Annotated in this window: 52 protein-coding genes and 1 pseudogene (2 of these 53 running past the window's edge); 32 read left to right on the forward strand and 21 right to left on the reverse strand. The window is 62.1% G+C overall.

Features of this window, described 5'->3' with window-relative positions; translation table 11 throughout:
* From sdhA to ILFOPFJJ_RS01595, 17 genes are all read left to right on the forward strand, one after another.
* Positions 1-1,035, forward strand: the 3' portion of a protein-coding gene (sdhA, locus tag ILFOPFJJ_RS01515) for a succinate dehydrogenase flavoprotein subunit (protein ID WP_173508819.1). 807 nt of this gene lie to the left of the window's left edge; only the last 1,035 of its 1,842 coding nucleotides appear in the window; the start codon falls outside the window, past its left edge; its stop codon occupies positions 1,033-1,035.
* Between the two features lie 17 nt (positions 1,036-1,052).
* Positions 1,053-1,832, forward strand: coding sequence for a succinate dehydrogenase iron-sulfur subunit (locus ILFOPFJJ_RS01520; RefSeq protein ID WP_173508820.1), 780 nt, complete (start codon positions 1,053-1,055; stop codon positions 1,830-1,832).
* A 204-nt stretch (positions 1,833-2,036) separates the two neighbouring features.
* Positions 2,037-2,633, forward strand: a complete 597-nt coding sequence (gene msrA, locus ILFOPFJJ_RS01525) for a peptide-methionine (S)-S-oxide reductase MsrA (RefSeq protein ID WP_173508821.1) — start codon at positions 2,037-2,039, stop codon at positions 2,631-2,633.
* Between the two features lie 185 nt (positions 2,634-2,818).
* Entirely contained in the window at positions 2,819-3,358 is a 540-nt protein-coding gene (locus ILFOPFJJ_RS01530; RefSeq protein WP_173508822.1) for a protease inhibitor Inh/omp19 family protein, read from the forward strand.
* 117 nt (positions 3,359-3,475) lie between these two features.
* The gene (gene zapE / locus ILFOPFJJ_RS01535; RefSeq protein ID WP_173508823.1) at positions 3,476-4,627 is read left to right on the forward strand and encodes a cell division protein ZapE; all 1,152 of its coding nucleotides are present in this window, start codon (positions 3,476-3,478) and stop codon (positions 4,625-4,627) included.
* A 185-nt stretch (positions 4,628-4,812) separates the two neighbouring features.
* On the forward strand, positions 4,813-5,775 hold the full coding sequence (gene mdh / locus ILFOPFJJ_RS01540) for a malate dehydrogenase (protein ID WP_173508824.1): 963 nt from the start codon (positions 4,813-4,815) through the stop codon (positions 5,773-5,775).
* 33 nt (positions 5,776-5,808) lie between these two features.
* Positions 5,809-7,005 (forward strand): ADP-forming succinate--CoA ligase subunit beta, encoded by a 1,197-nt coding sequence (gene sucC, locus ILFOPFJJ_RS01545; protein ID WP_173508825.1) that lies wholly within the window; start codon positions 5,809-5,811, stop codon positions 7,003-7,005.
* A gap of 5 nt (positions 7,006-7,010) precedes the next feature.
* Positions 7,011-7,913 (forward strand): succinate--CoA ligase subunit alpha, encoded by a 903-nt coding sequence (gene sucD, locus ILFOPFJJ_RS01550; protein WP_173508826.1) that lies wholly within the window; start codon positions 7,011-7,013, stop codon positions 7,911-7,913.
* A 164-nt stretch (positions 7,914-8,077) separates the two neighbouring features.
* On the forward strand, positions 8,078-11,074 hold the full coding sequence (locus tag ILFOPFJJ_RS01555; RefSeq protein ID WP_173508827.1) for a 2-oxoglutarate dehydrogenase E1 component: 2,997 nt from the start codon (positions 8,078-8,080) through the stop codon (positions 11,072-11,074).
* A 122-nt stretch (positions 11,075-11,196) separates the two neighbouring features.
* Positions 11,197-12,447 carry a 2-oxoglutarate dehydrogenase complex dihydrolipoyllysine-residue succinyltransferase gene (gene odhB / locus ILFOPFJJ_RS01560; protein WP_173508828.1) on the forward strand — a complete coding sequence of 417 codons (1,251 nt, stop codon included), beginning with the start codon at positions 11,197-11,199 and terminating at the stop codon, positions 12,445-12,447.
* A 50-nt stretch (positions 12,448-12,497) separates the two neighbouring features.
* Positions 12,498-12,887 carry an MAPEG family protein gene (locus ILFOPFJJ_RS01565; protein WP_173508829.1) on the forward strand — a complete coding sequence of 130 codons (390 nt, stop codon included), beginning with the start codon at positions 12,498-12,500 and terminating at the stop codon, positions 12,885-12,887.
* Positions 12,888-12,902: 15 nt separating this feature from the next.
* Positions 12,903-13,328: a VOC family protein gene (locus ILFOPFJJ_RS01570; RefSeq protein WP_173508830.1), complete on the forward strand. Its 426-nt coding sequence runs from the start codon at positions 12,903-12,905 to the stop codon at positions 13,326-13,328.
* Positions 13,325-13,966, forward strand: a complete 642-nt coding sequence (locus ILFOPFJJ_RS01575; RefSeq protein ID WP_173508831.1) for a LysE family transporter — start codon at positions 13,325-13,327, stop codon at positions 13,964-13,966. The genes ILFOPFJJ_RS01570 and ILFOPFJJ_RS01575 overlap by 4 nt, the downstream gene beginning before the upstream one ends.
* Entirely contained in the window at positions 13,966-14,469 is a 504-nt protein-coding gene (locus tag ILFOPFJJ_RS01580; protein WP_376741379.1) for a hypothetical protein, read from the forward strand. Before ILFOPFJJ_RS01575 ends, ILFOPFJJ_RS01580 begins: the two co-directional genes overlap by 1 nt.
* The gene (locus ILFOPFJJ_RS01585; protein ID WP_173508832.1) at positions 14,466-15,218 is read left to right on the forward strand and encodes an SDR family oxidoreductase; all 753 of its coding nucleotides are present in this window, start codon (positions 14,466-14,468) and stop codon (positions 15,216-15,218) included. The genes ILFOPFJJ_RS01580 and ILFOPFJJ_RS01585 overlap by 4 nt, the downstream gene beginning before the upstream one ends.
* A gap of 25 nt (positions 15,219-15,243) precedes the next feature.
* Entirely contained in the window at positions 15,244-16,650 is a 1,407-nt protein-coding gene (gene lpdA, locus ILFOPFJJ_RS01590) for a dihydrolipoyl dehydrogenase (RefSeq protein ID WP_173508833.1), read from the forward strand.
* A gap of 182 nt (positions 16,651-16,832) precedes the next feature.
* On the forward strand, positions 16,833-17,306 hold the full coding sequence (locus tag ILFOPFJJ_RS01595) for a DUF2867 domain-containing protein (RefSeq protein WP_173508834.1): 474 nt from the start codon (positions 16,833-16,835) through the stop codon (positions 17,304-17,306).
* A 65-nt stretch (positions 17,307-17,371) separates the two neighbouring features.
* On the opposite strand, the gene ILFOPFJJ_RS01600 is transcribed toward ILFOPFJJ_RS01595, so the two are convergent.
* Positions 17,372-18,457: a TraB/GumN family protein gene (locus ILFOPFJJ_RS01600; protein ID WP_173508835.1), complete on the reverse strand. Its 1,086-nt coding sequence runs from the start codon at positions 18,455-18,457 to the stop codon at positions 17,372-17,374.
* 253 nt (positions 18,458-18,710) lie between these two features.
* On the reverse strand, positions 18,711-19,646 hold the full coding sequence (locus ILFOPFJJ_RS01605) for a tyrosine recombinase XerC (protein ID WP_173508836.1): 936 nt from the start codon (positions 19,644-19,646) through the stop codon (positions 18,711-18,713).
* A 135-nt stretch (positions 19,647-19,781) separates the two neighbouring features.
* On the opposite strand from ILFOPFJJ_RS01605, the gene ILFOPFJJ_RS01610 reads away from it, so the two are divergent.
* Positions 19,782-20,708, forward strand: a complete 927-nt coding sequence (locus ILFOPFJJ_RS01610) for a lysophospholipid acyltransferase family protein (protein WP_173508837.1) — start codon at positions 19,782-19,784, stop codon at positions 20,706-20,708.
* A 33-nt stretch (positions 20,709-20,741) separates the two neighbouring features.
* Positions 20,742-20,858 (forward strand): annotated as a pseudogene (locus tag ILFOPFJJ_RS34900) (AAA family ATPase); the annotation flags it as partial.
* A 50-nt stretch (positions 20,859-20,908) separates the two neighbouring features.
* Here ILFOPFJJ_RS34900 and fsa read toward each other — a convergent pair.
* On the reverse strand, positions 20,909-21,562 hold the full coding sequence (gene fsa, locus ILFOPFJJ_RS01615) for a fructose-6-phosphate aldolase (protein ID WP_136508991.1): 654 nt from the start codon (positions 21,560-21,562) through the stop codon (positions 20,909-20,911).
* 181 nt (positions 21,563-21,743) lie between these two features.
* Here fsa and ILFOPFJJ_RS01620 point away from each other — a divergent pair, with 181 nt between their 5' ends.
* The 7 genes from ILFOPFJJ_RS01620 to ILFOPFJJ_RS01650 all read left to right on the forward strand — a co-directional run bounded on the left by ILFOPFJJ_RS01620 (position 21,744) and on the right by ILFOPFJJ_RS01650 (position 29,777).
* Positions 21,744-23,948, forward strand: a complete 2,205-nt coding sequence (locus ILFOPFJJ_RS01620; protein WP_173508838.1) for a primosomal protein N' — start codon at positions 21,744-21,746, stop codon at positions 23,946-23,948.
* A gap of 121 nt (positions 23,949-24,069) precedes the next feature.
* Positions 24,070-24,456: an AGROH133_08824 family phage infection protein gene (locus ILFOPFJJ_RS01625; protein WP_173508839.1), complete on the forward strand. Its 387-nt coding sequence runs from the start codon at positions 24,070-24,072 to the stop codon at positions 24,454-24,456.
* 248 nt (positions 24,457-24,704) lie between these two features.
* Entirely contained in the window at positions 24,705-25,271 is a 567-nt protein-coding gene (locus tag ILFOPFJJ_RS01630; protein WP_173508840.1) for a F0F1 ATP synthase subunit delta, read from the forward strand.
* Complete coding sequence (gene atpA, locus ILFOPFJJ_RS01635) at positions 25,271-26,800, forward strand: F0F1 ATP synthase subunit alpha (RefSeq protein ID WP_173508841.1); 1,530 nt, start codon at positions 25,271-25,273, stop codon at positions 26,798-26,800. Before ILFOPFJJ_RS01630 ends, atpA begins: the two co-directional genes overlap by 1 nt.
* 27 nt (positions 26,801-26,827) lie before the next feature.
* Positions 26,828-27,712 carry a F0F1 ATP synthase subunit gamma gene (locus tag ILFOPFJJ_RS01640; RefSeq protein ID WP_173508842.1) on the forward strand — a complete coding sequence of 295 codons (885 nt, stop codon included), beginning with the start codon at positions 26,828-26,830 and terminating at the stop codon, positions 27,710-27,712.
* Between the two features lie 23 nt (positions 27,713-27,735).
* The gene (gene atpD, locus ILFOPFJJ_RS01645) at positions 27,736-29,250 is read left to right on the forward strand and encodes a F0F1 ATP synthase subunit beta (protein WP_173508843.1); all 1,515 of its coding nucleotides are present in this window, start codon (positions 27,736-27,738) and stop codon (positions 29,248-29,250) included.
* A 122-nt stretch (positions 29,251-29,372) separates the two neighbouring features.
* Complete coding sequence (locus tag ILFOPFJJ_RS01650) at positions 29,373-29,777, forward strand: F0F1 ATP synthase subunit epsilon (RefSeq protein WP_173508844.1); 405 nt, start codon at positions 29,373-29,375, stop codon at positions 29,775-29,777.
* Positions 29,778-30,252: 475 nt separating this feature from the next.
* Here the strand turns inward: ILFOPFJJ_RS01650 and ILFOPFJJ_RS01655 are convergent, their stop codons facing one another.
* Positions 30,253-31,356, reverse strand: coding sequence for a saccharopine dehydrogenase family protein (locus tag ILFOPFJJ_RS01655; protein WP_173508845.1), 1,104 nt, complete (start codon positions 31,354-31,356; stop codon positions 30,253-30,255).
* Positions 31,357-31,475: 119 nt separating this feature from the next.
* Here ILFOPFJJ_RS01655 and ILFOPFJJ_RS01660 point away from each other — a divergent pair, with 119 nt between their 5' ends.
* Positions 31,476-31,907, forward strand: a complete 432-nt coding sequence (locus ILFOPFJJ_RS01660; protein WP_173508846.1) for an Lrp/AsnC family transcriptional regulator — start codon at positions 31,476-31,478, stop codon at positions 31,905-31,907.
* Between the two features lie 11 nt (positions 31,908-31,918).
* Here the strand turns inward: ILFOPFJJ_RS01660 and ILFOPFJJ_RS01665 are convergent, their stop codons facing one another.
* The gene (locus ILFOPFJJ_RS01665) at positions 31,919-32,806 is read right to left on the reverse strand and encodes a DUF6030 family protein (RefSeq protein ID WP_173508847.1); all 888 of its coding nucleotides are present in this window, start codon (positions 32,804-32,806) and stop codon (positions 31,919-31,921) included.
* A gap of 116 nt (positions 32,807-32,922) precedes the next feature.
* Positions 32,923-33,834 (reverse strand): LysR substrate-binding domain-containing protein, encoded by a 912-nt coding sequence (locus ILFOPFJJ_RS01670; protein ID WP_246299439.1) that lies wholly within the window; start codon positions 33,832-33,834, stop codon positions 32,923-32,925.
* A gap of 101 nt (positions 33,835-33,935) precedes the next feature.
* Here ILFOPFJJ_RS01670 and ILFOPFJJ_RS01675 point away from each other — a divergent pair, with 101 nt between their 5' ends.
* The 4 genes from ILFOPFJJ_RS01675 (at position 33,936) to ILFOPFJJ_RS01690 (ending at position 40,304) form a co-directional block, all read left to right on the forward strand.
* Positions 33,936-35,078 carry an iron-containing alcohol dehydrogenase gene (locus ILFOPFJJ_RS01675; protein WP_173508848.1) on the forward strand — a complete coding sequence of 381 codons (1,143 nt, stop codon included), beginning with the start codon at positions 33,936-33,938 and terminating at the stop codon, positions 35,076-35,078.
* A gap of 1 nt (position 35,079) precedes the next feature.
* Positions 35,080-36,585 carry an aldehyde dehydrogenase gene (locus ILFOPFJJ_RS01680; protein ID WP_173508849.1) on the forward strand — a complete coding sequence of 502 codons (1,506 nt, stop codon included), beginning with the start codon at positions 35,080-35,082 and terminating at the stop codon, positions 36,583-36,585.
* 139 nt (positions 36,586-36,724) lie between these two features.
* A complete protein-coding gene (locus tag ILFOPFJJ_RS01685; RefSeq protein ID WP_173508850.1) occupies positions 36,725-37,849 on the forward strand; it encodes a mandelate racemase/muconate lactonizing enzyme family protein in 1,125 nt (374 codons plus the stop codon).
* A 436-nt stretch (positions 37,850-38,285) separates the two neighbouring features.
* On the forward strand, positions 38,286-40,304 hold the full coding sequence (locus tag ILFOPFJJ_RS01690; RefSeq protein ID WP_173508851.1) for an acyltransferase family protein: 2,019 nt from the start codon (positions 38,286-38,288) through the stop codon (positions 40,302-40,304).
* 97 nt (positions 40,305-40,401) lie between these two features.
* On the opposite strand, the gene ILFOPFJJ_RS01695 is transcribed toward ILFOPFJJ_RS01690, so the two are convergent.
* From ILFOPFJJ_RS01695 to ILFOPFJJ_RS01710, 4 genes are read right to left on the reverse strand one after another with little or no spacing between them, the layout of a single operon-like run.
* Positions 40,402-41,268, reverse strand: a complete 867-nt coding sequence (locus ILFOPFJJ_RS01695) for a metal ABC transporter permease (protein WP_173508852.1) — start codon at positions 41,266-41,268, stop codon at positions 40,402-40,404.
* Positions 41,265-42,125, reverse strand: a complete 861-nt coding sequence (locus ILFOPFJJ_RS01700) for a metal ABC transporter permease (RefSeq protein WP_173508853.1) — start codon at positions 42,123-42,125, stop codon at positions 41,265-41,267. The genes ILFOPFJJ_RS01695 and ILFOPFJJ_RS01700 overlap by 4 nt, the downstream gene beginning before the upstream one ends.
* A complete protein-coding gene (locus ILFOPFJJ_RS01705) occupies positions 42,122-43,057 on the reverse strand; it encodes a manganese/iron ABC transporter ATP-binding protein (protein ID WP_173508854.1) in 936 nt (311 codons plus the stop codon). Before ILFOPFJJ_RS01705 ends, ILFOPFJJ_RS01700 begins: the two co-directional genes overlap by 4 nt.
* The gene (locus tag ILFOPFJJ_RS01710; RefSeq protein WP_173508855.1) at positions 43,054-43,959 is read right to left on the reverse strand and encodes a metal ABC transporter substrate-binding protein; all 906 of its coding nucleotides are present in this window, start codon (positions 43,957-43,959) and stop codon (positions 43,054-43,056) included. Before ILFOPFJJ_RS01710 ends, ILFOPFJJ_RS01705 begins: the two co-directional genes overlap by 4 nt.
* A 121-nt stretch (positions 43,960-44,080) precedes the next feature.
* Here ILFOPFJJ_RS01710 and ILFOPFJJ_RS01715 point away from each other — a divergent pair, with 121 nt between their 5' ends.
* Positions 44,081-44,509, forward strand: coding sequence for a Fur family transcriptional regulator (locus tag ILFOPFJJ_RS01715; protein WP_173508856.1), 429 nt, complete (start codon positions 44,081-44,083; stop codon positions 44,507-44,509).
* A gap of 6 nt (positions 44,510-44,515) precedes the next feature.
* Here ILFOPFJJ_RS01715 and ILFOPFJJ_RS01720 read toward each other — a convergent pair whose 3' ends face one another.
* From ILFOPFJJ_RS01720 to ILFOPFJJ_RS01770, 11 genes are all read right to left on the reverse strand, one after another.
* Entirely contained in the window at positions 44,516-45,436 is a 921-nt protein-coding gene (locus tag ILFOPFJJ_RS01720) for a DMT family transporter (RefSeq protein ID WP_173508857.1), read from the reverse strand.
* Positions 45,437-45,602: 166 nt separating this feature from the next.
* A complete protein-coding gene (locus ILFOPFJJ_RS01725; protein WP_173508858.1) occupies positions 45,603-46,208 on the reverse strand; it encodes a deaminase in 606 nt (201 codons plus the stop codon).
* A gap of 98 nt (positions 46,209-46,306) precedes the next feature.
* Complete coding sequence (locus ILFOPFJJ_RS01730) at positions 46,307-47,779, reverse strand: nucleobase:cation symporter-2 family protein (protein ID WP_173508859.1); 1,473 nt, start codon at positions 47,777-47,779, stop codon at positions 46,307-46,309.
* 373 nt (positions 47,780-48,152) lie between these two features.
* Positions 48,153-49,877, reverse strand: coding sequence for an ABC transporter substrate-binding protein (locus tag ILFOPFJJ_RS01735; protein ID WP_173508860.1), 1,725 nt, complete (start codon positions 49,875-49,877; stop codon positions 48,153-48,155).
* Positions 49,878-49,955: 78 nt separating this feature from the next.
* Positions 49,956-50,375: a DUF2160 domain-containing protein gene (locus ILFOPFJJ_RS01740; protein ID WP_173508861.1), complete on the reverse strand. Its 420-nt coding sequence runs from the start codon at positions 50,373-50,375 to the stop codon at positions 49,956-49,958.
* Entirely contained in the window at positions 50,375-51,199 is an 825-nt protein-coding gene (locus ILFOPFJJ_RS01745) for a carbohydrate ABC transporter permease (protein WP_173508862.1), read from the reverse strand. Before ILFOPFJJ_RS01745 ends, ILFOPFJJ_RS01740 begins: the two co-directional genes overlap by 1 nt.
* A gap of 18 nt (positions 51,200-51,217) precedes the next feature.
* Positions 51,218-52,084, reverse strand: coding sequence for a carbohydrate ABC transporter permease (locus ILFOPFJJ_RS01750; protein WP_173508863.1), 867 nt, complete (start codon positions 52,082-52,084; stop codon positions 51,218-51,220).
* Positions 52,085-52,087: 3 nt separating this feature from the next.
* Entirely contained in the window at positions 52,088-53,158 is a 1,071-nt protein-coding gene (locus tag ILFOPFJJ_RS01755; protein ID WP_173508864.1) for an ABC transporter ATP-binding protein, read from the reverse strand.
* A gap of 20 nt (positions 53,159-53,178) precedes the next feature.
* Positions 53,179-54,249 (reverse strand): ABC transporter ATP-binding protein, encoded by a 1,071-nt coding sequence (locus tag ILFOPFJJ_RS01760; protein ID WP_173508865.1) that lies wholly within the window; start codon positions 54,247-54,249, stop codon positions 53,179-53,181.
* Between the two features lie 128 nt (positions 54,250-54,377).
* Positions 54,378-55,895: a glycerol-3-phosphate dehydrogenase gene (gene glpD, locus ILFOPFJJ_RS01765; RefSeq protein WP_173508866.1), complete on the reverse strand. Its 1,518-nt coding sequence runs from the start codon at positions 55,893-55,895 to the stop codon at positions 54,378-54,380.
* Positions 55,896-56,007: 112 nt separating this feature from the next.
* On the reverse strand, positions 56,008-56,638 hold the 3' portion of the coding sequence (locus ILFOPFJJ_RS01770) for a DeoR/GlpR family DNA-binding transcription regulator (protein ID WP_173508867.1). It continues 152 nt past the right edge of the window; 631 of the gene's 783 nt are visible here — the last part of the coding sequence; its start codon lies off the right edge, out of view; its stop codon occupies positions 56,008-56,010.

The raw sequence follows: 56,638 nt of genomic DNA on the forward strand, positions 1-56,638 counted from the left end.
GGCGCGCGCGGCGAGGGCGGTTATCTCGTCAACGCCGAAGGCGAGCGCTTCATGGAGCGTTATGCCCCGTCAGCCAAGGATCTCGCCTCGCGCGACGTCGTTTCGCGCTGCATGACACTGGAAATCCGCGAGGGCCGCGGCGTAGGCAAGAACAAGGACCACATCTTCCTGCATCTCGACCACCTCGATCCGGCCGTGCTGCACGAGCGCCTGCCGGGCATTTCCGAGAGCGCGAAGATCTTTGCCGGTGTCGATGTCACCCGCGAGCCGATCCCGGTGCTGCCGACCGTCCACTACAACATGGGCGGCATCCCGACCAATTATTGGGGCGAGGTCCTGAATGCTGACGGTCAGAACCCCGAGCGCATCGCGCCCGGCCTGATGGCAGTCGGCGAAGCGGGCTGCGCCTCGGTCCACGGCGCCAACCGGCTCGGCTCCAACTCGCTGATCGATCTCGTCGTCTTCGGTCGCGCCGCGGCGATCCGCGCCGGCCAGATCATCGACCGCCAGGAATCGATCCCGGCGATCAACACGGCCGCCTGCGACCGCATCGTCGAGCGCTTCGACCGCCTGCGTCATGCCAATGGCAGGACGCCGACGGCGGTGCTGCGCGAAAAGATGCAGCGCGCCATGCAGGAGGACGCCGCCGTATTCCGCACGCAGGAATCGCTTGAATCCGGCTGCCGCCGTCTGTCGGAAATCTGGAAGGAACTTCCCGACGTCAAGGTCACCGACCGCTCGATGATCTGGAACTCGGACCTTGTCGAAACGCTTGAGTTGGAAAACCTGATGGCCAACGCCATCACCACCATCTACGGCGCCGAAGCGCGCAAGGAGAGCCGCGGTTCGCATGCCCGCGAGGATTACACCGAAGGCCCGTTCGGCGGGCGCGACGATGTCAACTGGCGCAAGCATACGCTCGCCTGGGTCAATAACGCCGGCGACGTCCGGCTCGATTACCGCCCGGTTCACACCGACCTGATCGCCGAGGGCATCGATCCGATGAAGATCGCCCCCAAGGCGCGCGTGTACTGATCTCGAGGATTAAGGACATGGTTGAACTCGCTCTCCCCAAGAACTCGCAGATCACCGAAGGCAAGGTCTGGCCGAAGCCGGTCGGCGCGACGAACCTGCGCGAATACCGCGTCTATCGCTGGAACCCGGACGACGGTAAGAACCCGCGCGTCGACACCTACTATATCGACATCGACGACTGTGGCCCGATGGTGCTCGACGGTCTGCTCTACATCAAGAACAAGATCGATCCGACGCTGACGCTGCGCCGCTCCTGTCGCGAAGGCATCTGCGGCTCCTGCGCGATGAACATCGACGGCACCAACACGCTCGCCTGCACCAAGGGCATGGACGAGATCAAGGGAACGGTGAAGATCTATCCGCTGCCGCATATGCCGGTGGTCAAGGATCTGGTGCCGGATCTCACCAATTTCTATGCCCAGCACCGCTCGATCGAGCCCTGGCTGAAGACGGTTTCGCCGACGCCGGCGAAGGAATGGAAGCAGAGCCACGAGGACCGTCAGAAGCTCGACGGCCTTTACGAGTGCATCCTGTGCGCTTGCTGCTCGACCTCCTGTCCGAGCTACTGGTGGAACGGCGATCGTTATCTCGGTCCGGCCGTTCTCTTGCAGGCCTACCGCTGGCTGATCGACTCCAGAGACGAGGCGACCGGCGAGCGACTCGACAATCTCGAGGATCCGTTCCGGCTTTACCGCTGCCATACGATCATGAATTGCGCCCAGGCCTGTCCGAAGGGCCTCAACCCGGCCAAGGCGATCGGCGAAATCAAGAAGATGCTGGTGGAGCGCAGGATCTGATCCTAGAGCGCCGCTCGTCTTATGAGACGCGTAAGGGACGCTGTAGCACTTTGAATTGCTGCATGTATCCTTTGTCGGTTACGGCTTCGACGGCGGGCTTTCTGGCCCGCCGTTTGCGTATCACGAATTTCACGTCCACGTGTCGGCATTTGATTTGAAACTTTCGACGGTCCTCATAGCTTTAGAATGGGATCGGAGATTGCGATGAATCGTTTGTTGCTTGCACTTGCCGCCGGTTGTCTGATGGCCCTGCCGGCGCGGGCGGCCGAGCCGCAGTTCGCGCTGTTTGCCGGCGGCTGCTTCTGGTGCGTCGAGACCGATTTCGATGGTGTGCCCGGCGTTCTCGAGACGATTTCGGGCTACGCTGGTGGCGCGAGCGCAAATCCGACCTACGAGGACTACGTGAAGGGCGGTCATCGCGAAGTCGTCCAGATCAAGTTCGATCCGGACAGGGTTTCCTATTCAACGCTTGTCGCCGTGCTGTTTCACACGACCGACCCGACGGATGGCGGGGGTCAGTTCTGCGATCGCGGCTTTGCCTATACGACGGCGATCTACGCGCTCGACGAGAGGCAGGCCATGGACGCGAAGGCCGGAAAGATCAGGGCCGAAGCCGAACTCGGCAAGCCGATCGTCACGCCGGTCGAAGGCACCGCAAAATTCTGGCCGGCCGAGGATTACCATCAGGACTTCGGCGCGCGAAACCCCATTCGCTACTGGTACTACAGGAACGGCTGCGGCAGGAACCGGGCGGTCGAGGCGCTCTGGGGTGACCGCGCCTATGCCGGGGTCAATCACTGATTGTGTTTACGCCGGCTGGAGTTTCGATGCTTCCGGAGTGTGCATTCCTCTTCGGACCAGCGTTTCAATCGTGCAACAGGTACTGCTGAAATGCCTTCCCTTGATTTGACAGGTGGATTTGCTGTAGTTCGGCCATTATTATCGCGTTGCATCATGGTTCGGCGAAGATATCGGGGGTAAGAGATATGCGGGTTTTTCATGCGGCGGCGGGCCTGGCGGTTGTGCTTGCGCTGACCGGATGCCAGCGGACATCCATGGGTGGTTTCGGTTCTCAGGATGTTTCACCTGCTCCCCTGCAGGCCCAGCCCGTTCCGACGGTTTCGTCGAGCCAGCTCCCTGACCCGACGACGAACACTTCGCAGTTCCCCGCGGCACCGACCGGCGGCGCTGCGGCACCCGGCGGCGCGCCGGCCGGCACGCAAGTTGCGGCGGCGCCCAACGCGCTCGACGTGACGAAGGAATCGATGGTTGGCAATTGGCGCGTGTCGAGCGCCGGCAGTTCCTGCGACATGTTCCTGACGCTGACGAACCTTGGCAGTGGATCGCGCGGCGGCACACGCGGCTGCGCCGGCGAACTGACGACGATGGGTTCCTGGGAAGTGGCCGGCAAGCAGGTCGTGCTCAAGGACCGGGGCGGCAGCCCGATCGCCCGCCTTTACAAGACGGCGGACGCGCGCTTCGATGGTTCGACCAACAGCGGGCAGCCGGTCAGCCTCAGCCGCTGACGGCCGTTAACGTCCGGCCCTGGGCCGGATACGACGCGGGATGAGGACGTGTGAGCAGGTTTCGCTCGTCCCGCGCCTCTCTCGCCGGAATTGTTCCTTGCTCACCTTGGGTGCCGCGTGCTCAACCCAGACGACAGCATTCTCCACAAACTCGAAACGCTCGTCACCACTGGCGAACGCCAGCGCGATCCGGCGCAATTGCTGATCGCCCGGCGGCTCGACCACCTGACGGCGGAACTGCTCGCCAGCAGGCCGTCGCGCAAGTCCAACGCGCTTGGCTGGCTTTTCGCCTCGCGCAAGAAGGACCACGCTCCGGTCAAGGGGCTTTACATCCATGGTGGCGTTGGGCGCGGCAAGACGATGCTGATGGACATGTTCTTCGACGCCGTGCCGATCCAGCGCAAGCGTCGAGCGCATTTCCACGAGTTCATGGCGGATGTGCACGAGCGCATCTACAAGCATCGCCAGAAACTCAAGAACGGCGAGACGAAGCAGGCCGACCCGATCCCGCCGGTCGCCTCCGAGCTCTTCGGCGAGGCGCGGCTGCTGTGCTTCGATGAATTCTCGGTCACCGACATTGCCGACGCGATGATCCTGGCGCGCCTCTTCGGAGAACTTTTTGCCAAGGGCTGCGTGCTCGTCGCGACATCGAACGTCGAGCCGAGCGATCTTTACCGCGATGGCCTCAATCGTGGCCTCTTTCTCCCTTTCATCGACCTGCTGAAGGCGAACGCGGAGATCATCTCGCTCGATACCGAGACGGATTACCGGCTGCAGAAGACGGATGGAAATCCGGTCTGGCTTTCGCCGCTCGGTCCGGAGGCGGAAGCCGCGATGGACCGCGCCTGGTATCGCGAGACCGGCGGAGCACCCGAAGCCCCGGCGGAAATCAGCCGCAAGGGGCGCAAGATCCACGTGCCATCGGCGTCCGGCCGAAGCGCCCGTTTCACCTTTGCCGACCTCTGCGGGCAGCCGCTTGGTGCCGCCGACTACCTCGCCATCCTGGCGCAATACAGCACGATCTTTGTCGATCACGTTCCGCATCTGGGACCCCACCTGCGCAACGAGACCAAGCGGTTCATCATCCTCGTCGATACCCTTTACGACCAGGGCGCGCGCCTCTTTGCCTCCGCCGCGGCCGAACCGCAGCAGCTGCTGACCGCTAGAAAGGGAACGGAAGGCTTCGAATTCGACCGCACCGTATCGCGTCTGATCGAGATGCAAAGCGAGGAATATGCGGCGCAACATCCGGCGAGAACGGCTGTTTGATGACGCAACCGTTACATAAAATCTTACGTTTACGTAAGAATTTTATGATCTAACCGATTGAAATTGCTCTGTCCAAAAGTATCAATTGATATTTTATCATTTGCCGTTTATGGGCTTTCGCGAAGGTTTGGCGTTTGCCGCGTTTCAGGCCTCGATCATATTGGGATCACAAAGGAAGCACTTTCATGGCGCGCAACAAGATTGCACTTATCGGCTCAGGGATGATTGGTGGCACGCTGGCGCATCTCGCCGGCCTGAAGGAACTGGGCGATATTGTCCTGTTCGACATCGCCGACGGCATTCCCCAAGGCAAGGGCCTCGATATCGCACAGTCGTCCCCGGTCGAGGGTTTCGATGCCTCGCTCACGGGCGCGAGCGACTACTCTGCCATCGAAGGTGCCGACGTCTGCATCGTGACCGCCGGCGTGCCGCGCAAGCCCGGCATGAGCCGCGATGATCTGCTCGGCATCAACCTCAAGGTCATGGAACAGGTCGGCGCCGGCATCAAGAAATATGCCCCGAACGCATTCGTCATCTGCATCACCAACCCGCTCGACGCCATGGTGTGGGCGCTGCAGAAGTTCTCCGGCCTGCCGAAGAACAAGGTCGTCGGTATGGCCGGCGTTCTCGATTCCTCGCGCTTCCGCCTCTTCCTCAGCCAGGAATTCAACGTGTCCGTCCAGGACGTCACGGCCTTCGTGCTTGGCGGCCATGGCGACACGATGGTGCCGCTCGCCCGCTACTCGACCGTTGCCGGCATTCCGTTGACCGATCTCGTCCAGATGGGCTGGGTCACCAAGGACCGCCTCGAGGAAATCATCCAGCGCACCCGTGACGGTGGCGCCGAGATCGTCGGCCTCTTGAAGACCGGCTCGGCCTACTATGCGCCGGCTGCTTCCGCGATCGAGATGGCGGAAGCCTATCTCAAGGACAAGAAGCGCGTGCTTCCCTGTGCGGCCCATCTTTCCGGCCAGTACGGCGTCAAGGACATGTATGTCGGCGTGCCGACGATCATCGGTGCCAGCGGCGTCGAGCGCATCATCGAGATCGATCTCAACAAGAGCGAGAAGGAAGCCTTCGACAACTCGGTGGCGGCGGTCGCTGGCCTTTGCGAAGCCTGCATCAACATCGCGCCCAGCCTGAAGTAACCGCCATCCGGCCAATCAGACAGGAATAACCCCATGAACATTCATGAATATCAGGCCAAGGCTCTCTTGAAGAGCTATGGCGCGCCGGTCGCCGAAGGCGTCGCGATCTTCTCCGCCGACGAAGCGGAAGCCGCTGCGAAGAAGCTGCCGGGACCGCTCTACGTCGTGAAGAGCCAGATCCACGCCGGTGGTCGCGGCAAGGGCAAGTTCAAGGAACTCGGCCCCGACGCCAAGGGCGGCGTGCGGCTCGCAAAATCCGTCGACGAAGTTGTGGCGAACGCCAAGGAGATGCTTGGCAACACGCTGGTGACCAAGCAGACCGGTCCGGCCGGCAAGCAGGTCAACCGCCTCTACATCGAGGACGGCGCCGACATCGACCGCGAACTCTACCTCTCGATCCTCGTCGATCGCTCCATCGGCCAGGTTGCCTTCGTCGTTTCGACCGAGGGCGGCATGGACATCGAAGCGGTTGCCGAGCACACGCCGGAGAAGATCGTTACTGTCGCGATCGACCCGGACAAGGGCGTCACCGCGGAAAACCTGAAGACGCTCGCCGACGCGCTGAAACTCGAAGGCGAAGCGCGTGCCGATGCTGAAAAGCTCTTCCCGATCCTCTACAAGGCCTTCGTCGAGAAGGACATGAGCCTGCTGGAGGTCAATCCGCTTATCGTCATGAAGAACGGCCGCATGCGCGTGCTCGACGCCAAGGTCTCCTTCGACGGTAACGCGCTGTTCCGCCACGAGGACGTGGTCGCCCTGCGCGACACGACGGAAGAGGACGAGAAGGAAATCGAAGCCTCCAAGCATGACCTCGCCTATGTCGCTCTCGACGGCAACATCGGCTGCATGGTTAACGGCGCCGGGCTTGCCATGGCGACCATGGACATCATCAAGCTCTATGGTGCGGAGCCCGCGAACTTCCTCGACGTCGGTGGTGGCGCTTCGAAGGAAAAGGTGACGCACGCCTTCAAGATCATCACTGCCGATCCGGCCGTGAAGGGCATTCTCGTCAACATTTTCGGTGGCATCATGAAGTGCGACGTCATCGCTGAAGGCGTGCTCGCCGCCGTCAAGGAAGTGGGTCTCAAGGTGCCGCTCGTCGTTCGCCTCGAAGGCACGAATGTCGAGCTTGGCAAGAAGATCATCAATGAATCGGGCCTCAACGTCATCTCCGCCGATGATCTGGACGATGCCGCCCAGAAGATCGTTGCAGCCGTGAAGGGAGCCTGAGGCCGATGTCCATCCTGATCAACAAAGACACCAAGGTCCTGGTTCAGGGCCTGACCGGCAAGACCGGTACCTTCCACACCGAGCAGGCGCTCGCCTATAACGGCACGAAGGTGGTCGGCGGTATTCACCCGAAGAAGGGTGGCGAGACCTGGACCGGCGCCAAGGGCGAGCAACTCCCGATCTTCGCGTCCGTTGCCGAAGGCCGTGACGCGACCGGCGCCAATGCATCGGTCATCTATGTGCCGCCGGCAGGCGCTGCCGCCGCGATCATCGAGGCGATCGACGCGGAAATTCCGCTGATCGTCTGCATCACCGAAGGCATCCCGGTCGCCGACATGGTCAAGGTCAAGGCGCGGCTCGAGAAGTCGTCCTCGCGCCTCATCGGCCCGAACTGCCCGGGCGTGCTGACCCCGAACGAATGCAAGATCGGCATCATGCCGGGCAATATCTTCCGCAAGGGCTCGGTCGGCGTTCTGTCGCGCTCCGGTACGCTCACCTACGAGGCCGTTTTCCAGACCACCAACGAAGGTCTCGGCCAGACGACCGCTGTCGGCATCGGGGGCGATCCGGTCAAGGGCACCGAATTCATCGACGTGCTCGAAATGTTCCTTGCCGACGACGAGACTAAGTCGATCATCATGATCGGCGAGATCGGCGGCTCGGCTGAAGAGGACGCGGCGCAATTCCTGAAGGACGAGGCCAAGCGCGGGCGCAAGAAGCCGATGGTCGGCTTCATCGCCGGCCGCACGGCTCCCCCCGGCCGCACGATGGGCCATGCCGGCGCGGTCATTTCCGGCGGCAAGGGCGGCGCGGAAGACAAGATCGCGGCGATGGAATCGGCCGGTATCCGCGTCTCGCCGTCGCCGGCACGCCTCGGCAAGACGCTGGTCGAAGTCCTGAAGGGCTGAGGCCCCGATAGCGAGGCTCGGGGCCGGCGCCGAGTGCCGGCCCTCAGCCGAACCAATTTATGACGCAAGCTTGGCGCACTAGAAGCGCCGAATAAACGTGAACGACCGGGAAGACCCGGCATCCAACTTTAGTCAGGAGGCGAACCAAGGGTTCGCGAGAGACCATGACAAGGCAAGAGGCCAACGAGCAATTCCAGCTCACATCGTTTCTGGATGGCGCCAACGCTGCTTACATAGAGCAGCTCTATGCACGCTACGAAGCGGATCCGTCCTCCGTTTCGTCCGAATGGCAATCCTTCTTCAAGGCGCTCGCCGACCGGCCGGAAGACGTTGTGAAGGCCGCCAAGGGCGCCTCCTGGAAGAAAAGCAACTGGCCGATCGCCGCCAATGGCGAACTCGTGTCGGCGCTCGACGGCGACTGGGGCGCCGTAGAAAAGGTCATCGAAAAGAAGGTCAAGGCCAAGGTCGAGGAAGCCGCCGCCGTTACGGGCGTCCCGGTCAGCGAAGCGGAGGTCCATCAGTCGACGCGCGATTCCGTCCGCGCCATCATGATGATCCGCGCCTACCGCATGCGCGGCCATCTCCATGCCAAGCTCGATCCGCTCGGCCTTGCCGATCCGGTCGAGGACTACGATGAGCTTTCGCCGAAGTCCTACGGCTTCGAGGAGAAGGACTACGACCGCAAGATCTTCATCGACAACGTGCTCGGCCTCGAATACGCGACCGTACGCGAAATGGTCGAAATCCTGGAACGCACCTATTGCTCGACGATGGGCGTCGAATTCATGCATATGTCCAACCCCGAGGAAAAGGCCTGGATCCAGGGCCGCATCGAAGGTCCGGACAAGGGCGTCGAATTCACGCCGGAGGGCAAGCGCGCGATCCTGCAGAAGCTCATCGAAGCCGAAGGTTTCGAGCAGTTCATCGACGTCAAGTACAAGGGCACGAAGCGCTTCGGCCTCGACGGTGGCGAGTCGCTGATTCCGGCGCTGGAGCAGATCATCAAGCGCGGCGGCCAGGAAGGCCTCAAGGAAATCGTCCTCGGCATGGCTCACCGTGGCCGCCTCAACGTGCTTTCCCAGGTGATGGCCAAGCCGCATCGGGCCATCTTCCACGAGTTCAAGGGCGGGTCCTACGCGCCAGATGACGTGGAAGGCTCCGGCGACGTCAAATATCACCTCGGCGCTTCGTCCGACCGCGAATTCGACGGCAACAAGGTGCATCTGTCGCTCACGGCGAACCCGTCGCATCTCGAAATCGTCAACCCGGTCGTTATGGGCAAGGCGCGCGCCAAGCAGGACCAGATGGCGACTGTGTTCGAAGGCGACATCATTCCGCTGCGCGAACGCGTGAAGGTCATGCCGCTTCTGCTGCATGGCGACGCGGCTTTCGCCGGCCAGGGCGTTATCGCCGAAATCCTCGGTCTCTCCGGCCTGCGCGGCCACCGCGTTGCCGGTACCGTGCACTTCATCATCAACAACCAGATCGGCTTCACCACGAACCCGGCCTTCTCCCGTTCCTCGCCCTATCCCTCGGACGTGGCGAAGATGATCGAGGCGCCGATCTTCCATGTGAACGGTGACGATCCGGAAGCCGTCGTCTATGCGGCCAAGGTCGCGACCGAATTCCGGATGAAGTTCCACAAGCCGGTCGTCGTCGACATGTTCTGCTACCGTCGCTTCGGCCACAACGAGGGCGACGAGCCGGCGTTCACGCAGCCAAGGATGTACAAGGCCATCCGCGCCCACAAGACGGTCGTCCAGCTCTATTCCGAACGGCTGATCGCCGAAGGTCTGATGACCGAGGGCGAGGTCGAGAAGATGAAGGCGGACTGGCGCGCCCATCTGGAGCAGGAGTTCGAGGCCGGGCAGTCCTACAAGCCGAACAAGGCCGATTGGCTCGACGGCGCCTGGTCGGGCCTGCGCACCGCCGACAACCAGGATGAGCAGCGCCGCGGCCGGACTTCGGTGCCGATGAAACAGCTGAAGGAAGTCGGCCGCAAGATTTCCGAGATCCCGGCTGGCTTCAACGCGCACCGGACGATCCAGCGCTTCATGGAAAACCGTGCCAGCATGGTGCAGACCGGCGAGGGCATCGACTGGGCGATGGCGGAAGCGCTCGCCTTCGGCACGCTCGTCACAGAAGGCACGAAGATCCGCCTTTCGGGTCAGGACTGCGAGCGCGGCACCTTCTCGCAGCGCCACTCGGTTCTTTATGATCAGCAGACGGAAGAGCGCTACATCCCGCTCGCCAATCTGTCGCCGACCCAGGCACGCTACGAGGTCATCAACTCGATGCTCTCGGAAGAGGCGGTGCTCGGCTTCGAATACGGCTATTCGCTTGCCCGCCCGAACGCGCTGACGCTGTGGGAAGCTCAGTTCGGCGACTTCGCCAACGGCGCGCAGGTGGTCTTCGACCAGTTCATCTCGTCCGGCGAACGCAAGTGGCTGCGCATGTCCGGCCTCGTCTGCCTGCTGCCGCACGGCTATGAAGGCCAAGGGCCGGAGCACTCCTCCGCGCGCCTCGAACGCTTCCTGCAGCTCTGCGCGGAAGACAACATGCAGGTCGCCAACGTCACCACGCCGGCGAACTACTTCCACATCCTGCGCCGCCAGGTGAAGCGCGATTTCCGCAAGCCGCTGATCCTGATGACGCCGAAGTCGCTTCTGCGTCACAAGCGGGCGGTCTCCAGCCTCTCCGAAATGGCGGGCGAGAGCTCCTTCCACCGGCTGCTCTGGGACGATGCGGAGGTCATCAAGGACGGCCCGATCAAGCTGCAGAAGGATTCGAAGATCCGCCGCGTCGTGCTCTGCACCGGCAAGGTCTACTACGACCTGCTCGAGGAACGCGAGAAGCGCGGCATCGACGACATCTACCTGCTGCGCGTCGAGCAGCTCTATCCGTTCCCGGCCAAGGCTCTGATCAACGAACTCAGCCGCTTCCGCAATGCGGAGATGGTGTGGTGCCAGGAAGAGCCGAAGAACATGGGCGCCTGGTCGTTCATCGATCCCTATCTCGAATGGGTGCTCGCTCACATCGATGCCAAATATCAGCGGGTGCGTTATACCGGCCGTCCGGCCGCCGCGTCGCCGGCGACGGGCCTGATGTCCAAGCACATGGCCCAGCTTGCCGCCTTCCTCGAGGACGCGCTGGGGGGCTGATCGGCTCCCCACGGTCTGCCAATCGCTGGAGCACTTCCAGGAAAAGTGCGTAGCGGTTTTCCGTCCGGAAGTGCGTAACTCAAAGATCTAGAAACAGATATCTGATCAACGGAACAAAAATCATGGCAACAGAAATCCGCGTTCCCACCCTTGGCGAATCCGTCAGCGAAGCGACCGTCGGCACCTGGTTCAAGAAGGTCGGCGATGCGATCAAGGCCGACGAACCGATCCTCGAACTCGAGACCGACAAGGTGACGATCGAAGTGCCGGCGCCGGCCGCTGGCACGCTTTCCGAAATCGTTGCGCAGGCGGGTGAGACCGTCGGCCTTGGCGCGCTGCTCGGTCAGATCGCCGAAGGCGCCGGTGCGGCGGCTGCTGCTCCGGCTGCTCCGGCTCCGGCAGAGAAGAAGCCTGAACCCGCTGTTGCGGCTCCGGCCGCGCAGCCAGCCGCTGCAGCGCCAGCACCGCAGGCGCCGACGTCGATGCCGCCGGCACCGGCCGCCGCCAAGCTCCTGGCGGAAAACAATCTCTCCGCCGACCAGGTCGACGGTTCGGGCAAGCGTGGCCAGGTGCTGAAGGGTGACGTGATCGCTGCTCTCGCCAAGGGCATTTCGGCCCCCGCTGCCGAACCGGCGAAAGTCCAGGCGCGCGCGCCGGCGCCGGCAGAGGACGCCGTCCGCGAAGAACGGGTCAAGATGACGCGCCTGCGCCAGACGATCGCCAAGCGCCTCAAGGATGCACAGAACACGGCCGCGATGCTCACCACCTACAACGAGGTGGACATGAGCGCGGTGATGAGCCTGCGTAACAAATACAAGGATATTTTCGAGAAGAAGCACGGCGTCAAGCTCGGCTTCATGGGCTTCTTCACCAAAGCCGTCACGCATGCGCTCAAGGAACTGCCGGCGGTCAACGCCGAAATCGACGGCACGGACGTCATCTACAAGAACTTCTGCCACATCGGCGTCGCCGTCGGTACCGACAAGGGTCTCGTCGTTCCGGTCGTCCGCGATGCCGACCAGATGTCGATCGCCGAGATCGAGAAGGAAATCGGCCGCCTCGGCAAGGCCGCTCGCGATGGCGCGCTGTCGATGGCCGACATGCAGGGCGGTACCTTCACCATCTCCAACGGCGGCGTCTATGGTTCGCTGATGTCCTCGCCGATCCTCAACGCGCCACAGTCCGGCATCCTCGGCATGCACAAGATCCAGGACCGGCCGGTTGCGATCGGCGGACAGGTCGTCATCCGTCCGATGATGTATCTCGCTCTCTCCTACGATCACCGCATCGTCGACGGCAAGGAAGCAGTGACCTTCCTCGTGCGCGTCAAGGAGAGCCTCGAAGATCCGGAACGCCTGGTGCTCGATCTCTAAGACAGGCGGGGCGCGACAAGCAGCCCCCGCTTCTTCTTCCGGGTGCGCGGATGTCGCTGGAACTGACCTACCTGCTCGCGAGCGCAGCGCTGGCCTTCGTCTACATGATGACGCAGGCGGGCGCCTACCGCTTGCAGCACGGGCTTGTCGACCGGGACCCAAACCGAGACGTGGAGGAACGGCCGAACATGCTGACGGCGCGCGCCGGGCGCGCGCTTCGCAACTTTCAAGAGACCTATCCGATCTTCATCGTGCTCGTGGTCGTGGTAGAGTTCACCGGCCGCAGCGGGCTGCTGACGCAGTGGGGTGCGATCGTCTGGTTCTGGGCGCGGGCCGTCTATCTGCCGGTCTATGTCGCCGGGCTCGGGCGGGTTCGCTCGGCGATCTGGGCTGTATCGGCGGCGGGGCTGGCGCTGATCCTTGCGGGCATTCTCATCTAGACGGAGGAGAAAAGCATGGCATTCGAACCGAACGTTCCCCCGATCCAGGCGCATATCTGCGTGAAGGACGGCCTTGCCGCCATCGCCTTCTACGAAAAGGCGTTCGGGGCCGTTAACACGTTTCACCAGATGGCCGAAGACGGCAAGCGCGTCATGCATGCCAATCTTGCCCTGTTCGGCGGCGAGATCATGCTGCATGACGAGTTTCCGGAATTCGGAATGAGCATCAGCTCGCCCAAGACCGCCGGCGGCGCCAGCGTCGCGATCAATATCAATCTTCCGAAGCCGGGGGATGTCGATGCGGCCTTTGCCAAGGCGATCGCCGCCGGGGCATCGACAGTGATGGAACCGCAGGATACGTTCTGGCAAGCACGCTATGCGCGCATCCAGGATCCCTTCGGTCACATCTGGGCCTTCAACGCACCGGTCGCAAAATCATGAGCAATTATTTGATCGAACTCGCATCATTGATGGCGATCTTCTCGTTCGCCATCATCTCGCCCGGCGCCGATCTCGCCATGGTGATGCGGCAGTCACTGGTGCATGGGCGCCGTCAGGCGATCATCACCTCCTTCGGCATCGGCACGTCGCTGATGTTTCACGTCAGCTACACCATCCTCGGGCTGGGGCTGATCATTTCCCAGTCGATCTATCTCTTCAACATCGTCAAATGGTGCGGCGTCGCTTACCTGATCTATATCGGCATCAAGGCACTCCGCGCCGGCCAGACGGAAATCACGGCCGAAGCCGGAGAGGATGCCGGTGCGGGCAGGGCACAGTCTGTGCTCAGAGCCTTCGGTCTCGGCTTCGCCGCCAATGCGCTCAACCCGAAAGCGGTCTTCTTCTTTCTGTCGATCTTCTCGACCGTGGTCAGCGCGCATACGCCGATGGTGGTCAAGTTTGGCTACGGCCTCGTCATGGCGAGTGCTCTGATTCTCTGGTTCGTCGGCGTCAGCCTGTTCATGACGACGCCGCGAATGCGTGCTGCCTTCACCCGGGCGAGCAAGTGGATCGACCGGGCAAGCGGCCTCGTCTTCATCGCGCTCGGGCTGAAGCTTGCGACGGAGAGGGCCGCCTGATGATCAGCCGCAGCGGTTTACCAGCTTCGCTTGCCATCACGCTGGTCGCTACGCCTGCGCTTGCCGACGAGTGCCGGCAAGCGCAGGCGATCTATGGCGATGCGGACGGCGGCTACGAGTTGCGCTTCGAGCCGGTCGGCTCGGAAAGCGCTGCCACCAGCAATCACTTCAAGATTAGCGTCGAAAGTTCCGGACTGCTTCTCGATGGCGTCGTCCTGTGGTCGGGCGAACCGGAGCGCTCGAACGGGATCGTGATGCACAATTGCCCGACCGGCGACGTGACCGGCGAGGAATTGAGAGCCTGCACCGTCTGGGAAGGCGTGATCTACGCGGCCGACAAGGCGGGCGGGATCGGCCTGCTTCAGGCGGAGGATGCGCCGGCCGCCGAGCAGATCCTGCTTCCGGGCTTCGGCCCGGCACTCAGAGAGTCGAGTGCCTGGGGCAAGGGGAAGGCAAGCGTCGACAGCTCGGATGTCTTTAAATTCAAGGGATGTGCTGCATGAGTGGCGAGCACGTTCTTCTCGTCACCGGCGGCAGCCGCGGCATAGGTGCCGCCGTCTGCGTCGCAGCCGCCAGGGAAGGCTGGCGCGTGGCGGTCAATTACGCTTCTAACAGGAAAGCGGCGGAAGACGTGGTGCGTGCGGTCGAGAAGGCAGGCAGCGTCGCGATTGCAGTTGAGGGAGACGTCGGTTCCGAAACCGGTGTGAAGGCGATCTTCTCCGCCGTCGATGCCGGCTTTGGCAGGCTCGACGGCCTCGTCAACAATGCCGGCATTGTCGGTCCGCCGCAGCGCGTCGACGAGATTTCGCCGGAACGGCTCGACCGGATGCTCCGCGTGAACGTGACCGGCTCGATCCGCTGTGCCGCCGAAGCGGTGCTGAGGATGTCGACGCGCCACGGCGGACGCGGCGGTTCGATCGTCAATCTGACCTCCATCGCCGCCGTGCTGGGCGCTCCGGGCCAATATGTCGACTACGCCGCCACGAAGGGTGCGATCGACACTTTCACCGTTGGCCTCGCGCGTGAAGTGGCGGCAGAAGGTATTCGCGTGAATGCGGTGCGTCCGGGCATCATCGATACGGAAATTCATGCCTCCGGCGGCCTGCCGGATCGCGCCCGCGACCTGGCGCCTTCGATCCCCATGCAACGTCCCGGCACGGCCGGCGAAGTTGCCGATGCAATTCTCTATCTCCTGTCGGATAAGGCGACCTATGTGACCGGAGCAATTCTCAACGTCAGCGGCGGCCGGTAACCGCCCCTGAAACAAGGATTATCAAATGGCTTATGATCTCATCGTTATCGGAAGCGGCCCGGGCGGCTATGTCTGCGCCATCAAGGCGGCGCAGCTGGGCATGAAGGTTGCCGTGGTCGAGAAGCGCAGCACCTACGGCGGCACCTGCCTCAATGTCGGCTGCATCCCCTCCAAGGCGCTGCTGCATGCCTCCGAGATGTTCCATCACGCACAGCACGGGCTCGAGGCGCTGGGTGTGGAGGTCGCAAGCCCGAAGCTCAATCTCGAAAAGATGATGGCCCACAAGAACGCGACCGTTAAGTCGAATGTCGACGGCGTTGCCTTCCTCTTCAAGAAGAACAAGATCGACGGCTTCCAGGGCTTGGGCAAGGTCCTCGGGCAGGGTAAGGTCTCCGTCACCAACGACAAGGGCGAGGAGCAAGTCCTCGAAGCGAAGAACATCGTCATCGCCACGGGTTCGGACGTCGCCGGCATCCCGGGCGTCGAGTTCGAGTTCGACGAGAAGGTCATCGTCTCATCGGATGGTGCGCTCGAGCTGGAAAAGGTTCCAGAGAGCATGATCGTCGTCGGCGGCGGCGTCATCGGTCTCGAGCTCGGCTCGGTCTGGGCGCGCCTCGGCGCCAAGGTGACAGTGGTCGAATTCCTCGACACGATTCTCGGCGGCATGGACGGCGAGGTCGCCAAGCAACTCCACCGGCTGCTGACGAAGCAGGGCATCGACATCAAGCTCGGCGCCAAGGTGACCGGCGTTGCGAAACCCGGGAGTGGCGCGAGGGTCACCTTCGAGCCGGTCAAGGGCGGCGAATCGACCACGCTCGACGCGGACGTCGTACTCGTCGCGACCGGCCGCAAGCCCTGCACGGAGAATATGGGTCTCGCCAAAGCCGGTGTCGTGCTCGACTCGCGTGGCCGCATCGAGATCGACCACCATTTCCAGACAAGCATCACCGGCATCTATGCGATCGGCGACGTGGTTCGCGGTCCGATGCTGGCACACAAGGCGGAGGACGAAGGCGTTGCGGTGGCGGAGATCATCGCGGGGCAGGCCGGTCACGTGAACTATGACGTCATTCCGGGCGTCGTCTATACCCAACCGGAGGTCGCTTCCGTCGGCAAGACCGAGGAGGAACTCAAGGCCGCCGGCGTTGCCTACAAGGTCGGCAAGTTCCCCTTCACCGCCAATGGCCGCGCGCGCGCGATGCTCCAGACGGATGGTTTCGTCAAAATCCTGGCCGACAAGGAGACCGATCGCGTGCTCGGCGGCCATATTATTGGCTTCGGCGCCGGTGAGATGATCCATGAGATCGCGGTGCTGATGGAATTCGGCGGCTCGTCGGAGGACCTCGGCAGGACCTGCCACGCCCACCCGACCATGTCGGAAGCGGTCAAGGAGGCGGCTCTCGCCACCTTCTTCAAGCCGATCCATATGTGACATTACAGCGCGGCGCATCTTTTCAAATGTGCGAAACGACGCTTTAGCGCTTTGAATCATTGCATGATTCTGTCCTTGATCGATTTCGACCAAGACAGTGGGTGCGGGGGCTGCGACAAGCGGCCCCCTGCCATGCGCGGCCGACCGGCGCGAACATGAACGAGCCAATATGAGGATCGTTCATGAGACCGCGAAGTGTTGCCGCTCACCTTCCGAATGCGATACTGCCCGAAGCCGACTGGGCGGACCGCTACGAACTGCTCATTCTGAACGAGCGGCTGACGGCGCGCGAGGCGGCGCGGCGAATGCTCGAGCCGCTGCCGGGTTGGATTCGACTCCTTCTGGCGCTTCGCAACAGGATCGTGTCGTTCGTCGGGCTGAAGACAGCGGCACCCGCCGCAGCCGATAGCCTCATCGGCTTTTTTCCCGTCCTGCGAGACGAAGAGCGCAAGGCGGTTCTCGGCTTCGACGACCGGCATCTGGACTTTCGCATTGTCGTGGACGTCCGCGACGGGCCGGCGGACAGCCAGGTGATCGGCGTCACGACCCTTGTGCGTCGCCGGAATATTCTCGGCCGCATCTATCTCGCGGCTGTCACGCCTTTCCACAAGACGATCGTCCCGACGCTGTTGGCCGGGCTGAACGGGCGGCGGTGAACAGGGGTGATTCTAATGACGCGGGATGCAGGCGGAAAACCCGCGCACGCTTTTCCTCATCCCGCTCAGTTGGTCCGCGTGACGGTGAAGCCGCGCTGGCGCAGGAGCTCGACCAGGCCTTCCGGACCGGAAAGATGCAGCGCGCCAACGGCCATGAATACATTGCCGCCCTTCAGGATCGGCTCGGCCCGCGCCGCCATGATCTTGTTGCGGTCGATGATGATGCGCTGCTCGAAATCGGCAAAACCGAAGTCGCTTGCCGCAGTCTGAGTGGAGACGGACTTCATCATCGGCATGATCATTCCGGTGTCGCCGGAAAGATAGAGATCGGTGGTTGTCTGTATGACATCGTCGATCGTCTTGCCGAGCGCCAGCGTTTCGATCAACGCCTGAAGGTGAAGCTCGACGGGCAGCGAGTCCATCGCCGAAAGCTGCTCGACCAGCGTTTCCAGCCCTTTCAGCGTTTTTCCTTCCTTGACGGCATCCTCCGCAAGCTTTTTGTCGAGGAAGGAAGCGCCGGCAGCCTTGCGCGAAATTTCGCATGCCGGGAGGGCTACGAAGCTCGCAATCATCCAGGGCTTCATCTTGGCGACGAGCGGCAGCGGAATGCCACGTTGCTTGAGGCCGCTTTCCAGGCGCACGCGATCCTCCGGCTTGAGAAAGTCGTTGATCGTCTTGTCGCCCGCGAACATCGTGAGGTCTGGACGCATCATGATCGCGGCCGCCGCCTTCTTGTCGTCGACGATCTCGTCCGATTCGACGATCACGATCGCCGCCTTGGTAAAGGCGTCTACCGCGCCCTCCGGCATCGCCAAAACGCGCGGGTCGGTAACGTGCATGGTGCCGAGCAGCCAGGACGGTGCCGACCCCTGGCTTTCGATTTTCCAGAGGAGGCCCTTTCCGTTCGGAACGGCGTCCGCCTCCTGGCGCAGTGCGGCAAGGCGCGCCGGGTCCGACTGTTCCATGCTCGCCAGGATATTGCTGCCGCCGCAGGCGGACTCTTCGGCAGCGCCAGCGTCCGAAATCGAGAGGAGCGCGGCGATGAGGGTCGCGAGCACCAGAAGATGCAGGGACGCGATCAGCCACAGGGCGCCGTCTGTGAGCCTGGCAGCGAGATTGCGAACGGGTCTTGAGATCGGAAACGTCGTCATCGGGCACCGAATTCTGGGCAATTCTACTCGAAACCACGCAATTCCGGACGGAAAACCGCCATACACTTTCCTGCCGCATGTCTCCATGTACCGAGCCGATACAAGGACAAAAACATGCGGCAATTCAAAGTACTACAGACCTTTGTGCGTCTGAAAAGACGCGCGGGCGCTGCGGAATTGCTCACTCGAACCCTACGCCTTGCCGGTCACGGGTTCCTTAACGAGCTTGGTTAATCCGCCACTTCGCCGAATTTCAGGCGCGCGGATGGGCTCGATCGTAAATTTCGAGGAGGCGCGTCGAATCGACGCCGGTGTAGACCTGCGTCGTCGAGAGGCTGGCATGGCCAAGCAGTTCCTGGATGGTGCGCAGGTCGCCGCCGCCGGCGAGAAGATGCGTGGCGAAGGAATGACGCAGCGCGTGCGGTGTCGCCGAATCGGGAAGGCCGAGTGCTGCCCGCAGCTTCTGCATCTCGCGTTGGATGATCGCCGGCTGAAGCGTTGCGCCCCGGCTGCCGCGAAACATCGGCGCATCCGCGGCGAGGTGGTAGGGACAAAGCCTTGTGTAGGTCGCCACGGCGTCGGTCGCCGCGGCAATGAGCGGAACGATTCGCGTCTTGCCGCCTTTGCCGGTGATACGCAGCGAGGAACTGGCGCCGGAAAAGTCATTGAGCGTCAGCGCGAGCGCCTCGGATATGCGCAGGCCGCAGCCGTAGAGCAGCGTCAGAACGGCGGCGTTACGGGTCGCGATCCACGGCTCTTCCGCGAGTTGCGCGTCCGCCGTGACGACCGTCAGCGCTTCGCGGTCCGTCAGCGGTTTCGGCAGGGATTTCGGCTGCTTCGGCGAGCGCACCGCCTGGGCACCGGCGGCATTGGCGAGGCCATTTTTCTCCAGATAGCGCAGGAAAGAGCGAAGCCCCGCGAGCCCGCGTCCGAGGGTGCGTGCGCCCGCACCCTGCTTGCGCCGCTGTGCGAGAAAGCCGCGCAGGTCGGCCGGGCGCAGTGTGCGGATGTCCGCCAAGCGCGGCGCCCCGGCGAGATGGCCGGTCAGGAAGGTCAGGAATTGTCGGGTGTCGCGCTCGTAAGCCTCGACGGTTTTTGCGGACAGTCGGCGCTCCCGGCCGAGGCTCGCCAGCCAGCGCTGGCGTTCCGCCATGACTTCGGGGTGACCAATTGCAAGAAGCTCGTTCATTGTCGCTCCGGCGATTTCGTGTGCCGTCCAGAATGTCGCCGGCGTCTTATGTTTTTGCTAACGCCACCTCTTGGAATTTGTCATTGTTCGATCATATTGAACTGCGATGTTCGATCAGCAAACGCGGATGGGACTATGGCGAGACGGGATATGGGGGACGGATTCGCGCACTTTGCTGAGGCCATTGCCCTGGTTTCACAAGGGCAGCCCGGCCATATCGTCGACATGCTGATTGCCGAGCGCGGCAAGAAGATCGTCCGGCATCCGTTGTGGCCGGTAATACGGCCCTTTCTCTACACGCTGCTCAACTACCGCAAGGCGATAGAGTTCGCCGACGCCGTCGCCAACATGCCCGGTTTCCAGGCCTTCGAGCACTTGAGCTCGCTGCTTTCGCTCGACGTTCGCGTCGACAAGGCTGAGCGCATTCCGACGACGGGCGGCTTTCTCCTCGTCAGCAACCATCCGACCGGCATTGCCGACGGCATCGCCGTCTTCGATCTCTTGAAGTCCCGTCGCCCGGACATGATGTTCTTCGCCAATCGAGATGCGATTCGGGTCAATCCTCGCTTCGTCGAGATGGTCATTCCGGTCGAGTGGCGCGAAGAATACAAGAGCAAGCTCAAGGCTCGCGAAACGCTGCAGGTCACCAATCGCGCTATCGAAGAGGGCAAGGCAACCGTGCTTTTTCCTTCGGGCCGCATCGCCTACTGGGCCGATGGGCGGCTCAACGAACGTCCTTGGAAAAGCTCCGCCGTCGGCTTCGCGCGCAAGTACGGCCTCCCGATCCTGCCGGTTCATATGAGCGCGCGCAATTCCGGTCTCTTCTACTGGTTCGCCAAATGGTCGACGGAACTGCGTGACATGACGGTGTTCCATGAGCTTCTGAACAAGAAGGGCGACCTTTTCGATTTCCGCGTCGGCAATCTGATCGCGCCCGAAGCGCTCGACGGCGATCCGGCGGATGTCACGCGTGCGCTGGAAAGGCATACGGTCTACGAACTCGCCGCCGACAGCGATGCCGTATTCGACCCACGTCCGGCTCTGGAAAAAATTCGATTCTGACGGTTCTGGTTGTGCGGCGAATGCGCTAAGCCCCGTCTGGCGTCGGCGGTGCAGGAGCGCTGCGACGTTCGGCCGCGACGGGTGATCCGCAGGGACGGTGCGACCTGGATCGACGGGATACGCCTCACCGGCCTCATGGACGACGAATAGAAAAAGGCCCCGCAATCGCTGCGAGACCCTTTCGGATTTCTGTAGCTTGATCAGCCGATCTTCTGGCCGGTCTTCGCCCAGTCGGCCAGGAACATTTCCAGGCCCTTGTCGGTCAGCGGGTGCTTGACGAGCGCCTTCAGTGTTGCCGGCGGCGCGGTGACGACGTCGGCGCCGATGAGGGCTGCTTCCTTGACATGGTTGACCGTGCGCACCGAGGCGGCAAGGATTTCCGTCTCGTAGCCGTAGTTGTCGAAGATGTGGCGGATTTCACGGATGAGATCCATGCCGTCGAAGGCGATGTCGTCGAGGCGGCCGATGAAGGGCGAGACGAAGGTCGCGCCGGCCTTGGCGGCAAGCAGCGCCTGGTTGGCGGAGAAGCAGAGGGTGACGTTCGTCTGGTGACCGTCCGAAGTCAGCGCCTTGCAGGCCTTGAGGCCGTCGAGCGTCAGCGGCACCTTGATGCAGATGTTGTCGGCGATCTTCGAAAGGGCGGCCGCCTCCTTCATCATCTCGCTGTATTCGGTTGCCGTCACTTCCGCAGAAACCGGTCCGTCGACGATCGAGCAGATTTCCTTGGTGACTTCGACGATATCACGGCCAGACTTCAGGATCAGCGAGGGGTTGGTGGTGACGCCGTCGAGCAGGCCGAGATCATTCAATTCCCGGATTTCCTTCACATCGGCGGTATCAACGAAAAATTTCATGGAGGTTTCTCCCTTGGGGCATTATTGCCGTTCGGGCGCATGTCTGCCTGACGGAAAATCCGCGGGCAGAAACCGCGCGCGTTGAAACTCTGATGGAACCGTGACAAACCCTGCTATCCACAAGGCAGCGGTTCGCTGCGCAGTTTTCTTTAACTGAAAGCGGTGGCAAGGTCACGGCAAAATGACTCTTGATTCAACCGATTTATTCGGGGCCGTAATTGATCGCCGCGTCGTGCCTGTCCTGGTGCCGATGCCGGCGGCGAAGGCCTATTCCTATGTGGTGCCGGATGGCATGGCGGTCGAGCCGGGATCGATCGTGCAGGTGCCGCTCGGACCGCGCCTGGTCGTGGGTGTCGTCTGGGACGGCGCCGATGACGGCATGGTCGATCCGAGGAAACTGAAGCAGATTGAGAAGGTTTTCGACTGTCCGCCGCTGACGGGCGACATGCGCGCCTTTCTCGACTGGGTGGCGGCCTACACGGTGACACCGCCCGGCCTCGTGGCACGCATGGCGTTGCGCGCGCCGGCGGCTTTCGACCCCGAGCCGATGGTGGAAGCGCTGCGCCTCACGGACATGCGGCCGGAGCGCATGACCTCGGCGCGGGAACGCGTCATCGCGGCGGCGAGTGACGGTTTTTCCTGGACGCGATCCGGGCTCGCGCATGCGGCGGGCGTTTCCTCGAGCGTCGTCGAGGGCCTTACCGCACAGGGCGTATTCGAAACCGTCTTCATGCCGCCGCCGCCCGTTGTCGCACTGCCCGACCCGGAGTTCGCAGCTCCCCGGCTGGAGGGCGCGCAGAAGGATGCCGCAGTCGATCTGCTGGCGGCGGTGGAAGAGGAAAAGTTCTCCGTTTCCCTCATCGATGGCATCACCGGCTCCGGCAAGACCGAGGTCTATTTCGAGGCGATCGCCGCGACCTTACGTGCCGGCAAACAGGTGCTGATCCTGCTGCCGGAAATCGCGCTCACGGCAAGCTTCCTCGAACGCTTCCAGGACCGCTTCGGTTCGAAGCCGGCCGAATGGCATTCCGATCTCGCGCCCAGAACACGCGAGAAGGTATGGCGGCAGGTGACGACGGGCCAGGTGCGTGTCGTCGCGGGTGCCCGCTCGGCCCTGTTCCTGCCCTTCGAGGACCTGGGCCTGATCATCGTCGACGAGGAGCACGATCCCGCCTACAAGCAGGAGGACCGCGTCTTCTACAATGCCCGCGACATGGCGGTCGTGCGCGGCAGGATCAGCAACTTTCCGGTCGTGCTGGTCTCGGCAACGCCATCAGTCGAAAGCCGGGTCAACGGCGAGATGGGCCGTTACAGGCCGATCCACCTGCCGACGCGCTTCGGCGATGCGGCGCTGCCGCATCTCGGCGTCGTCGACATGCGCCGCCATCCACCCGAGCGCGGCGGCTTTCTCTCGCCGGTACTCCTCGACCAGATCGGAAAGGCGATCGGCCGCGGTGAACAGGCGCTCCTGTTCCTGAATCGGCGCGGCTATGCACCGCTGACGCTCTGCCGCGTCTGTGGCCATCGCTTCCAATGCCCGGACTGCTCGAGCTGGCTCGTCGAGCACCGCTTCCGCGGCCAGATCCAGTGCCATCATTGCGGCTATTCGGAGCCGACGCCGGAAGCTTGCCCCGAATGCGGCACGCTCGATCACCTGGTCGCCTGCGGCCCCGGAGTCGAGCGTATTGCCGAGGAGGTCGAGCGGCATTTTCCCGAGGCTCGGACGATCGTGCTCTCGTCCGATCTGATGGGCGTCAAACGACTGCGGCTGGAACTGGAAGCGATCGCACGCGGCGAAGCGGATATCGTCATTGGCACCCAGCTCGTCGCCAAGGGCCATAATTTTCCGATGATGACGCTGGTCGGGATCGTTGACGCCGACCTCGGCCTCGCCAACGGCGATCCGCGCGCGGCGGAGCGGACGTTCCAGCTTCTCTCGCAGGTCACGGGTCGCGCCGGGCGAACGGGCCTGAAGAGCCTTGGCCTGCTGCAGACCTATCAGCCGCAGCACCCGGTCATGCAGGCGATCGTTTCCGGTGATTCGGATGCCTTCTACGAGCGCGAGATCAATGAACGGGAGCGCGCTGCCCTGCCGCCCTTCGGCCGGCTTGCCTCGATCATCGTTTCGGCCGATTCGCGTAACGACGCCGAGAGCCATGCGCGCGGCTTGCGCATGGCTGCCCCGCGCGTCGACGGCATTGCAATACTCGGCCCGGCCGAGGCACCGCTCGCGCTCATCCGCGGGCGGCACCGGTTCCGGTTGCTCGTCCACGGGCGGCGCAACAGCGACATGCAAGCCTTTGTCAAAGCGATGATTGCGGGCGGACCGAAAGAGAGGGGATCGATCAGCGTGCAACTCGACATCGATCCCCAGAGTTTTCTGTGATCGATGGCGTGAACGGCACGGAGCGGATTCACATCGGCGACGACATGCGCTAGACCTCCCCGGCGCGGCGCTTGCAAAGAACCACGCGACGCAATGAGGATGATTCATCAGCGGGGACGGCATGGAGCTCTACATTCCGACGGAAACCGGGGAGTTGCTGGCATTTTGCGCGGCGGCGGCCGCCGCGCTCATCGGCCTCGTCATGCTCTTTGCGCCGCGCCTTGCCTTTCGTGCGGCCGGGATCGGCATTGCAGAGGGGCGCCGCGGCGGTCTTGCGGAAGCCCGTTCCACCATGGGCGGCATGCATCTCGGCCTCGGCCTCGGCGCCATCCTGCTCGCCCAGCCGATGGTCTATCTCGCCGTCGGTGCCGCCTTCTCGCTCGCCGCCTTCGGACGGATCCTGTCGATGATGAGCGACAATGGCGGGACACTTTTCAACTGGATCGCCCTTGCCATTCAGGCGGTGCTTGCGATCCTGCCGCTTGCCTATGTTTTCGGGCTGATCTGACGCGCGTAGGCACGATTTCGACGTTCCGTTCGGGATTTACGGCAAAATTCGCCCCGCAGGGTCGACTTATGCCGCATTCCTGCCGTTGGCGTGTTGCGAGTCCAAACATCCTATGCTAGACGAACCGCGAATTGCGGGGAATTGGGTCGCAACGGCCTCGATATCCTGCGAGTTATTGCAGCAAATTCAAGATGTTAAGTCAGCGGTTCGCCGCAGCTGACGTTCTTGGATGAATTTGAGAGAAGCTTGTGCCCGTGGCAGACACATCCCAGCTTATTTCCGGTGTTGCAGAAAGATATGCGTCCTCGCTCTTCGAACTTGCCCTCGAAGCCGGTTCGATCGAAGCGATCGGCGCCGATCTCGATCGCGTCCAGGCGCTGATCGACGGCAGCGACGATCTCAAGCGGCTGATCGTCAGCCCTGTCTTTTCTGCCGACGACCAGTTCAAGGCTATATCCGCGATCGTGGAGAAGGCCGGTTTTTCCGGGCTGGTCGGCAACTTCCTCAAGGTTGTCGCGCGCAATCGCCGCCTCTTTGTGCTGCCAGGCGTCATCAAGGCGTTCCGCCTGTTCGCCGCGCGCCATCGTGGTGAAATCTCTGCCGACGTCACGTCGGCCCATGCGCTTACCCCGGCGCAGGAAACTGAATTGAAGGCGACGCTCAAGGGCGTCACCGGCAAAGACGTGGCGGTCAACGTCACCGTCGACCCGTCTATTCTTGGAGGTCTGATCGTCAAGGTCGGGTCCCGCCAGATTGACACCTCCCTTCGCACCAAACTCTCTACCCTTAAGCTTGCACTGAAAGAGGTCGGCTGATGGATATCCGCGCCGCGGAAATTTCCGCAATTCTCAAAGATCAGATCAAAAATTTCGGCCAGGAAGCAGAAGTCTCCGAAGTCGGCCAGGTGCTTTCCGTCGGTGACGGTATCGCCCGCGTCTACGGCCTGGATAACGTACAGGCAGGCGAGATGGTCGAATTCCCGGGCGGAATTCGCGGCATGGCGCTGAACCTCGAAGCCGACAACGTCGGTGTGGTTATTTTCGGTTCCGACCGTGACATCAAGGAAGGCGACACCGTCAAGCGGACCGGCGCCATCGTGGACGTCCCGGTTGGTCCGGAGCTGCTCGGCCGCGTCGTTGACGCGCTCGGCAACCCGATCGACGGCAAGGGCCCGATCAACGCCAAGCAGCGCGCCCGCGTTGATGTCAAGGCTCCGGGTATCATTCCGCGCAAGTCGGTTCACGAGCCGATGTCGACCGGTCTCAAGGCGATCGACGCCCTCATCCCGGTCGGCCGCGGCCAGCGCGAGCTCGTCATCGGTGACCGCCAGACCGGCAAGACCGCAATCATCCTCGACACCTTCCTGAACCAGAAGCCGATCCACGACAACGGCCCGGAGCAGGACAAGCTCTACTGCGTCTACGTCGCTATCGGCCAGAAGCGTTCGACCGTCGCGCAGTTCGTTAAGGTTCTCGAAGAGCGCGGCGCGTTGCAGTATTCGATCATCGTTGCTGCTACCGCCTCCGATCCGGCTCCGATGCAGTATCTCGCTCCGTTCGCCGGCTGCGCAATGGGTGAATACTTCCGCGACAACGGCAAGCATGCGCTCATCGGCTACGACGACCTTTCCAAGCAGGCTGTCGCCTACCGTCAGATGTCGCTGCTTCTGCGCCGCCCGCCGGGCCGCGAAGCTTACCCGGGCGACGTCTTCTACCTGCATTCCCGCCTCTTGGAGCGCGCTGCAAAGCTCAACGACGACAAGGGCGCCGGCTCGCTGACGGCTCTGCCGGTCATCGAAACGCAGGGCAACGACGTGTCCGCGTTCATCCCGACCAACGTGATCTCGATCACCGACGGCCAGATCTTCCTTGAAACCGACCTGTTCTATCAGGGCATCCGTCCGGCCGTTAACGTCGGTCTGTCGGTTTCGCGCGTCGGCTCCTCGGCGCAGATCAAGGCGATGAAGCAGGTCGCAGGCTCGATCAAGGGCGAACTCGCCCAGTACCGTGAAATGGCGGCCTTCGCCCAGTTCGGCTCGGACCTCGATGCCGCGACGCAGCGCCTGCTCAACCGCGGTGCCCGCCTGACCGAACTCCTGAAGCAGCCGCAGTTCTCGCCGCTGAAGACGGAAGAGCAGGTCGCGGTGATCTTCGCAGGCGTCAACGGCTATCTCGACAAGCTGCCGGTCAATGAGGTCGGCAAGTTCGAGCAGGGCCTGCTTTCCTACCTGCGCTCGGAAGGCAAGGACGTGCTGGAGACGATCCGCACGGAAAAGGCGATTTCCGACGACACCAAGGGCAAGCTGAAGGCTGCAATCGACAGCTTCGCCAAGTCTTTCGCCTGAGCGGGTTTCATTTAGGACGGACAACGGATGCCTTCACTTAAGGATCTGAAAAATCGGATCGCCTCCGTCAAGGCGACGCAGAAGATCACCAAGGCGATGAAGATGGTCGCCGCGGCGAAGCTTCGGCGTGCGCAGGAGGCGGCCGAGGCCGCCCGGCCTTATTCGCAGCGTATGGCTGCCGTTCTCGCCAACATCGCCCAGGCGGTTGGTGCGGACGACAGCGCGCCGCGGCTGATGACGGGAACCGGCAGGGACGATACGCATCTCCTGATCGTCTGCACGGCGGAACGCGGCCTCTGCGGCGGCTTCAACTCGCAGATCGCGCGCTTTGCCCGCGATCATGTGCGCAAGCTGCTTTTGGCCGGCAAGACCGTGAAGATCATCTGCGTCGGCAAGAAAGGCTTCGATATCCTGCGGCGGGAATTCGCGTCGCTGATCATCGACCGCGTCGACCTGCGTGAGGTCAAGAAGATCGGCTTCGAAAACGCCGATCAGATCGGACACAAGGTCATCGGGCTCTTCGAGAAGGGCGAGTTCGATGTCTGCACGCTGTTCTACTCCGAGTTCAAGTCCGTCATTTCGCAGGTTCCGACCGCGCAGCAGCTCATCCCGGCGTCGGCTGGCGATGTATCCGCTGCCGAGACTGCGGACGCATCGGCGATCTACGAATACGAGCCGGACGCGGGCGCCATCCTGACCGATCTCATCCCGCGCAACATCTCGGTGCAAATCTTCCGGGCTCTGCTCGAGAATGTCGCTGGGGAAATGGGCGCCAAGATGAGCGCCATGGACAATGCGACGCGCAATGCCGGTGAGATGATCAACAAGCTGACGCTCAACTACAACCGTCAGCGGCAGGCGCAGATCACCAAGGAACTCATTGAAATCATCTCTGGCGCGGAAGCGCTCTAAGGTTACGAAAGAGGGTAAGAATTATGGCTAAGGCAGCTACCCCGAAAGAAACCGCAGCGGCGAAGAAGCCCGCTGCACCGCGTAAGGCAGCTTCCGCCAAGACAGTCGTTGCGGCTACCGGCGCTGTCGGTCGCGTCACGCAGGTTATCGGCGCCGTCGTCGACGTCGCTTTCGAGGAAGGTCAACTCCCGCAGATCCTGAACGCGCTGGAAACCGATAACAAGGGCAACCGCCTCGTTCTCGAGGTCGCGCAGCATCTCGGTGAAAACTCCGTCCGCACGATCGCCATGGACTCGACCGAAGGTCTGGTTCGCGGCCAGTCGGTCACCGACACCGGCGGCCCGATCTCTGTTCCGGTCGGCAAGGAAACCCTCGGCCGCATCATGAACGTCATCGGCGAGCCGGTCGACGAAGCCGGTCCGCTGGAAACCTCGGGACGCCGCGCGATCCACCAGGAAGCACCGGCCTATGTCGAGCAGTCGACGGAAGCGCAGATCCTCGTCACCGGCATCAAGGTCGTCGACCTGCTCGCTCCCTATGCAAAGGGCGGCAAGATCGGCCTCTTCGGCGGTGCAGGCGTCGGCAAGACCGTTCTGATCATGGAGCTGATCAACAACGTCGCCAAGGCTCACGGTGGCTACTCGGTCTTCGCAGGCGTCGGTGAACGCACCCGCGAAGGCAACGACCTTTACCACGAAATGATCGAATCGGGCGTGAACAAGCACGGCGGTGGCGAAGGCTCCAAGGCCGCACTCGTATACGGCCAGATGAACGAACCGCCGGGCGCACGCGCTCGCGTCGCGCTCACCGGTCTGACGGTCGCTGAACAGTTCCGTGACGAAGGCCAGGACGTTCTCTTCTTTGTCGACAACATCTTCCGCTTCACCCAGGCGGGTTCGGAAGTGTCGGCGCTGCTCGGCCGTATTCCTTCGGCCGTGGGTTATCAGCCGACGCTCGCGACCGACATGGGCGCGATGCAGGAACGCATCACCACGACGACCAAGGGCTCGATCACCTCGGTTCAGGCCATCTACGTCCCGGCTGACGACTTGACCGACCCGGCGCCGGCGACCTCGTTCGCCCACCTCGACGCAACGACCGTTCTGTCGCGTTCGATCGCCGAAAAGGGCATCTACCCGGCCGTGGACCCGCTCGACTCGACCTCGCGCATGCTCGACCCGATGATCGTCGGCGAAGAACACTACGAGGTGTCGCGCAAGGTGCAGTCGACGCTGCAGCGCTACAAGGCGCTCCAGGATATCATCGCCATCCTTGGCATGGACGAGCTTTCCGAAGAGGACAAGCTGGCGGTTGCCCGCGCCCGCAAGATTGAGCGCTTCCTGTCGCAGCCGTTCTTCGTCGCCGAAGTCTTCACCGGTTCGCCGGGCAAGCTGGTTGCGCTCGAAGACACGATCAAGGGCTTCAAGGGCCTTGTCGACGGTGAATACGACCACCTGCCGGAAGCCGCTTTCTACATGGTCGGCTCCATCGACGAAGCGATCGAGAAGGCAAAGAAGCTGGCTGCCGAAGCCGCTTAATCAGCATCGTGAACCGTGGCGCGGGCACTTCGCGCCGCGGTTTTCATCCTGCCGCGGCAAGCGGCAGAGAACATGCACAGCCGCAGCCACCTGTGTGGCGCGCGCACCAGAAGTGAATGGTCATGGCCGACAGTTTCAATTTTGAACTTGTTTCCCCCGAGCGCCTGCTGCTTTCGGAAAAGGTGACGGAAGTCGTCATCCCTGCCACCGAGGGCGAGATGACCGTGATGGCCAATCATGCGCCGACGATGACGACCGTCAAGCCGGGCGTGGTTACCGTGAAGACGGCTGACGGCAAGACCGAACGCTTTGCGGTATTCGGCGGCTTCGCCGACATCCTGCCGACCGGTTGCACGCTGCTTGCCGAGTCCGCCGTCCACGTCGACGAACTCGACCCCACGGTGCTGGAGAATCGCATCGAAGCAGTTCGTGCTGAACTGGAGGGTGCGGGCGACGAGAAGAAGACTCGTCTCGAGCAATTCATCGCCGAACTGACGAAGCTCGGGGAGATCGTCATCCCCGCCTGAAAGGGACATCCCGACAAGGGATAATGCCTATCGAACCCCGCCTCGAGCGGGGTTTTTTGTGTTCAATCACCGCTGTCGGCCATGGCGACGTTCGAAGTCTGTCGAGCGAGCGGCAGCTCGGCTTTGCTAACGCGGGGGGATTGCTCCTCACTCTGACCCTCTCCCCCCGCAGGCGGGGGAGTGAACTTTGAGCTGGCGCTTGCCGCGAGTCTCCTTCGCCCCGCTTGCGGGGAGGAGATGGCCGGCAGGCCCGAATTAGGGAAATCGCACCTTCGAGCTCATCGCGATTGGACGGCTCAGATCGGGCAGCCGACAAGCGCTGCGAGGCGGAGTCCGCGCGCTTTCTCACCGTCATGTGCAAGATTTTTACCGTGAACGAAAAACGAAAAATGCCCGGAGGTGATCCGGGCATTTCTGGGTTTCATCCTGAGGACGCGCGGTGGAAACGCCACGCGCGTTTCGCGCCGACGAAAGCTCAGCTTGCGGCGCGCTCCGTCTCGTGCTTCTGCGCGTAGTAGTGACCGAAGCGGTTGGCAAGGAAAGTGTCGAGCGCGATGTCTTCCTGGCGGATGAAGCCCTTCGACGCGATCTTGCCGTCAGCGAGCATGTCCAGAACGGCGCAGATGCTGCCTGCCGTGGTGATCTGGATGCCGCTCTGCATTCGTCCGGCGACGACGCCGCTATAGACCTTGTTGGCGTAGGTCTCCTGGACCAGCCGGCCCTCGCGGAAACCGGAGACCGTGACGAAGATGACGACGACGTCCTGCGTGGTGGTCGGCAGGGCGTTCTCCAGAATGTCCTTCAGCACCTCGCGGCGATGGCGCAGGCCGAGGTCGTTCAGGAGCGCCTTGAAGATGGCGGCATGGCCGGGATAGCGGATGGTCTTGTAGTTCAGCGTGCGGACCTTGCCCTTCAGGGTTTCGCAGAGCGTGCCGAGGCCGCCGGAGGTGTTGAAGGCCTCGTAGGTGACGCCGTCGAGGGAGAATTCCTCACGCTCCTCCATCGCCGGGACTTCGATCAGCGAACCTTCGACGATCGCTTCGCAAGGCTCGATATATTCGTTGATGACGCCGTCTGTACTCCAGGTCAGATTGTAGTTGAGGGCGTTCGACGGATATTGCGGCAGGGCGCCGACACGCATGCGTACGCTTTCGAGCGTCTCGAAGCGCTTCGCCAGATCGTTGGCGACGATCGAGATGAAGCCGGGCGCAAGGCCGCATTGCGGGATGAAGGCGGTCTTCGCCTTGGCCGCGATCGCCTTGACCTGGCGGGTCGATTCGACGTCTTCGGTCAAGTCGAGATAATGGATTTCGGCTTCGGCAGCGGCCTCGGCGATGGCGACCGTCAGGTGAAACGGAGCGGCGCTCAGTACCGCAAACTTGCCGGTTAGCAGACCGACGAGCGCCTTCCTGTCGCCGATGTCGATGGTCGCGGTCGAAATCGCGTCGTGCTTTTCGACCTGTTGCAGCTGCTCGGCACTGCGATCGGCAACGCAGACGCGATAGTCGCCGGTATGCGCCAGCATGCGAGCAATGGTGGAGCCGATCTTGCCGGCACCGATGACAACAATGTCTTTCATTCTTTTCCCCAGGGTATGAGCTTCAGACCCATTTTCCCTCGATGATACGTTGATTTGAAGCGTCAATATGGCTAAATCGCCAAACAATATTCGGCAATTCGCCAAAGAGAGTCGACGATATGCAAGTGACCGGCAAGGACCGCGAACTTCTGGCCATCCTGAGCGAGAATGCACGCATGCCGACGGCGACGATCGCGCGCCGGCTTGGGCTTTCTCGCACGACGGTACAGGCGCGAATCGAGCGACTGGAGCGCGAGGGCGTGATTGCCGGCTATGGCGTGCGGCTTTCGGAAAGCTATGAAAAAGGCCTGGTGAAAGCGCATGTGCTGATCACCATCGCGCCGCGGGCGTTAAGCCGGGTCACTCCCGAACTCGGCGCCATCCGCGAGATCCGCACGCTGCATTCCGTCAGCGGCAGTTTCGATCTCATTGCGATCGTCGCGGCCGCCTCGATCAGCGAGCTCGACCTGCTGATCGATCGCATCGGCGAAATCGACGGGGTCGAGAAGACGCTGTCGTCGATCATTCTTTCCACCCGCATCGACCGCTGAGCCGTGGCATTTCAACGCTCCGGCTGTTCGCTTGCGGATTGAGAAGCGCCGCTTGGCTCAGACACTGCGTCCGGCACGTTCCAGGCTGCCGGACCGCGCACGAAGGAAACCGCCGAACCGTCGCCCGGGGCCAGCCATTTGCCGCGATCGAAAAAGCGTTCGGCGATACTTTTCGGCCGTGTTCGCGCCGCCTGGTTGGCGAGAAAATTGTAGCGGGGAACGTCGCCCGATTCCTGCTTGAACTGGATGCGGCTGCCGAAGCGTTTGACGTCGAATTCCTTGAGCGCCTGGATTCGCAGGGCAATGCCTTCACTATCCGCCCAGCGGACCTGCGTCAGGAAGACCGAGGCGGCTTTGGCGGCGCCGCTGGTGACGGCCTGCGTGTCATCGGGGCGTTCGATGTTCAACTTCACGCGGAACGATGTGATCTCGTCTTCGCCACTGCCTTTGACGAAGATGAAGATCGACGAGGGGGTGTCTTCGCCAGGTCGGGCAAGCGGCACGAGCGACGAGCATTCCCACCGGCCGCTCTCCGCAGATTTCCACTCGAGTTCACGAAAGCCCGCCTCGCGCAAGCCCTCGCAAAGCGCGCGCGGGTCGCTGCGGATCTCGCGCAGAAACTGCTGTTCCGGTGTATGCAGATCCTCAAAGGTCCGGGAAGGCAGTAACACACGCGGCGGTTCCGGCTTCTTGCGGAGTTCGCGCACCGGCTCGGCTTGCTTCGTCTCCTGCTTCGCCTCCTCCAGGAATGTCGTCGGCAGTCCGGCAACCGTGAGGAGTTGTTTCAGGTTGCGTTGCTCGTTGGCAAGGAGAACGGTCGCGAGGATCGCCGTGAAGACGAGCCCCACGGCGAGGAAGAAAAAGGCGATGCCCGAACGGCCTTTTTGCTTCTTCTCCATCCGGTGTCAGCGCCCCGTCTTGAAAAGCGCCCGGCCGACGCAAATCGTGAGCGCGGTAGAGCACGCAGCCAAAGTTTCACTGCGCCGGAGCCGCTGGTCCATGTAAGGCACGCCGTTCATGCCGGCCTGCTCAGTGCTGCGTGGAGGCGAAGCACCTCGTCTGTCGACGGCCGGTTGCGCGGCAGCCCGAGATAATAGCCGTAGCCGGAGGCGAGGCTGCGTTGGCCGAGCATCGCCAGGCGGCCATCGTCGAGATGTTCCCGCACCAGGCCGAGGCTGCCAAGCGCCACGCCGTCGCCGCGCAATGCCGCATCGATCGCCATCACATAGGTCGAGAACGTATATTTCGGGCGTGGCTTCGCGCCGTTCCGGGAGCGCTCGATCCGCTCGAACCATTTCTGGAACGAAATCCAGTGGGCATTGAAGCGGTCGTAGTCGATGAGATCGAGCGTCGCGATGGTTTCTGGCCGCAGGTCGGGCGCGTCGAGGCCCCTGGCGGCGAGGTATTCGGGCGAGGCCACCGGCGCCAGCTCTTCGGCCATCAGCAAGGTCAGCGACCAGCGCGGATGGTCCCCGGTCGAATAGAGGATGACCAGATCGTTGTTTTCCGAAGCAAGCTCGGACGGGCTGTCGGTCGTCAGGAGACGGATCGATATACCCGGGTTCTCCTTGCCGAATTCGCGCAGCCGTGTGCCGAGCCAGAGATGGGAGACCGAGCCGCTGGCGGCGATGGAGATCACCTGGCCGGCGGCGCCACCGAAAGGTTCGAGGCTTTCCTCCAGATAATCGAGCGAGGCGCGTACCCGCTGGAAAAGCCGCTCTCCCTGCGGTGTCAGTTCCAGGTTCTTGCCGCGGCGGCTGAACAGCGGACTGCCCAGATGATCTTCAAGCGTCTTGATGCGCCGGCTCACGGCCGCCTGAGTGATGTTGAGCTCCCGCCCGGCGCGAGAAAAGTTCATGTGCCGGCTGGCGGCGTCGAAGACGCGGAAGGCTTCCAGCGGGATACGATCGAGCAGACGGTTTTCCATGACTTCAGGTTATCAAAAAGGCTGAAAATTCACCGGATTTGAAAATATCAGATTGTGTTGCAGGGTAAAGCCGCGACAAAGGCCAGCCAGGAACACGACCCGTGCAGTTCTCCACCTCCTTCATTCCGGAAATCCGCTTCGGAGACAATATTCATCAGGCGATCGGCGAGGCCGCGAAGGGGCTTGGAACGCGGCGCGCGACCATTGTCATCGATGGCTTCCTCGCAAAATCCGGGCTGGCCGAATGCATTGCGAAAGCCGTCGAGCGGGAGGGCATCCCCGCCTGCATCTTCTCCGATTTCACCGGAGAGCCGAAACTCGCCCACCTTCATGCGGCGCTTGAAACGGTGATGGGATCCGATCTCGTGATCGGCATCGGCGGCGGCTCGGCGCTCGATATCGCCAAGATCGTTGCCTGTTGTGCCGCCTCGGGCCGGGATCCGATGTACTATGCGCTCGCCGCCAATCCGCTGCCGAAAGATCGTTTGAAGAAGATTCTGGTGCCGACGACCGCGGGCACGGGATCGGAGACCTCCGCCACCAACATCTTCTCCGGGCCGGAAGGCAAGAAGCTCTGGATCTGGGGGGCGGAGACCAAGGCCGATCTCGTGCTTCTCGATCCATCGCTGACGGTGAGCCTGCCGGCCAGTCTCACCGCCTGGTGCGGGCTCGATGCATTCGTCCACGCTTTCGAGGCGGCGACCAACCGCAACACGCAGGCTGGCGCCCAGTTCTACGCTCATGAGGCGCTGCGGCTGATCACCGGCGCGCTGGAAACGGCAATCAGGGAACCCGCCAATCTGGAAGCCCGCGGCAAGGTGCTGCTCGGCTCCTGTTACGCCGGCATTGCCATCGACAATTGCGGCACGGCGATTGCCCACAATATCAGTCATGCCCTGGCCGGGCTCGCTCCGGTGCATCACGGGCTTGCCACCGCGCTTGGCTTCGAGGCGACGATCGGCTGGCTTGTCGAGGCGGACACGGCCGATCTCGACCATGCGGCCAGGGCCTGTGGCCTTGATCGGCTGGCCGATCTTCCGGCCTTCGTCTCCAATCTGATGGACCGCTGCGGCGTTGCCCGCACGCTGCCGAGGGCCTTCGATGCCTTTTCCGCGACCGATCTTGCTCGCGAAATGAGTGCCCCGGAAAACCAGCCTATGCGCCGCTCGACGATCCGCGAGGTGACCGATGGCGATATCGACCGGTTCGCGGCGAGGATGATGGCGCTGGCGAAAGGACAATGAGATGACCCAGGAATATACGCGCGCCTATTGGGAAAACCTCTTGGCGGGACTGAAGCCTGAGGGGCGGCACTTCATCGACGGCGCGCACAGGCCTTCGGCATCCGGCGCGACCTTCATGCGCGCCCGGCCGATGGATGGAAAGCCGGGCGCGGAACTCGCCCGCGGCGATAGCGGCGATGTCGATGCGGCTGTCGCGGCCGCCCGCGCCGCGTTCGGGAGCGGCATCTGGCGCAAGAAGGAACCGCTGGAGAAAAAGAAGATCATGCTCAAATGGGCGGATCTCATCCGGCAGCACGGCGAGGAGCTTGCGATGCTGGAAACGCTCGACGTCGGCAAGCCGATCATGGCATCGCTCAATGTCGATGTCCGGCTCGCAGCCGACGGCATCCAGTATTACGGCGAGATGATCGACAAGCTCTATGACGAGATCGCGCCGACGGGACCGAATGCCCGGGCTCTGGTGCGGAAAGTGCCGCTAGGCGTCGTCGGAGCGATCACCCCGTGGAACTATCCGCTGATCATCGACGCCTGGAAGCTCGGGCCGGCGATCGCCGCGGGCAATTCGGTCGTGCTGAAGCCGGCCGAACAATCCTCGCTCTCGGCGATCAAGCTCGCGGAGCTCGCGATCGAAGCGGGGCTGCCGGCGGGTGTGTTCAACGTCGTTACCGGCTACGGCGAGGAGGCCGGCAAACCGCTGGCGCTGCACATGGATGTCGACATGATCGCCTTTACCGGCTCGACCGAAGTCGGCAAGCTGATCATGGGCTATGCGGCGCAGTCGAACGTCAAGCGTGTGGCGCTGGAACTCGGCGGCAAGTCGCCACTCGTCGTCTTCGAGGACGCCGACCTCGATGCGGCCGCGAGTGCGGCGGCCTGGGGCTGTTTCTACAATTCCGGCGAAACCTGCCACGCATCGACGAGGCTGATCGTCCAGCGCTCGGTGCAGGAAGCATTGATCGAAAAGATCCAGGCGGTGACCAGACGCGAGATTACGCTCGGCCATCCGCTCGACCCTTCGGCGCAGATCGGCGCGCTGATCGAGGAGAACCACATGAAAAAGGTGCTTTCGATGATTGCGGCCGGCGAGAAGGAGGGTGGACGCCGTGTCTTTGGTGCCGAACGCGTGATGGACGAAACCGGAGGCTATTATGTTTCGCCGGGCGTCTTCGTCGACGTGACAAATGACATGAAGCTCGCGCGCCAGGAAGTCTTCGGACCGGTGCTCGCCGCCATTCCCTTCGAAACGGAAGAGGAGGCGCTGAGGATCGCCAATGACACGGTCTATGGACTCGCGGGCGCCGTCTTCACCCGCAACATGGATCGGGCGCATCGCTTCTCGGAAGCGATCCACGCGGGCACGGTGTGGATCAACACCTACGACATGTCGAGTTTCGCGACGCCCTTCGGCGGCTTTAAGCAGTCCGGCTTCGGTCGCGACCGTTCTGTGCACGCGATCGACAAATACTGCGACTACAAGACCATCTGGCAGCAGTTTGGCTCCGCATGATTCCTTAAATCGAAATCGATTTAAGGACAAAAACATGCAGAAATTTAAAGTTCTACAGCGACCTTTGCGCGTCTGATTAGACGCGCGGCGCTGTAGCCACTTGCAAGACGTAAGAACAAAGAGGCGGATCGGAGGAGCCATGAGCAAGATCGTTTCCATCGAGATCACCCATCACCGTCTGCCGCTCGATCCGCCGTTCAAGGCAAGCTGGGACGGGCGCCCGCGCAAACAGTTCGACGCGACGATCATCCGGGTGCGCGACGACGAAGGCCGCGAGGGCATCGGCTCGGGTGACCTGATGAAAGGCTTCGAGGGCCACGAAGGCCTCTTCATCGGCGAGGATCCGCGCCATCTCGAGCGGCACTATGAGGTGCTGTCGCATATCAACTTCCACTATGGCCGCTGCTGGCCGATGGATCTGGCGCTCTGGGATCTCGCAGGCAGGATCGTTGGCGAGCCCGTCTGGCGCATGCTCGGCGGCCGGGCGGACCGGGTGCGCCTTTATGCCTCTTCCGGCGTGCTTCGTGATCCGGGCGCGATGGCGGCCCAGGCCGAAAGGTATCTGGAGGAGGGTTTTCCGGCAATGAAGGTTCGCTTCACCTCCTCCGCCGGCGGGCGAGACGGTTGGCGGGAGGATGTGCGGGCGCTGGAGGCGATCCGAACCCGCGTCGGCGACCGGCTGGAGTTGATGGTCGACTGCAACCAGGGCTGGCGCATGCCCTGGGATACGACGCTTGCCTGGACCTTCAAGGACGCATTGGCGGTCGCGAAGGAACTGGAGCGCCTAGGGATCTACTGGATGGAGGAGCCGCTGCATCGCTCCGACCGCAAGGGCATGCGCCGGCTGAGCGATGCGACCTCCGTGCGCATCGCCGGCGGCGAGATGACGCGGGAGCTTTATGAATTCCGCGACATCATCGAGGAGCGCGCCTTCGATGTGATCCAGCCGGACGTGGCGCTGGTCGGCGGTATCACCGGCTGCCGCAGGCTCGCCTGGCAGGCGCGCGAGGCGGGGGTGATGTTCACTCCACACTCCTGGACCAATGGCATCGGCGTTCTGGCGAACGCTCATCTGACCGCAGGGGTGGGTGATGCGCCGTGGCTCGAATACCCTTACGACAATCCGGAGTGGAGCGAGCAGCGGCGCGATTATCCGATGGCGGCTCCGCTGCGGCACAAAAACGGCTGGCTGGAACTTGGCGAAGCGTCCGGCCTTGGCATCGCGCTCGACGAGGAGAGATTGAAGGCGACGCGGAGCGGCTGAAGCATCGCCCGATCTGCACTTTCACTCATACCGAAATCTCACAACGGATTGAGGCGCGAGGGCGGCTATTCCACAGTCGGCGGCTGAGCTTCTGGTCTACGGCATGTTTCCCAAATCGCAGCTTAAAACACGCAGCAAATCAAAGTTCTGCGGCGATGTTGTGCGTCTGAAACAATTGCACAGATTGCGATCGCGGAGGTTGCTCGACAGGAGACCTATCAACCTTTGTGACACTCGACGCCGAAAGTGAACCGTATCTCCGATCCCCGCCCTTGACATTGTTTTGTGCGGTGCAGCATTTTAATCTGCTGATGCAGGATAGGCTAATTTGATCTCGAGAGAGTGACGCGGATTGGCGGCTGGATCTACGAAGCGGTTTCGAGGCTCTGCTGAGGCTGCCCTGGCAGCCCGACCTGATTACCACGCCCGACGTAAAGTGATTGCCGAGCCGAATATTCGCGCTGCGCCACGGCGCGACGACATTCAGGGCTTGCGGGCAATCGGCGCACTCTTGGTCGCGATATATCATATATGGATCGGCCGGGTTTCTGGTGGTGTCGATGTGTTCTTCATCGTCTCCGGCTACCTGCTCATCGGATCGCTGGCGCAACAGGCCGAAGCCAAGCATCGCGTGGATCTCATCCTCTTTGCCACCAAATTGGCGCGTCGACTTCTGCCCGCGTCCTTTTTGGTGCTTGCCGTGATCGCGATGTCAGCGCCGTTTTGGCTGCCGAGAATGCGATGGCAAACCGGCATGTATCAGATTGTGGCCAGTTCGCTATATCTCGAGAACTGGTTTCTGGCGGACGCGGCGATCGACTATCTCGCACGAGACGAGGTGGGAAGTCCGGTCCAGCATTACTGGGCAATGTCAGCCCAGGTCCAATGCCTGCTGATTCTGGCAGCGGCTGTTGCCGTATTTACCTCGATAAGGCGCCGACCATCGCCCACCGACCTGCTGGTGTTTCTCACAAGTGTGTTCGCACTGTCGCTTGCCTACTCGATCTACGGCACGTCCCGGAACCAGGCATTCGCCTACTACGACACCTTTGCGCGGATCTGGGAGTTCGCACTTGGTGGAATCAGTCGCCTGCTGCTGCCCGGTATCAATTTGTCGCCAGTGCAGCGGACGATCGGCGGGTGGATCGGTTTCGCGGCGATTCTGAGTTGTGGCATCTTGCTTGAAATATCGACTGTTTTTCCCGGCTACGCCGCCCTCTGGCCGACGCTCGCCGCCGCAGCAATCCTTGTTTGTGGCGATGGCCCGCCGTTGCGGTTCGGTGTCGCAAGACTGCTGGCCGCGCGGCCGCTCGTGTGGCTCGGGGGCATATCCTACAGCCTCTATCTCTGGCATTGGCCAATCCTGGTCTTCTATCTCACCTACTCGTATCAAACCTCGGCCGGTCCCATAGAGGGCATGGTCGTCCTGCTCGTCTCCATCGTCCTTTCCTATTTCACAACGCGGCTCGTGGAGGCGCGTTTTCGCGGACGGAAAAATGATGACCGCCCGTTGCAGACGGCGTTCGGAACGATCATCGCCCTTGCTGTGATCGCTGCGGGCCTGTTCGTCTGGAGAGTGGAGGCCGGTCAAAGCATGACGGAGGAGCAACTGCGTGTCGCCGATGCCGAGCGTTATCCCGGTGCGGCGATCAAAGGGCTTGCTCCGGGTTCGAGCGATGTCCCCATCCATCCTGGACCCATGACCGTAAAATGGGACGATGCAGACGTGTATCGGGATGGCTGCCACCAGTCTCTGCAGGGTGCCGCCTTGCTCAGTTGCAGTTACGGGCCGAGAGAGGCGAGCCACACCCTGGCGCTCGTTGGCGGCTCGCACAGCGTGCATTGGCTACCGGCGCTGCAGGGCGTCTTGCAGCGGTATCCGGACTGGAAGATTGTCACCTACACCAAGAGCAGTTGCGCGCTGGGTTCGCAGGAGACCTCCGAGGCGTCGGCACATCGGGACGCCTGCACCAAGTGGAACGAACTGTTGATGGAAAGATTGTTGTCGACGAAGCCGGATCTGATTTTCACCACGTCCACACGGGTGGTCGATGGCATCGAAGAAGTTCCCGCTGGTTATCAACGGCAATGGGAGAGGCTGGCGGCGGCGGGAATTCCGGTCGTGGCAATGCGCGACACGCCCTGGTTTGGCTTTGACGTGCCCGAATGCGTGGAAATCAATGGTCGTTTCTCGCCGAAATGCGCTGTGCAGCGGGAATTGGTGCTCGCCCCGATCAGTCCGACACGCGCGGTCTCCTTCAAGGAAAACCTGCATTTCCTGGACTTTTCCGATTATTTCTGCACCGCCGAAATGTGCCCTGCGGTCATTGGCAATGTGCAGGTCTATTACGACAAGCATCATGTAACAGCCACCTATATGCGCACGTTGAGCGAAGAGCTTGCTCGTCAGCTTGCGCCGATATTCCGCGACGCGAAACCGTTGGCGCTTGAATGAATGTCACGCTCAAAGACGTGGCAACAAGCACATGAGCGCCTGACTGGAGAGCGACCGGACGAGTATTTTTCCGCCCCGGCGTGGCCGGGGTGGATACTTAGTCATGAGGGCGCTGGGGCTCTGAATTCAATGAGTCGGCGAGGCGCGCCGTTTTCCATGTGGAATAGGCGAAGGCAGCGAGGAAGATCGCCGTCATCAGCATTACGATGGTCGGCGCCGGCGCGCTGTCGATGAAGAAGGACAGGTAGACGCCGAAGAAGGAGGCGAAGACCGCGACGATCACGGCGGCGATCAGCATGCCGCCGAATGTGCGCGTGAGCAGAAAGGCGATCGCACCGGGGGCGATCAGCATGGCAATCGCGAGAATGAGGCCGACGGCTTTCAAGGCTCCGACGATCGTCAGCGACAGGATCGCAAGCAGGCCGTAGTGCAGCCATCCGACCGGAAGCCCAACCGCGCGCGCCTGGGCCGGATCGAAGGCGTGCAGCAACAGGTCGCGCCATTTGAGCCCGAGGATGCCGGCGGCAACGAGCGCAATGATGCCCGTTTCCAGGATGTCGCGCCAGCCGATCCCGAGCATGTCGCCGAAGAGGATGTGATCGAGGTGCACGTCGCTCTGGATCTTGGTGTAGAGCACCAGGCCGAAACCGAACATGCCGGAAAAGACGATGCCCATTACCGTATCCTGCTTGATGCGGCTGTTTTCCTTGAGGTAGCCGGTGAGCAGCGCGCAGCACATGCCGGCGGCAAAGGCACCGACGGCGAGCGGCAGGCCGACGATGTAGGAGATGACGACGCCCGGAAAGACCGCATGCGAGATCGCGTCGCCCATCAGCGACCAGCCCTTGAGAACGAGGAAGCAGGAGAGCATGGCCGTCGGGATCGCGACCAGGACCGAGATCAGCAGCGCGTTGCGCATGAACTCGAATTCGAAGACGGCGAGAAGCATGTCGAGCGAGATCATCGTACGGCCTCCAGCGCCTCGGACACGCGACGACGGGCGGCGATGAGCCCGTGCTTCGGGGCAAAGACGAAGGCGAGCATGAAGATCAGCGTCTGCAGTACGATGATGATGCCGCCGGTCGCGCCATCGAGGAAATAACTCGCATAGGCGCCGACAAAACTTGTCAGCGCACCGATCGCCACGCTGATCGCGATCAGCTTCGGGAAACGGTCGGTGAGCAGATAGGCCGTTGCCCCGGGGGTCACGACCATGGCGATGACGAGAAACGCGCCGACGGTCTGAAGGGCTGCGACCGTGCAGGCCGAAAGCAGGGTGAAGAACAGGACCTTCAGGAAGGTCGTGTTGATGCCGATCGAACGGGCGTGGCTCTCGTCGAAGAAGGTCACCATCAGGTCCTTCCATTTCGCCCAGAGGATCGCGAGCGACACGACGCCGATGATGGCAAGCTGCAGCGTGTCGGCCGGCGTGATGGCGAGAATGTTGCCGAGCACGATCGTCTGGATGTTCACCGAGGTTGGCGACAGCGACACCATGAAGAGCCCGAGGCCGAAGAAGGAGGTAAAGATGAGTCCGATGATCGTGTCTTCCTTCAGCCGCGTGCGCTGGTTCAGAAACAGCATGGTGGCCGCGGCGAGCGCGCCGGAAAAGAAGGCGCCGAGCGAGAAGGGGAGACCCAGCATATAGGCGCCGGCGACCCCGGGCACGATCGCGTGGGAGAGAGCGTCGCCGATCAGCGACCAGCCCTTGAGCATGAGGTAGGCCGAGAGGAAGGCGCAGACGGCGCCGACGAGCGCGCTCACCCACATGGCGTTCAGCATGTAGCTGTAGGTGAAGGGTTCGGTGAGCGCCGCGATCATTTGTCGTCCGGTTCAGGGTCGGTTTCCGGCTTTGCGGGCTGCGCCACCATCCGGTCCCGAGCGCCGTACATGACGAGCGGGCGCTCGTCGTCGCTGATGACGGCAAGCTGGCGCGGATCGGCATCGTCGTGCAGGCTTTCGCCGCCGAGCACGAAATGCCGCAGCACGCCGCCGAAGGCGAGTTCGAGGTTGTCGCGGGTGAAGGTGGTTGCCGTCGGACCGTAGGCGAGCACCGTGTTCTTCAGAAGCACGGTGCGGTCGCAGAATTCCGGCACGCTGCCGAGATTGTGGGTGGAGACGAGCATCACGCGGCCCTCGTCGCGCAAGGCGATGAGCAGGCGGATGATCGCATCCTCGGTCTTGACGTCGACGCCGGTGAAGGGCTCGTCGAGCAGGATGACGCGGCCGTCCTGCGCCAGCGCGCGGGCGAGGAAGACGCGTTTCTTCTGGCCGCCGGAAAGCTCGCCGATCTGGCGTTTGCGGAAGTCGCTCATGCCGACGCGCGCAAGGGCGGCCTCGACCGCGTCATGATCGACCTTCTTAGGGATTCGCAGCATGTTCATGTGGCCGTAACGGCCCATCATCACGACGTCCTCGACGAGAACCGGAAAGTTCCAGTCGACTTCCTCGGCCTGGGGCACATAGGCGACGAGGTTTCTCCTCAGCGCGGCCGGCACCGACAGCCCGAGGATCGAGATTTCGCCTTTTGCCAGCTTGACGAAGCCCATGATCGCCTTGAACAGGGTCGACTTGCCGCTGCCGTTGACGCCGACGAGCCCGGTGATCGTGCCGGTCGGGATCTCGAAGGAGGCGTCGCGCAGCGCCCGGTGGCCATTGCGATAGGTCACCGTCGCGCCACGGACGCGGATGCCGCTACCCTCGTCCGTTGATGCCGGCGCTGGTTTGGCGCGCTCCTGCACCTCAAGGTTCATTGCGAAAGACCTTTCGCGATCGTTTCGGAGGTAACACGCAGCAGGTCTATATAGGTCGGCACCGGACCGTCGGCCTCGCTCAAGGAATCGACATAAAGCACGCCACCATATTTCGCACCGGTCTCCCGCGCCACCTGTTCGGCCGGGTCCGGCGAGATCGTGCTCTCGGAAAAGACCACCGGAATATTATTGGCGCGCACGGCGTCGATCACCTTGCGCACCTGCTGCGGGGTGCCCTGCTGATCGGCGTTGATCGGCCAGAGATAGAGCTCCTTCATGCCGAAGTCGCGGATCAGGTAGCTGAAGGCGCCCTCGCTCGAGACGAGCCAGCGCTTTTCCGCCGGGATCTTCTCGAGTTCCGCCCGGATCGGCGCGACAGCCGCCTCGATCTTCTGCTTATAGGCCTCGGCATTCGCCTTGTAGGTTTCGGCGTTCTGAGGGTCGAATTTCACGAAGGCATCGCGGATGTTGTCGACATAGATCAGAGCTGCCGAGGGCGACATCCAGGCATGCGGATTCGGCTTGCCGGTGTACGGACCCTCAGCGATCCCCATCGGCTCGACGCCTTCCGAGACAACGACGCCGGGAATGTCGTCGAAGTTCTGGAAGAACTTTTCGAACCAGAGTTCCAGGTTCAGCCCGTTCCAGAGAATGAGCTTGGCGCCGTGCGCTTTCAGAATGTCGCGTGGCGTGGGTTGGTAGTTGTGGATCTCCGCGCCGGGCTTTGTGATCGATTCGACGATTGCCGCGTCGCCCGCGACATTCTGCGCCATGTCGGCAATGACCGTGAAGGTGGTGACAGCCTTGAATTTTTCCTGGGCCAGCGCCGCGCCGGGAATGAAGGAAAAGGCGGCCGCCGCCGCTGCTGCCGCCAGAATCATACGCCTCGTGCAATCGATCATCCGTCGCTCCTCAAGTTGACCCAACCTATGCCTATGCGAATGATTTGCATAAGTCAATGCAAATGAGAACCATTTGCAACTAGCTATTTTCAAACAGATCGCCCTTGGCTAGTGTCGCCAGATGAAACAGAACAAGAATCGCATCGAGGAGCTGGAAGGAATCCTCAGGGACGGCGGCGTGCGTGTCACGCGCCAACGCGCTGCAATCCTGAAGATTCTGGCCGAAGCCGAGGACCACCCCGACGCCAGCGAACTGCATCGGCGCGCAAAGGAAATCGACGCAACGGTATCGCTGTCGACGGTCTACCGGACCTTGTCGGCGCTCGAACAGCAGGGGGTCGTGCAGCGCCATGCCTTCGAGAGTGCAACGGCCCGATTCGAGACGGCGGATGCGCCGCATCACGACCATCTGATTGACATCGAGACCGGCGCGGTGATCGAATTCAGATCCGACAAGATCGAACAGCTGCAGGCAGAGATCGCCGCCGAACTCGGCTACGACTTGGTGCGCCACCGGCTGGAGCTTTATTGCCGGAAGCGCAAGGACTGACAGGGATTACCCCTTGGCTGCGACCGCCGCTGCGCGCTGACGCGCCGGCATGGTCATTGCAGCGACGCCGGCGATAACGCAGCAGAGGCCGATCCACGCCGTCGCCGAAAGAGCTTCTCCGAGGAACAGGACTCCGATGGCAACGCCGATCGGGACGCGAACATAGGCCTGTGCCGTCGTGCCGACGGATCCGAGCGTGTGGATCAGGCGGAAATAGATGACGAAGGCGAGTGCCGTCGAGAAGGCCGACAGGCAGATAAGCGCGATCAGCGATTCCGGCGAGGGGTTGAGCGTCCAGGGCCGATCGACGATCAGGCTCGTCGGGACGAGCAAAACCGCACCGGCGAGAAGCGATCCCGCGGCGGGTATGATCGGATCATGCCCCTTGAAGCTTTTCCCGAAGATCGCCGCCCCCGCATAGCAAATAGTCGCAAGGACTACGGCAAGCTGCGGGACGAGCTGGCCGCCGATGCCGTGAAAGGCTTCGAGCCCAATGATCAGGCTGATGCCGGTGATGCCCGCAATGACGCCCACGAATTTGCGGGCGGTAACGGGCTCGTGCCGGGTGATCAGAGCTGTCAGAAGAAAGGCGAAGATGGGTGTGGTGGAATTGAGGATCACCGCCACACCGGCGTCGATCGTCCGCTCGGCCCAGGCGATCAGCGTGAAGGAAAAGACACTGTTGAGGCAGGCCTGGAACAGAAAACGCCTCAAGGTGGCCGTGTCACGGGCCAACGAAAGGCCGCGCCATCCGATCACCACCAGAAGAATTGCGCCGGCGAGCAGGGTGCGCGCGGCAATCAGCGTCACCGGCGGAATGGTTTCAACGCCGATCTTGATGAAGGTGTAGGAGGCGCCCCAGAGAGTCGCAAGCGCGAGAAGAAGCAAGAGTTCGAAGGCGACGTTTGTCTTGGCGGCAGCGGTCATCGGGTCCATCCCTGAAGCGAATCCATGCCGCTCTTCTAACATCGTCGGACAGATAGATGCTTCGGTCCCGATCGAAATGTGATGCATCCGCGGGAGATGTCTCCGAAACCGGGAGATCTCCTAAATAGCAGGCGCGGCCGCGCTGGGGCCTGATTGCGGGAGCCGCTTAGTTCAGCGGAATGGCGTTGTTCTCCTTGCTGGCCTGATACGTCGCGGACAACTCGGCGTATTTCCGGCCGATCGCCTGGGCGCGCTCTTCGAGCGACGCGCGATCGGACTCGGGAAGACTGGCGATCAGGCTGGGGATCGACCGGCCTTTCCAGAAGGCGTTCGTCCTGTTGTAGCCGCCGGGCTCGAGCGTGAAGACTTCTTTCAGGATCCTGAGGTCGTGCGGGATCGCAAACGCGTCTCGCGAATCCTCGTGGCTGAAGAAATAGTAAAAATTGTCGAAGCCTGCCCAGGTGATCGCTGAGAGGCACATGGAGCAGGGCTCGTGCGTCGACAGGAATATCAGGTCGCCCGAGTCGGGACGGTCGGATTCCGCCATTTCGTAGAACCGCTTCAAGGTGTGGACTTCGCCGTGCCAGAGCGGATTCTCGGTTTCGTTGTTGGTCTCGACGAGGACGACCGAGAAGTCCGATTTCTTGATTAGGGCGGCGCCGAAGACCTTATTGCCGGCCGCCACTCCGGCCTCCGTTGTCGGGATAATCCCGCGCTCCATCGTCGTCAGCAGGGCGTCGAGCAAGGGTAGCGTTTCGTGTTCCTGTGTCATGCAGTTCTTCCTTGATTGGTGCGTGTCCGGCATCTCCGTCGGCGACGGTTTCAGCCGTCGCCGACCAGAATGTAATGCGCCGGCGAGGGCGCGAACGGTCAGTGGGCTTCCGAGGCGATTACGGGCACTTCGATGCCCTTCGCGTCATAAAGCTTGCCGTTCAGGAAATAGTCGCCGTCGTGCAGCCGCGCGATGTCCTGATAGCGGAGCGTCCGCTCCATTCCGGCGACGAACACCGATTGCTGGTCGGAGTTTCCGGCGGAGAGGTGATTGAAGAGGAGATTGAGGCTGATCGCCATCAGTGCGGCGGAGCTGATGCCGGAGTGGAAGATCGTCGCGACCCAGGCCGGGAAGTGCTCGTAGAAGCCGGGAGAGGCGATCGGGATCATGCCGAAGCCGATGGAAGTGGCGACGATGACCAGGTTCATGTTGTTGTTGTAGTCGACCTTCGACAAGGTACGGATGCCACTCGCCGCGACGGTGCCGAAAAGCACGATACCGGCGCCTCCAAGAACGGCACTTGGAACCGCGGCGACAATGCGGCCCATGACCGGCAGCAGGCCGAGCGCCACGAGAAACATGCCGCCTGTCGCCACCACGTAGCGGCTCTTCACGCCGGTTACGGCCACCAGCCCGACATTCTGTGCAAAGGCACTCTGGGTGAAGGAACCGAAGACCGGTGCGATGAGGCTGGACAGCATGTCCGCCCTGAGGCCATCGCCGAGACGGCGCGAATCCACTTTCGTTTCGATGATTTCGCCGACGGCGAGGATGTCCGCCGAAGTCTCGACCAGGGTCACCATGATGACGATGAACATCGAGACGACCGCTGCGATCTCGAAGGTCGGGTAGCCGAAATGGAACACCGTCGGTAGCGAGAAGAGCGGTCCCTCGGCCACCTTCGAGAAATCGGTCATGCCGGCGAAATAGGCGATGACGGTGCCGATGATCAGTGCGATCAGGATTGACAGCCTTGAGATCGATGCGCTGCCGAGCTTGCTCAGCAGGAGCACGATCACGAGCGTGGCCGCCGCGAGCTGGATGTTGGCCTGGCTGCCGAAGTCCGGCGTTGCGCTGTTGCCTCCCATGGCCCAGCGCGCGGCGACGGGCATCAGGGTCAAGCCGATGGTAGTGATCACGATACCCGTGACGAGCGGCGGGAAGAAGCGGGTGATCCGCGAGAAGACGGGCGTAATCAGAAGGCCGATCAGCGACGCGGCCATGACGGCCCCGAGCACGGACTCGATCCCTCCGCTGCCGGAAATGGCAATCATCGTCGCGACACCCGAGAAGGAAACGCCCTGGACCAGCGGCAATCGGCTGCCGAAAAACGGCAGGCCGATGGTCTGCAGGATGGTGGCAAGGCCACCGGCGAAAAGAGATGCCGTGATCAAGAGGCCGATGTCGCTGGAACTCAGGCCCGCCGCCTGACCCAGGATCAATGGAACCGCAACGATGCCGCCGTACATCGTCAGGACGTGCTGCAGGCCATAGGCCAGATTGGCTGCGATACCGAGATTCTCATCCTCCGGCCGCGTATGCGAAACAGTTTCCTCAATATTGTTTGCCAAGGTAATCTCCTCCAATACCTTTGCATGTATTCCCACGTCTAAAGGCGTGGGGTGGCAAACTATGGCAGTGATGCCGAATCATTTCTTTATTGAAAAAGGGGAAACAGTTTTCGCCTGATCGGCGGTAATACTGTCGAATCACGACAGTCCGTCGATGCTGTCCTTGTTTCAAATCCTCCTACGCCGCGACCGCATTGCCGCACAAGCGCGATTTCCGCCGCGGCGCTGGTTCGTGGTCGTTTCCTGGCCGCTCACATTCCGCTTTCGTGCATTGGCGAGCACTGAAAAAAACCGGGGCTGTTTCCAGCCCCGGCGCCGCATCTCCCGTATTTTGGCGCCGCCCAAATTTCGGGCGGCGCCGTTGCCGTCAGACTTAGTTTGTCTGCCAGCTCTTGACCAGCTCGTCGTAGTTGACGGTGATCGGCTTTTCCTTTTCGTTCTCGACCTTCAGCTGCGGAGCGAGATTGCCAGCCTTGACGGCCTCCGCGTTCCAATACTCGAGGTCGTGCTCTTCGGCGAGCTTCGGACCGATGTCGCCCTGGATGCCGGCGCGTTCGAGGCGCTGCAGCACCTTTTCCTGCTCGGCGCACAGCGAGTCCATGGCTTCCTGCGCCGTCTTGGCGCCGGAAGAAGCGTCACCGATCGCCTGCCACCAGAGCTGAGCCAGCTTCGGATAGTCAGGAACGTTCGTGCCGGTCGGCGACCACTGCAGGCGGGCCGGCGAACGGTAGAACTCGATCAGACCGCCGAGCTTCGGTGCGCGCTCGGTGAAGCTCGGATGATCGAGTGTCGACTGGCGGATGAAGGTGAGGCCAACATGGCTCTTCTTCACGTCCACGGTCTTGGAGGTGACGAACTGCGCGTAGAGCCACGCGGCCTTGGCGCGGTCGTCCGGAGTGGACTTCAGAAGCGTCCAGGAGCCGGCGTCCTGATAGCCGAGCTTCATGCCGTCCTTCCAGTAAACGCCGTGCGGGCTCGGGGCAAAACGCCACTTCGGCGTGCCGTCCTCGTTCACCACCGGCAGGCCTTGCTTCACGAAGTCGGCGGTGAACGCCGTATAGGTGAACATCTGCTGCGCGATCTCACCCTGCGATGGGACCGGACCGGATTCCGAGAAAGTCATGCCCTGGGAGGCAGCCGGAGCATAGGCCTTCATCCAATCGAGATACTTCTGGATCGCATAGACCGAGGCCGGGCCGTTGGTGTCACCGCCGCGTGCAACGCAGGATCCGACGGGACGCGAGTTCTCATCGACCCTGATGCCCCATTCGTCGACCGGCTTGCCGTTCGGGATGCCCTTGTCGCCGTTGCCGGCCATCGACAGCCAGGCGTCGGTGAAGCGCCAGCCGAGCGACGGGTCCTTCTTGCCGTAGTCCATGTGGCCATAGACCTTCTTGCCGTCGATCTCGCGGCCGGTGAAGAACTCGGCAATATCCTCATAGGCCGACCAGTTGACCGGAACGCCGAGGTCGTAGCCGTACTTGGCCTTGAACTCCTCCTGGATCTTCGGATCGTTGAACCAGTCGTAGCGGAACCAGTAGAGGTTCGCGAACTGCTGGTCGGGAAGCTGGTAGAGCTTGCCGTCCGGGGCCGTGGTGAAGGACTTGCCGATGAAGTCGTCGATGTCGAGGTTCGGATTGGTGACGTCCTTGCCCTCGTTCGCCATGAAATCGGTCAGGCTGCGGGCCTGCTGGTAGCGCCAGTGCGTACCGATCAGGTCGCTATCGTTGATGTAGGCGTCATAGACGTTTTCGCCTGACTGCATCTGCGTCTGCAGCTTTTCGACGACGTCGCCTTCGCCGATCAGGTCGTGGGTGATCTTGATGCCGGTGATGTCGGAGAACGCCTTGGCGAGCGTTTTCGCTTCGTATTCATGGGTGGTGATCGTTTCGGAGACGACCTTGATTTCCATGCCGGCAAAGGGCTTCGCCGCATCGACGAACCACTGCATTTCCGCTTCCTGGGCCGCGCGATCGAGCGACGAGAGGTCGCCGATTTCCTTGTCCAGGAATGCCTTTGCCTCATCCATGCCGGCATAGGCCGAGCCGGTGAGAGCCAGCAGCATTGCTGCCGTCGTCGTTAGAAGATGCCGTCGCATAATTTCCTCCCTTGGGTTTTGCGATTGCAGTTCATTGCAGTTTCGAGGGGCGCCGTCGATGCGCCCCTCATTTCGTTCTCAGACGTAGCGGAAGACGCCGATGGCATAGACCACCGAGAGCGCGACCGCCCACCAGAGGTTTGTGCCGACGAGCCCCAGCCAGCCGAGATGAATGAAGGCGGATCCGAGCAGCGACACGAAGAGCCGGTCGCCGCGCGTCGTCTCGAAGCGCAGAATGCCGACGCGCGGATTGCCGCCGGGCCGGGCATATTCCCAGACGGCCATCAGCGACAGCAGCGCGAAGATCGTCAGAAAGAACATGGCGGTCGGGAAGGACCAGGCCATCCAGCCGCCGGGGAACAGCGGGGCGAACCAGTCGCGCTGGCCGTCCTTGAGCGGCAGGGCGGAAACGAGCAGGCCCGCAACTACGGCATAGACGACGAGCACGGCGGCAAGTGCGACGGGCCAGCGGTTCTTGCGAGTGGCGACGGTTTCCATCAGACCCTCCCCAGGGCGAAGCCCTTGGCGATATAGTTGCGAACGAAATAGATCACGAGTGCGCCGGGGATGATCGTCAGCACACCGGCGGCGGCAAGCACACCCCAGTCGAGACCGGACGCCGAGACGGTGCGGGTCATGGTGGCGGCGATCGGCTTGGCGTCGGTAGTCGTCAGGGTGCGGGCGATCAGCAGCTCGACCCAGGAGAACATGAAGCAGAAGAAGGCGGCGACACCGATGCCGGAGGCAATCAGCGGTACGAAGATCTTCATGAAGAAGCGCGGGAAGGAATAGCCGTCGATATAGGCCGTCTCGTCGATCTCCTTCGGCACACCCGACATGAAGCCTTCGAGGATCCAGACCGCCAGCGGCACGTTGAAGAGGCAGTGCGCAATCGCGACCGCAATGTGCGTGTCGATCAGGCCGAAGGCGGAATAGAGCTGGAAGAAGGGCAGCGCGAACACGGCCGGCGGCGCCATCCGGTTCGTCAGCAGCCAGAAGAACAGGTGCTTGTCGCCGAGGAAGCGGTAGCGTGAAAAGGCATAGGCCGCCGGCAGCGCCACGGCGACCGAAATCACCGTGTTCATTACCACGTAGGTGATCGAGTTGATGTAGCCGTTGTACCAGGAGGGATCGGTGAAGATCACCGTGTAATTGCGAAGCGTAGGATTCTGCGGCCACAGCGAGAAGGTGCTGAGAATCTCGCTCGTCTCCTTGAAGCTCATATTGACGAGCCAGTAGATCGGCAGCAGCAGGAAGACGATGTAGATCGTCGGGATTAGCCAGGAGAGGCGTTGTGACATCGGTTGCGTTTGAGTCTTCATAATGTCCTCCCTCCTTTCTCAGCCCTGAGCGTCGCTGGTTGTCATCACGGTGTAGAAGATCCACGAGAGCAGCAGGATGATGAGGAAGTAGATGATCGAGAGGGCTGCGGCCGGGCCGAGGTCGAACTGGCCGATCGCCGTCTTGACGAGATCGATCGACAGGAAGGTCGTCGAGTTGCCCGGACCGCCGCCGGTGACGACGAAAGGTTCGGTATAGATCATGAAACTATCCATGAAGCGCAGCAGGAAGGCGATGAGCAGCACGCGCTTCATCTTCGGAAGCTGGATATAACGGAAGACGGACCAGCGTGAGGCGCCGTCGATCTTGGCCGCCTGGTAATAGGCGTCCGGTATCGAGACGAGGCCGGCATAGCAGAGCAGCACGACGAGGCTCGTCCAGTGCCAGACGTCCATGATGATCAGCGTCACCCAGGCGTCGAGCGGGTTCTGCACGTAGTTGTAGTTGATGCCGAGCGATGCGAGGGTGCGTCCGAGGAGGCCGATGTCGACGCGGCCGAAGACCTGCCAGATGGTGCCGACGACGTTCCACGGAATGAGCAGGGGCAGCGCCATGAGAACCAGGCAGATCGGAACGCCGATGCCCTTCTTTGGCATGTTGAGCGCAATCACGATGCCGAGGGGGATCTCGATCGCGAGAATGATCGCGGAGAAGATCAGGTTGCGGGTGAGCGCATCCCAAAAGCGGTCGGATTCGAGCACATCCAGGAACCAGTCGGTGCCGGCCCAGAAGAACTCGTTGTTGCCGAAAGTGTCCTGCACCGAATAGTTGACGACCGTCATCAGCGGGATCACCGCCGAGAAAGCGACGAGCACCAGCACCGGCAGGACCATGAACCAGGCCTTGTTGTTCCAGGTCTTTTCCATAGGTCAGGCCTCCTCTCCGACGCGCCAGGAATCGGCGTAGATATTGATGGCCTTCGGATCGAAGGCGACACGCGGCTCGGCAGGGATTTCGTCGTCCTCGTCGAGGACGATCGAGATCGGCAGGTCGGCGAAACGCGCCCGGACGATCTTGCGGCGGCCGATGTCTTCGACCTTGGTGATTGCGACCGGCATGCCTTCGCGTCCGAGCGAGACGAATTCCGGACGGATGCCGAGTTCGGTCTTGGCGCCGGACTTGATCTTCGGCAGGAAATTCAGCGCGATGTTCTCGCTGCCGATCGCGGCCGTGTTGCCGGCGATCTTCGCCGGCAACACGTTCATGCCCGGCGAGCCGATGAAATAGCCGACGAAGGTGTGCCGCGGCCGTTCGAAAAGTTCAGCTGGCGTGCCGATCTGGACGATCTGGCCGTCATACATGACGACGACCTTGTCGGCGAAGGTGAGCGCCTCAGTCTGGTCATGGGTCACATAGACCATGGTGAAGCCGAACTGCTTGTGCAACCGCTTGATCTGCGAGCGCAGCACCCACTTCATTTCGGGATCGATGACGGTCAGCGGTTCGTCGAAGAGGATGGCGCTGACATCGGAACGAACGAGGCCGCGGCCGAGCGAGATTTTTTGCTTCTGGTCGGCGGTCAAGCCGCGGGCGGTCTTCTTCGCCCAGCCGCCGAGACCGGTCATCTCGATGATTTCCTTGACGCGGCGGTCGACTTCGGCTTCCGGGACGTGTCGGTTGCGAAGCGGGAATGCGAGATTGTCGTAGACCGTCATCGTGTCGTAGATCACCGGGAACTGGAACACCTGGGCGATGTTGCGTTCCTGGGTGGAAAAATGCGTCACGTCCTGGCCATCGAAAAGGATGCGGCCTTCCGACGGATTGATGAGGCCGGAAATGATGTTGAGCAGCGTGGTCTTGCCGCAGCCGGAAGGGCCAAGCAGCGCATAGGCGCCGCCGTCGTTCCATTCGTGATGCACTTCCCTCAGCGCGTAGTCGGCTTCCGACTTCGGCTTGGCGCCGTAGGCGTGGCGGATATGTTCCAGATTGATGCGTGCCATGGTTTCCTCCCAGCGCCTCCTCAGGCCGTGCCGCCGATCGCCCGCCCGTCCGGCCCGAAGGCCATCAGGTGACGGGTGTCGACAAAGACCTCGAGGATTGCGTCCGGCTCGATGTCGTGAACGCCGGGCGCGAGCATGACCCAGCGTGCGCCGGCGAAACCGACGTGAATGAAGCTTTCCGACCCCGCGATCTCGGAAATCGCCGTCTTGACGGTAAGCGCGTTGCCACCTCCATTCGGCGTATCGAACGAAATGTGGTGCGGCTGGAAGGCAACCGTGCAGGGACCATCGGGAACGGCTGAAAGATGGGCTGGAACGGTAAGCACGGGCTTGCCGTCCAGTGAAAAACTCGCCCCGGTTTTCACAAGCTCGATCGTATTCAGCGGCGGGTCGGCAAAAGTGCGCGCGGTGACGATATCGACCGGTCGGCGGTAGACATCGATGGTGCGGCCGAACTGGGTGATGCGCCCCTCGCTCAAGGTCGCTGTGTTGCCGCCGAGCAGCAGCGCCTCGGACGGTTCCGTCGTCGCGTAGACGAAGATCGCACCGGAGGCGGCGAAAATCTTCGGCAGCTCCTCGCGCAGTTCCTCGCGCAGCTTGTAGTCGAGATTGGCGAGCGGCTCGTCGAGCAGCACCAGATCGGCATTCTTGACGATCGCGCGCGCAAGCGCGGTGCGTTGCTGCTGGCCGCCCGAAAGGTTCAAGGGGGTGCGGTCGAGATAGGGGGTGAGCTTCAGGAGTTCGGCGGCCTTGCGCACTTCCCGATCGACGGTGGCGTTATCGGCGCCCTTGATGCGCATCGGCGAGGCGATGTTGTCGTAGACCGTCATCGCCGGATAGTTGATGAACTGCTGATACACCATTGCAACCGAGCGCTGCTGCACCGGCAGACCGGTGACGTCGGCACCATCGAGGCGAAGCGAACCGGAGGCAGGCTTGTCGAGACCGGCCATCAGCCGCATCAGCGACGTCTTGCCGGAGAGCGTGGGGCCGAGCAGCACATTGAGCGACCCCCTCTCCAGCACAAGGTCGGTCGGGTGGATGTGCGTCTCCCCGCCCACGACCTTGGATATGTTCTTCATTTCAAGCATTGAATTCTCCGGTGTTCCACCCAGCCATCGGCAGTGTCAATTGCAGGATATCAGAGCGGGATAAGGAAAAGTGTTTCGGTTTTCCGCCCGCGTCCCGCTTGGGCCGCTCCAACCAAAATCACCATGATCTAGGCTGCAGCGTTTGCAGCGCCCTGCATATATTCCTCCAGTTCCGCGGCTTCCGCCGGCGAAAGCTTCAGTCCCAGCTTCGTGCGGCGCCACAGCACGTCCTCCGCGCGCCGCGCCCATTCCTGCTCGATCAGCCAATTGACTTCGGTTTCGTAAAGGTCTGCTCCGAAGCGCCGCCCGAGATCGGCCTCGCTCGCGGCCTTGCCGAGAAGCCTGGCCGCGCGCGTGCCGTAGAGCCGGACGAGCCGGCGCGCATGTGAGCCGGCAAGAAAAGGATAGCGCGCCTTGAGGCTGGCGACCTCGGCATCGTAGCCGGCAGCCGGGAAGTCGCCACCCGGCAGGCTCGACCCGGCCGTCCATTTGCTGCCCTTGACGCCGATTGCCTCGCCGATCTTCTCGAGCGCCGACTCGCCAAGGCGCCTGTAGGTCGTGAGCTTGCCGCCGAAGACGTTCAGCAGCGGCGCCTGGCCGGTTTCTCCGTCAAGGCGAAGCACGTAGTCGCGCGTTGCCTCCTGCGCCTTGCTGGCGCCGTCGTCGAACAATGGGCGCACCGCGGAATAGGTCCAGACGATGTCGTCGCGCGTTACAGGATCGGTGAAATATTCGCTCGCCGCCTTGCAGAGATAGTCGATCTCGGCGTCGTTGATGCGCGCACCGGCGGGATCACCAATGAAGTCGTGGTCGGTCGTTCCGATCAGCGTGAAATCGTTCTCGTAAGGAATGGCGAAGATGATCCGCCCGTCCGGGTTCTGGAAGAAATAGGCGCGCGGATCGTCGAACTTCTTCCTCACGACGATATGGCTGCCCTGGACCAGGCGGACATTGTGCACGTCCTTCTTGCCGATCGTGTCGGCAAGCACCCGGTCCACCCAGGGGCCGGTGGCGTTGACGAGCATGCGGGCGCGAAAGCTTTGGCGGCCGCCCGTCACCATGTTTTCCGTCTCGATCGTCCAGTGGCCGTCCTTCCGGCGCGCCGAGACGACCCGCGTGCGCGGCATGACCTGCGCGCCACGATCGGCCGCATCGCGCGCGTTCAGTACGACCAGACGGGCATCGTTGACCCAGCCGTCGGAATATTCGAATGCCTTGGTGAACAGCCGCTTCAGCGGCGCCCCCGCCGGGTCGCGGGTCATGTCCAGCGTGCGGGTCGCGGGCAAAAGCTTGCGGCCGCCGATGTGATCATAAAGGAACAGGCCGAGGCGGATGAGCCAGGCGGGCCGCAAGCCGCCCTTTTGGAAGGGCAGTACGAAGCGCATCGGCCAGATGACGTGCGGCGCCATCGCCCACAATACCTCGCGCTCCATCAGCGCTTCGCGGACAAGGCGGAACTCGTAATATTCGAGATAGCGCAGCCCGCCGTGGATAAGCTTGGTGGAGCCGGAGGACGTGCCGGAGGCGAAGTCTTTCATTTCGGCCAGTGCGACGGAATAGCCACGACCGACCGCATCACGTGCAATGCCGCATCCATTGATGCCGCCGCCTATGACGAAGACGTCGAAGATTGCCTGCTCTAACACTGTATTTCCCCTCCGCATTCCGCAACGCACAAATTGATGCAACTGCGAAAGTGAAATCAGTTAAAACGAAAACATTTCGAATGTCAAACGAATGTTTCCCGAATCCCGCGCGTCAGAAACGCGCCCCGGATGAGGCATCCGTCTCGATCAGCCGGACGTCCTGTTCGGCACATATTTGCCGAACGTTTTCAATGATGCAGCGGTCGGTGATGAAAGTCTGGACCTGGGAGATGTGGCCGATCCTGACCGGTGCGGTTCGCTCGAATTTCGTGGAGTCCGAAACGAGGATGACGTGGCGCGCATTGGCAATAATCGCCTGGGCGACTTTCACCTCGCGAAAGTCGAAATCGAGAAGCGCCCCGTCGTGGTCGATCGCGGAGGCTCCGATGACGGCGAAATCGACCTTGAACTGCTTGATGAAGTCGACGGCGGCCTCGCCGACGATGCCGCCGTCGGAGCCGCGCACGACGCCGCCGGCGATCACCACCTCGATCGAGGGGAATACACGCAACCTATTGGCAACATTGATGTTGTTGGTAATGACCATCAACTCCCTATGGTCGAGCAGCGCTTCCCCAACCGCTTCGGTGGTGGTGCCGATATTGATGAAGAGCGAGGCGTTGTCGGGGATGAGGGCGGCGGCGGCGCGGCCGATCGCCTGTTTTTCCCCCGCTGCGATCTGGCGTCGCGCGTCGTATTTCACGTTCTCCTTGCCGCTCGGGAAGATGGCGCCGCCGTGAATG

The sequence above is a fragment of the Sinorhizobium psoraleae genome, assembly GCF_013283645.1.
Classification (GTDB): Bacteria; Pseudomonadota; Alphaproteobacteria; order Rhizobiales; family Rhizobiaceae; genus Sinorhizobium; species Sinorhizobium psoraleae.

Coding starts and splice junctions, on each gene's coding strand:
- mdh (WP_173508824.1), top strand. CDS start 4,813: ATGGCGCGCAACAAGATTGCACTTATCGGCTCAGGGATGATTGGTGGC.
- msrA (WP_173508821.1), top strand. CDS start 2,037: ATGAATCGTTTGTTGCTTGCACTTGCCGCCGGTTGTCTGATGGCCCTG.
- lpdA (WP_173508833.1), top strand. CDS start 15,244: ATGGCTTATGATCTCATCGTTATCGGAAGCGGCCCGGGCGGCTATGTC.
- odhB (WP_173508828.1), top strand. CDS start 11,197: ATGGCAACAGAAATCCGCGTTCCCACCCTTGGCGAATCCGTCAGCGAA.
- ILFOPFJJ_RS01555 (WP_173508827.1), top strand. CDS start 8,078: ATGACAAGGCAAGAGGCCAACGAGCAATTCCAGCTCACATCGTTTCTG.
- ILFOPFJJ_RS01665 (WP_173508847.1), bottom strand. CDS start 32,806: ATGGAGAAGAAGCAAAAAGGCCGTTCGGGCATCGCCTTTTTCTTCCTC.
- ILFOPFJJ_RS01530 (WP_173508822.1), top strand. CDS start 2,819: ATGCGGGTTTTTCATGCGGCGGCGGGCCTGGCGGTTGTGCTTGCGCTG.
- ILFOPFJJ_RS01585 (WP_173508832.1), top strand. CDS start 14,466: ATGAGTGGCGAGCACGTTCTTCTCGTCACCGGCGGCAGCCGCGGCATA.
- ILFOPFJJ_RS01760 (WP_173508865.1), bottom strand. CDS start 54,249: ATGCTTGAAATGAAGAACATATCCAAGGTCGTGGGCGGGGAGACGCAC.
- ILFOPFJJ_RS01640 (WP_173508842.1), top strand. CDS start 26,828: ATGCCTTCACTTAAGGATCTGAAAAATCGGATCGCCTCCGTCAAGGCG.
- ILFOPFJJ_RS01710 (WP_173508855.1), bottom strand. CDS start 43,959: ATGATCGATTGCACGAGGCGTATGATTCTGGCGGCAGCAGCGGCGGCG.
- ILFOPFJJ_RS01720 (WP_173508857.1), bottom strand. CDS start 45,436: ATGACCGCTGCCGCCAAGACAAACGTCGCCTTCGAACTCTTGCTTCTT.
- ILFOPFJJ_RS01715 (WP_173508856.1), top strand. CDS start 44,081: ATGAAACAGAACAAGAATCGCATCGAGGAGCTGGAAGGAATCCTCAGG.
- ILFOPFJJ_RS01655 (WP_173508845.1), bottom strand. CDS start 31,356: ATGAAAGACATTGTTGTCATCGGTGCCGGCAAGATCGGCTCCACCATT.
- ILFOPFJJ_RS01565 (WP_173508829.1), top strand. CDS start 12,498: ATGTCGCTGGAACTGACCTACCTGCTCGCGAGCGCAGCGCTGGCCTTC.
- atpD (WP_173508843.1), top strand. CDS start 27,736: ATGGCTAAGGCAGCTACCCCGAAAGAAACCGCAGCGGCGAAGAAGCCC.
- sucC (WP_173508825.1), top strand. CDS start 5,809: ATGAACATTCATGAATATCAGGCCAAGGCTCTCTTGAAGAGCTATGGC.
- ILFOPFJJ_RS01600 (WP_173508835.1), bottom strand. CDS start 18,457: ATGACGACGTTTCCGATCTCAAGACCCGTTCGCAATCTCGCTGCCAGG.
- ILFOPFJJ_RS01650 (WP_173508844.1), top strand. CDS start 29,373: ATGGCCGACAGTTTCAATTTTGAACTTGTTTCCCCCGAGCGCCTGCTG.
- ILFOPFJJ_RS01725 (WP_173508858.1), bottom strand. CDS start 46,208: ATGACACAGGAACACGAAACGCTACCCTTGCTCGACGCCCTGCTGACG.
- ILFOPFJJ_RS01680 (WP_173508849.1), top strand. CDS start 35,080: ATGACCCAGGAATATACGCGCGCCTATTGGGAAAACCTCTTGGCGGGA.
- ILFOPFJJ_RS01570 (WP_173508830.1), top strand. CDS start 12,903: ATGGCATTCGAACCGAACGTTCCCCCGATCCAGGCGCATATCTGCGTG.
- atpA (WP_173508841.1), top strand. CDS start 25,271: ATGGATATCCGCGCCGCGGAAATTTCCGCAATTCTCAAAGATCAGATC.
- ILFOPFJJ_RS01520 (WP_173508820.1), top strand. CDS start 1,053: ATGGTTGAACTCGCTCTCCCCAAGAACTCGCAGATCACCGAAGGCAAG.
- ILFOPFJJ_RS01595 (WP_173508834.1), top strand. CDS start 16,833: ATGAGACCGCGAAGTGTTGCCGCTCACCTTCCGAATGCGATACTGCCC.
- ILFOPFJJ_RS01605 (WP_173508836.1), bottom strand. CDS start 19,646: ATGAACGAGCTTCTTGCAATTGGTCACCCCGAAGTCATGGCGGAACGC.
- ILFOPFJJ_RS01575 (WP_173508831.1), top strand. CDS start 13,325: ATGAGCAATTATTTGATCGAACTCGCATCATTGATGGCGATCTTCTCG.
- ILFOPFJJ_RS01660 (WP_173508846.1), top strand. CDS start 31,476: ATGCAAGTGACCGGCAAGGACCGCGAACTTCTGGCCATCCTGAGCGAG.
- ILFOPFJJ_RS01610 (WP_173508837.1), top strand. CDS start 19,782: ATGGCGAGACGGGATATGGGGGACGGATTCGCGCACTTTGCTGAGGCC.
- ILFOPFJJ_RS01745 (WP_173508862.1), bottom strand. CDS start 51,199: ATGAAGACTCAAACGCAACCGATGTCACAACGCCTCTCCTGGCTAATC.
- ILFOPFJJ_RS01620 (WP_173508838.1), top strand. CDS start 21,744: ATGACTCTTGATTCAACCGATTTATTCGGGGCCGTAATTGATCGCCGC.
- ILFOPFJJ_RS01750 (WP_173508863.1), bottom strand. CDS start 52,084: ATGGAAAAGACCTGGAACAACAAGGCCTGGTTCATGGTCCTGCCGGTG.
- ILFOPFJJ_RS01625 (WP_173508839.1), top strand. CDS start 24,070: ATGGAGCTCTACATTCCGACGGAAACCGGGGAGTTGCTGGCATTTTGC.
- ILFOPFJJ_RS01685 (WP_173508850.1), top strand. CDS start 36,725: ATGAGCAAGATCGTTTCCATCGAGATCACCCATCACCGTCTGCCGCTC.
- ILFOPFJJ_RS01705 (WP_173508854.1), bottom strand. CDS start 43,057: ATGAACCTTGAGGTGCAGGAGCGCGCCAAACCAGCGCCGGCATCAACG.
- ILFOPFJJ_RS01580 (WP_376741379.1), top strand. CDS start 13,966: ATGATCAGCCGCAGCGGTTTACCAGCTTCGCTTGCCATCACGCTGGTC.
- ILFOPFJJ_RS01700 (WP_173508853.1), bottom strand. CDS start 42,125: ATGATCGCGGCGCTCACCGAACCCTTCACCTACAGCTACATGCTGAAC.
- fsa (WP_136508991.1), bottom strand. CDS start 21,562: ATGAAATTTTTCGTTGATACCGCCGATGTGAAGGAAATCCGGGAATTG.
- ILFOPFJJ_RS01735 (WP_173508860.1), bottom strand. CDS start 49,877: ATGCGACGGCATCTTCTAACGACGACGGCAGCAATGCTGCTGGCTCTC.
- ILFOPFJJ_RS01695 (WP_173508852.1), bottom strand. CDS start 41,268: ATGATCTCGCTCGACATGCTTCTCGCCGTCTTCGAATTCGAGTTCATG.
- ILFOPFJJ_RS01670 (WP_246299439.1), bottom strand. CDS start 33,834: ATGGAAAACCGTCTGCTCGATCGTATCCCGCTGGAAGCCTTCCGCGTC.
- ILFOPFJJ_RS01755 (WP_173508864.1), bottom strand. CDS start 53,158: ATGGCACGCATCAATCTGGAACATATCCGCCACGCCTACGGCGCCAAG.
- sucD (WP_173508826.1), top strand. CDS start 7,011: ATGTCCATCCTGATCAACAAAGACACCAAGGTCCTGGTTCAGGGCCTG.
- ILFOPFJJ_RS01740 (WP_173508861.1), bottom strand. CDS start 50,375: ATGGAAACCGTCGCCACTCGCAAGAACCGCTGGCCCGTCGCACTTGCC.